Annotated in this window: 50 protein-coding genes and 1 other annotated feature (2 of these 51 running past the window's edge); of the genes, 11 read left to right on the forward strand and 39 right to left on the reverse strand. The window is 46.0% G+C overall.

Annotated elements, in window-relative coordinates; translation table 11 throughout:
* The 6 genes from rpoZ to MKY98_RS15955 form a co-directional block, all read right to left on the reverse strand.
* Positions 1 to 52, reverse strand: the beginning of a protein-coding gene (rpoZ, locus tag MKY98_RS15930) for a DNA-directed RNA polymerase subunit omega (RefSeq protein ID WP_039270867.1). It extends 152 nt beyond the left edge of the window; the window shows 52 of its 204 coding nt (coding positions 1–52); it begins with the start codon at positions 50 to 52; the stop codon falls past the left edge of the window.
* 122 nt (positions 53 to 174) lie between these two features.
* A complete protein-coding gene (gene gmk, locus MKY98_RS15935; protein ID WP_013310894.1) occupies positions 175 to 747 on the reverse strand; it encodes a guanylate kinase in 573 nt (190 codons plus the stop codon).
* 14 nt (positions 748 to 761) lie between these two features.
* Positions 762 to 1022 (reverse strand): extracellular matrix/biofilm regulator RemA, encoded by a 261-nt coding sequence (gene remA, locus MKY98_RS15940; protein ID WP_005548256.1) that lies wholly within the window; start codon positions 1020 to 1022, stop codon positions 762 to 764.
* A 56-nt stretch (positions 1023 to 1078) separates the two neighbouring features.
* Positions 1079 to 1966 carry a YicC/YloC family endoribonuclease gene (locus tag MKY98_RS15945; protein WP_069012751.1) on the reverse strand — a complete coding sequence of 296 codons (888 nt, stop codon included), beginning with the start codon at positions 1964 to 1966 and terminating at the stop codon, positions 1079 to 1081.
* Between the two features lie 35 nt (positions 1967 to 2001).
* Complete coding sequence (locus MKY98_RS15950; RefSeq protein ID WP_069012752.1) at positions 2002 to 3888, reverse strand: bifunctional homocysteine S-methyltransferase/methylenetetrahydrofolate reductase; 1887 nt, start codon at positions 3886 to 3888, stop codon at positions 2002 to 2004.
* A 147-nt stretch (positions 3889 to 4035) separates the two neighbouring features.
* Positions 4036 to 5058, reverse strand: a complete 1023-nt coding sequence (locus MKY98_RS15955; protein WP_069012753.1) for a hypothetical protein — start codon at positions 5056 to 5058, stop codon at positions 4036 to 4038.
* Positions 5059 to 5313: 255 nt separating this feature from the next.
* Here MKY98_RS15955 and MKY98_RS15960 point away from each other — a divergent pair.
* A protein-coding gene (locus tag MKY98_RS15960) for an IS1182 family transposase (RefSeq protein WP_341011439.1) occupies positions 5314 to 6674 on the forward strand; the annotation gives its coding sequence in 2 pieces (ribosomal slippage) (positions 5314 to 5881 and positions 5881 to 6674; 1362 coding nt in all).
* Between the two features lie 165 nt (positions 6675 to 6839).
* On the opposite strand, the gene dapF is transcribed toward MKY98_RS15960, so the two are convergent.
* On the reverse strand, positions 6840 to 7673 hold the full coding sequence (gene dapF, locus MKY98_RS15965; protein WP_029517632.1) for a diaminopimelate epimerase: 834 nt from the start codon (positions 7671 to 7673) through the stop codon (positions 6840 to 6842).
* A 109-nt stretch (positions 7674 to 7782) separates the two neighbouring features.
* Positions 7783 to 10581 (reverse strand): calcium-translocating P-type ATPase, SERCA-type, encoded by a 2799-nt coding sequence (locus tag MKY98_RS15970; RefSeq protein ID WP_069010587.1) that lies wholly within the window; start codon positions 10579 to 10581, stop codon positions 7783 to 7785.
* Between the two features lie 229 nt (positions 10582 to 10810).
* On the opposite strand from MKY98_RS15970, the gene MKY98_RS15975 reads away from it, so the two are divergent.
* Complete coding sequence (locus MKY98_RS15975) at positions 10811 to 12556, forward strand: Rqc2 family fibronectin-binding protein (protein ID WP_069010586.1); 1746 nt, start codon at positions 10811 to 10813, stop codon at positions 12554 to 12556.
* A 93-nt stretch (positions 12557 to 12649) separates the two neighbouring features.
* Here the strand turns inward: MKY98_RS15975 and MKY98_RS15980 are convergent, their stop codons facing one another.
* The 9 genes from MKY98_RS15980 to MKY98_RS16020 all read right to left on the reverse strand — a co-directional run bounded on the left by MKY98_RS15980 (position 12650) and on the right by MKY98_RS16020 (position 22017).
* Positions 12650 to 13519, reverse strand: a complete 870-nt coding sequence (locus tag MKY98_RS15980) for a PHP domain-containing protein (RefSeq protein ID WP_039270856.1) — start codon at positions 13517 to 13519, stop codon at positions 12650 to 12652.
* Positions 13519 to 14475, reverse strand: a complete 957-nt coding sequence (locus tag MKY98_RS15985; protein ID WP_069010585.1) for a selenium metabolism-associated LysR family transcriptional regulator — start codon at positions 14473 to 14475, stop codon at positions 13519 to 13521. Before MKY98_RS15985 ends, MKY98_RS15980 begins: the two co-directional genes overlap by 1 nt.
* Positions 14476 to 14686: 211 nt before the next feature.
* On the reverse strand, positions 14687 to 15124 hold the full coding sequence (locus tag MKY98_RS15990) for a hypothetical protein (protein WP_025717787.1): 438 nt from the start codon (positions 15122 to 15124) through the stop codon (positions 14687 to 14689).
* 229 nt (positions 15125 to 15353) lie between these two features.
* Positions 15354 to 15614, reverse strand: a complete 261-nt coding sequence (locus tag MKY98_RS15995; RefSeq protein WP_029517637.1) for a YlbG family protein — start codon at positions 15612 to 15614, stop codon at positions 15354 to 15356.
* 39 nt (positions 15615 to 15653) lie between these two features.
* Positions 15654 to 16094 carry a YlbF family regulator gene (locus tag MKY98_RS16000; protein ID WP_013310906.1) on the reverse strand — a complete coding sequence of 147 codons (441 nt, stop codon included), beginning with the start codon at positions 16092 to 16094 and terminating at the stop codon, positions 15654 to 15656.
* Between the two features lie 108 nt (positions 16095 to 16202).
* Positions 16203 to 18227 (reverse strand): helicase-associated domain-containing protein, encoded by a 2025-nt coding sequence (locus MKY98_RS16005; RefSeq protein WP_069010584.1) that lies wholly within the window; start codon positions 18225 to 18227, stop codon positions 16203 to 16205.
* A 6-nt stretch (positions 18228 to 18233) separates the two neighbouring features.
* Positions 18234 to 20000, reverse strand: a complete 1767-nt coding sequence (locus MKY98_RS16010; RefSeq protein ID WP_069010583.1) for a DNA repair helicase XPB — start codon at positions 19998 to 20000, stop codon at positions 18234 to 18236.
* A 298-nt stretch (positions 20001 to 20298) separates the two neighbouring features.
* Positions 20299 to 20727 (reverse strand): CBS domain-containing protein, encoded by a 429-nt coding sequence (locus MKY98_RS16015; protein WP_029517640.1) that lies wholly within the window; start codon positions 20725 to 20727, stop codon positions 20299 to 20301.
* 84 nt (positions 20728 to 20811) lie between these two features.
* Positions 20812 to 22017, reverse strand: a complete 1206-nt coding sequence (locus MKY98_RS16020) for a M20 family metallopeptidase (protein ID WP_069010582.1) — start codon at positions 22015 to 22017, stop codon at positions 20812 to 20814.
* A 249-nt stretch (positions 22018 to 22266) separates the two neighbouring features.
* Between MKY98_RS16020 and ftsW the strand changes: the two genes are divergently transcribed.
* The gene (ftsW, locus tag MKY98_RS16025; protein ID WP_069010581.1) at positions 22267 to 23526 is read left to right on the forward strand and encodes a putative lipid II flippase FtsW; all 1260 of its coding nucleotides are present in this window, start codon (positions 22267 to 22269) and stop codon (positions 23524 to 23526) included.
* A gap of 226 nt (positions 23527 to 23752) precedes the next feature.
* On the opposite strand, the gene MKY98_RS16030 is transcribed toward ftsW, so the two are convergent.
* The gene (locus MKY98_RS16030; RefSeq protein ID WP_013310912.1) at positions 23753 to 24118 is read right to left on the reverse strand and encodes an Asp23/Gls24 family envelope stress response protein; all 366 of its coding nucleotides are present in this window, start codon (positions 24116 to 24118) and stop codon (positions 23753 to 23755) included.
* A gap of 314 nt (positions 24119 to 24432) precedes the next feature.
* On the opposite strand from MKY98_RS16030, the gene cax reads away from it, so the two are divergent.
* Positions 24433 to 25503: a calcium/proton exchanger gene (gene cax, locus MKY98_RS16035; protein WP_029517643.1), complete on the forward strand. Its 1071-nt coding sequence runs from the start codon at positions 24433 to 24435 to the stop codon at positions 25501 to 25503.
* Positions 25504 to 25644: 141 nt separating this feature from the next.
* Here cax and MKY98_RS16040 read toward each other — a convergent pair whose 3' ends face one another.
* The 5 genes from MKY98_RS16040 to MKY98_RS16060 form a co-directional block, all read right to left on the reverse strand.
* Complete coding sequence (locus MKY98_RS16040) at positions 25645 to 25935, reverse strand: YlaN family protein (RefSeq protein ID WP_007431028.1); 291 nt, start codon at positions 25933 to 25935, stop codon at positions 25645 to 25647.
* 141 nt (positions 25936 to 26076) lie between these two features.
* Positions 26077 to 26319, reverse strand: a complete 243-nt coding sequence (locus MKY98_RS16045) for an HPr family phosphocarrier protein (RefSeq protein WP_013310915.1) — start codon at positions 26317 to 26319, stop codon at positions 26077 to 26079.
* A gap of 89 nt (positions 26320 to 26408) precedes the next feature.
* Complete coding sequence (locus MKY98_RS16050; RefSeq protein ID WP_029517644.1) at positions 26409 to 27524, reverse strand: aminopeptidase; 1116 nt, start codon at positions 27522 to 27524, stop codon at positions 26409 to 26411.
* A 76-nt stretch (positions 27525 to 27600) separates the two neighbouring features.
* Positions 27601 to 28452, reverse strand: a complete 852-nt coding sequence (locus MKY98_RS16055; RefSeq protein WP_141695450.1) for a hypothetical protein — start codon at positions 28450 to 28452, stop codon at positions 27601 to 27603.
* A gap of 194 nt (positions 28453 to 28646) precedes the next feature.
* Positions 28647 to 30632: a sensor domain-containing diguanylate cyclase gene (locus MKY98_RS16060; protein WP_029517646.1), complete on the reverse strand. Its 1986-nt coding sequence runs from the start codon at positions 30630 to 30632 to the stop codon at positions 28647 to 28649.
* A gap of 436 nt (positions 30633 to 31068) precedes the next feature.
* Here MKY98_RS16060 and rpsD point away from each other — a divergent pair, with 436 nt between their 5' ends.
* Positions 31069 to 31668 (forward strand): 30S ribosomal protein S4, encoded by a 600-nt coding sequence (gene rpsD, locus MKY98_RS16065; protein WP_013310919.1) that lies wholly within the window; start codon positions 31069 to 31071, stop codon positions 31666 to 31668.
* A gap of 78 nt (positions 31669 to 31746) precedes the next feature.
* Here rpsD and MKY98_RS16070 read toward each other — a convergent pair whose 3' ends face one another.
* Together MKY98_RS16070 and tyrS are read right to left on the reverse strand one after the other, a co-directional pair.
* Positions 31747 to 32616, reverse strand: coding sequence for an AraC family transcriptional regulator (locus tag MKY98_RS16070; protein ID WP_029517647.1), 870 nt, complete (start codon positions 32614 to 32616; stop codon positions 31747 to 31749).
* Positions 32617 to 32817: 201 nt separating this feature from the next.
* A complete protein-coding gene (tyrS, locus tag MKY98_RS16075; RefSeq protein ID WP_013310921.1) occupies positions 32818 to 34071 on the reverse strand; it encodes a tyrosine--tRNA ligase in 1254 nt (417 codons plus the stop codon).
* A 66-nt stretch (positions 34072 to 34137) separates the two neighbouring features.
* Positions 34138 to 34403 (reverse strand) — a binding site (T-box leader).
* A 135-nt stretch (positions 34404 to 34538) separates the two neighbouring features.
* On the opposite strand from tyrS, the gene MKY98_RS16080 reads away from it, so the two are divergent.
* Positions 34539 to 37562 (forward strand): penicillin-binding protein 1A, encoded by a 3024-nt coding sequence (locus tag MKY98_RS16080; protein ID WP_069010580.1) that lies wholly within the window; start codon positions 34539 to 34541, stop codon positions 37560 to 37562.
* Positions 37563 to 37650: 88 nt separating this feature from the next.
* Here MKY98_RS16080 and acsA read toward each other — a convergent pair whose 3' ends face one another.
* Positions 37651 to 39366 (reverse strand): acetate--CoA ligase, encoded by a 1716-nt coding sequence (gene acsA, locus MKY98_RS16085; RefSeq protein ID WP_069010579.1) that lies wholly within the window; start codon positions 39364 to 39366, stop codon positions 37651 to 37653.
* A 240-nt stretch (positions 39367 to 39606) separates the two neighbouring features.
* Here acsA and MKY98_RS16090 point away from each other — a divergent pair, with 240 nt between their 5' ends.
* Positions 39607 to 40239, forward strand: coding sequence for a GNAT family N-acetyltransferase (locus MKY98_RS16090; protein ID WP_069010578.1), 633 nt, complete (start codon positions 39607 to 39609; stop codon positions 40237 to 40239).
* A 13-nt stretch (positions 40240 to 40252) separates the two neighbouring features.
* On the opposite strand, the gene MKY98_RS16095 is transcribed toward MKY98_RS16090, so the two are convergent.
* From MKY98_RS16095 to MKY98_RS16110, 4 genes are all read right to left on the reverse strand, one after another.
* Entirely contained in the window at positions 40253 to 40951 is a 699-nt protein-coding gene (locus tag MKY98_RS16095) for a 5'-methylthioadenosine/adenosylhomocysteine nucleosidase (protein WP_069010577.1), read from the reverse strand.
* Between the two features lie 114 nt (positions 40952 to 41065).
* Positions 41066 to 42073 (reverse strand): catabolite control protein A, encoded by a 1008-nt coding sequence (gene ccpA / locus MKY98_RS16100; RefSeq protein WP_029517652.1) that lies wholly within the window; start codon positions 42071 to 42073, stop codon positions 41066 to 41068.
* 107 nt (positions 42074 to 42180) lie between these two features.
* Complete coding sequence (gene ytxJ / locus MKY98_RS16105; RefSeq protein ID WP_069010576.1) at positions 42181 to 42522, reverse strand: bacillithiol system redox-active protein YtxJ; 342 nt, start codon at positions 42520 to 42522, stop codon at positions 42181 to 42183.
* Positions 42523 to 42623: 101 nt separating this feature from the next.
* Positions 42624 to 43070, reverse strand: a complete 447-nt coding sequence (locus MKY98_RS16110) for a hypothetical protein (protein WP_039270826.1) — start codon at positions 43068 to 43070, stop codon at positions 42624 to 42626.
* A 338-nt stretch (positions 43071 to 43408) separates the two neighbouring features.
* On the opposite strand from MKY98_RS16110, the gene MKY98_RS16115 reads away from it, so the two are divergent.
* A complete protein-coding gene (locus tag MKY98_RS16115) occupies positions 43409 to 43939 on the forward strand; it encodes a type 1 glutamine amidotransferase domain-containing protein (RefSeq protein ID WP_029517654.1) in 531 nt (176 codons plus the stop codon).
* Between the two features lie 193 nt (positions 43940 to 44132).
* Here the strand turns inward: MKY98_RS16115 and ptsP are convergent, their stop codons facing one another.
* The 4 genes from ptsP to aroA all read right to left on the reverse strand — a co-directional run bounded on the left by ptsP (position 44133) and on the right by aroA (position 49793).
* The gene (gene ptsP, locus MKY98_RS16120) at positions 44133 to 45878 is read right to left on the reverse strand and encodes a phosphoenolpyruvate--protein phosphotransferase (protein ID WP_069010575.1); all 1746 of its coding nucleotides are present in this window, start codon (positions 45876 to 45878) and stop codon (positions 44133 to 44135) included.
* Complete coding sequence (locus MKY98_RS16125) at positions 45875 to 47758, reverse strand: glucose PTS transporter subunit IIA (protein WP_023989337.1); 1884 nt, start codon at positions 47756 to 47758, stop codon at positions 45875 to 45877. Before MKY98_RS16125 ends, ptsP begins: the two co-directional genes overlap by 4 nt.
* Before the next feature lie 274 nt (positions 47759 to 48032).
* Positions 48033 to 48467: a CoA-binding protein gene (locus tag MKY98_RS16130; RefSeq protein ID WP_069010574.1), complete on the reverse strand. Its 435-nt coding sequence runs from the start codon at positions 48465 to 48467 to the stop codon at positions 48033 to 48035.
* 33 nt (positions 48468 to 48500) lie between these two features.
* Complete coding sequence (aroA, locus tag MKY98_RS16135) at positions 48501 to 49793, reverse strand: 3-phosphoshikimate 1-carboxyvinyltransferase (RefSeq protein WP_069010573.1); 1293 nt, start codon at positions 49791 to 49793, stop codon at positions 48501 to 48503.
* Between the two features lie 268 nt (positions 49794 to 50061).
* Here aroA and MKY98_RS16140 point away from each other — a divergent pair, with 268 nt between their 5' ends.
* A complete protein-coding gene (locus tag MKY98_RS16140) occupies positions 50062 to 50367 on the forward strand; it encodes a rhodanese-like domain-containing protein (RefSeq protein WP_010345522.1) in 306 nt (101 codons plus the stop codon).
* 249 nt (positions 50368 to 50616) lie between these two features.
* On the opposite strand, the gene gndA is transcribed toward MKY98_RS16140, so the two are convergent.
* Together gndA and MKY98_RS16150 are read right to left on the reverse strand one after the other, a co-directional pair.
* Positions 50617 to 52023 carry an NADP-dependent phosphogluconate dehydrogenase gene (gndA, locus tag MKY98_RS16145; protein WP_013310934.1) on the reverse strand — a complete coding sequence of 469 codons (1407 nt, stop codon included), beginning with the start codon at positions 52021 to 52023 and terminating at the stop codon, positions 50617 to 50619.
* A 173-nt stretch (positions 52024 to 52196) separates the two neighbouring features.
* A complete protein-coding gene (locus MKY98_RS16150) occupies positions 52197 to 52796 on the reverse strand; it encodes a hypothetical protein (RefSeq protein ID WP_039270817.1) in 600 nt (199 codons plus the stop codon).
* A gap of 279 nt (positions 52797 to 53075) precedes the next feature.
* On the opposite strand from MKY98_RS16150, the gene MKY98_RS16155 reads away from it, so the two are divergent.
* Positions 53076 to 53708 carry a YktB family protein gene (locus tag MKY98_RS16155; protein WP_069010572.1) on the forward strand — a complete coding sequence of 211 codons (633 nt, stop codon included), beginning with the start codon at positions 53076 to 53078 and terminating at the stop codon, positions 53706 to 53708.
* A gap of 25 nt (positions 53709 to 53733) precedes the next feature.
* Here the strand turns inward: MKY98_RS16155 and MKY98_RS16160 are convergent, their stop codons facing one another.
* Positions 53734 to 55017, reverse strand: coding sequence for an MFS transporter (locus tag MKY98_RS16160; RefSeq protein ID WP_029517662.1), 1284 nt, complete (start codon positions 55015 to 55017; stop codon positions 53734 to 53736).
* 187 nt (positions 55018 to 55204) lie between these two features.
* Between MKY98_RS16160 and MKY98_RS16165 the strand changes: the two genes are divergently transcribed.
* Positions 55205 to 56680, forward strand: coding sequence for an aminotransferase class I/II-fold pyridoxal phosphate-dependent enzyme (locus tag MKY98_RS16165; RefSeq protein WP_029517663.1), 1476 nt, complete (start codon positions 55205 to 55207; stop codon positions 56678 to 56680).
* 108 nt (positions 56681 to 56788) lie between these two features.
* Here the strand turns inward: MKY98_RS16165 and MKY98_RS16170 are convergent, their stop codons facing one another.
* The gene (locus MKY98_RS16170) at positions 56789 to 57094 is read right to left on the reverse strand and encodes a DUF1292 domain-containing protein (RefSeq protein ID WP_007431055.1); all 306 of its coding nucleotides are present in this window, start codon (positions 57092 to 57094) and stop codon (positions 56789 to 56791) included.
* A gap of 79 nt (positions 57095 to 57173) precedes the next feature.
* A protein-coding gene (locus MKY98_RS16175; protein ID WP_013310940.1) for a hypothetical protein crosses the window boundary here: on the reverse strand, positions 57174 to 57671 show its 3' portion. 60 nt of this gene lie beyond the right edge of the window; only the last 498 of its 558 coding nucleotides appear in the window; its start codon lies beyond the right edge, outside the window; it ends in the stop codon at positions 57174 to 57176.

Here is a 57671-nt window from a genome sequence, read left to right on the forward strand (position 1 = left end):
AATACTTACTATCTGCCTTTTTCATCATTTCATCAATGGAAGGATACAGCACGAATAGACACCTCTTCATGTAGTTTTAGGACTGTATAAGCTGAACTCCAGTGTACACCTTCAAGCTCAGCTTATACAGTATTATTTCTCTTTAGGTACGCTTGGCATATGTAAAGCCCTCGTTTAAGGATGAACCTTACAATGTTCGGCGATAATAATGGATTCTATTCGTTTACAAGCGAAATCAATCTCATCATTGACGACCGCATAATCATAGTGACGCAACAGATTCATTTCATCCACAGCTACCGACATACGGTGGTCTATGGTCGCTTGAGTTTCTGTGCCCCGTCCCCGGATTCTATCCTTTAATTCATCTAGCGAAGGCGGAAGCAGAAAAATGAATATGCCTTCTGGAAATTTTTCTTTAACCTTTAGCGCTCCCTGAACTTCAATCTCCAGAAAAATATCTTTTCCCTGCGCAAGCGTCTGATCTACAAAATCACGTGGAGTACCATAATAGTTCCCTACATACTCAGCATACTCCAGCATTTCATCTCGTTCAATCATACCCAAAAATTCTTCACGCGTTTTAAAAAAATAGGTCACTCCATCCTGTTCGCCTGAACGAGGTGTTCGAGTTGTAGCAGAAACGGAGTACGTTATCTCTGGTAGCTTGTCACGCAATGCGTTGCCTACCGTCCCTTTACCGACACCCGAAGGTCCGGATATTACAAATAATAATCCCTTAGCCATAGTACACTCCATTTTTATTCGTCATTGTCATCATCTTTAGTGGATAGGCGATGAGCGACCGTCTCCGGCTGCACCGCAGACAGGATTACATGATCACTGTCTGTAATAATAACAGCCCGCGTCCGGCGGCCATAGGTAGCATCAATTAGCATATGACGGTCCCTGGCTTCCTGTATAATCCGCTTGATCGGAGCAGACTCCGGACTGACGATGGAGATAATTCGGTTGGCCGACACGATATTGCCGAAACCAATATTGATCAATTTGATTGCCATATTCAGGTCTTTCCCCCTATACATGTGACTCTTGCAGCCGTGCCGCTACCAGGTAGCTACTCAATATTTGCAGCCTGCTCACGAATTTTCTCGAGCTCTGCTTTCATCTCAACGACCAAATTAACCAAGTTGAGATGATTAGCCTTGGAGCCGATCGTGTTGACTTCTCTGTTCATTTCCTGGATTAAAAAATCTAATTTGCGACCGGCCGGCTCGTCCGATAGCAGCAACCCCTTGCACTGCCCAAAGTGACTTTGAAGCCGGGTAAGTTCCTCATCAATATTGCTGCGATCCGCGAATAACGCAATCTCCATTCCGAACTTATGTTCATCAAGCGTAAATGAACCGTCCTGAAGCTCTTTAAGCCTGTGTTTCAGCCTGTTACGGTAGTCGCTCACAACATGAGGAGCCAGCACCGTCATTTCATGATGCAGGGATTCCAGACGTAAAATACGGGATTTCACATCTTGCGCCAAATGCCTGCCTTCTCGCCTTCTCATCTCCAGTAAACCTTGCAAAGCTTCATTCAAAGCTCGCTGTAGTTGCTCTTCCCAGTCCTCTTCGTCTCCATGGAAAGCCTCTCCAGGCTCACCCAGAACGTCAGGCAAAGCAAGAATATCGCTTATCCCTAACGTTCCTTTCACTCCATAACGATCCGCCAGCTGCTCCGCTGCATGCAGGTAAGCCTGCACCACAGTGTCATTTAACCGCGCGGCGGGCATCTGTTCTTCATCACGTTCCCTGTGGATAAAGACATCGATACGACCGCGTTTAATCTGCTGTTGAACCGTTCTTCTCAAGCCATCTTCGTAACGAGTCCATTCGCGCGGAATTCTCATCATCACTTCGCAATAGCGGTGATTTACCGATTTCAATTCCAAGCGCACTTTATAGCCCTCATAATGAAGGATAGCTTGACCGTATCCGGTCATACTCAATGACATCGGCATCACATCCATTATACTATTGTAATTGATTATTATAGTCGAAACAAGGGGGCCTGTGCGCGGCCTGATTTTTGCCATACGTAAGAAGTCAGTTCAGCTGTCATTTCATAGAACATAAATGGAGTCATAAAATAGATACCATTAAAATGTTCCATTGCCGTATCGAGTAACTCCTTGGCAATAGACACACCCATTGCTCGTCCTTCCGGACCCTCAAGGCCAGACATACGTGCACGCACCTCATCGGATAACTGAATGCCTGGTACTTCATTGTGCAAGTATTCTGCATTGCGCCCACTAGCCAGCGGCATAATACCGATAAAAATCGGTACTTCCAAATGTCGTGTCGCTTCCGCGATGGCTGCAATCAACTCGTGGTCGTATACGGGCTGAGTCATAACATAGTCGGCTCCGGAGGCAATTTTCTTCTCCAACCGCTGTACGGCTTTACCCAAATGCTTGACGTTAGGATTAAATGCGGCACCTACCACAAAATTAGCTTTCTGCTTCAGTGGCTTACCGGAAAATGCGACACCATCATTTAATTGCTTGATCATGCGTATGATTTCAAAAGAGGTCATATCATACACCGAACTGGCGCCTGGCAAATCACCGAACCGCGCCGGATCTCCAGTAACCGCCAGTACATGGTCAATACCGAGCGCGTCAAAACCCATCATGTGGGATTGAGTACCAATCAGATTGCGATCACGACATGCTATATGAATTAATGGACGCAAGCCTGATTCAATACTGACCAAATGTCCAAGCGCCATGTTGCTCATGCGAGTGACTGCAAGCGAGTTGTCAGCCAGTGTAAGCGCGTCAGCCCCGGCTTTCTTCAACGCATGAGCACCTTGCATAAACCTCGTAATGTCCAGATCGCGCGGAGGATCCAGTTCTACAATGACCGTATGTCGTTCCTTTACAAGATCCACGATGTTGGGCTCACTGGTATGTCTGCCATTTCCTCGTTCCCCTTCATCTGCAATCTGCTCCGCCACTTGAAAGGACTCTTTCGACAAAGCTTCTTTTGAAGCAAGAGGAGGCGGTTGCAAACGGTTCAAGGCTTTGGATATAGCAGCAATATGATCCGGTGTAGTTCCGCAGCAACCACCGAGCAGCCTCGTTCCCAGGTCTACAAAGGATTTGGCACATTCTCCAAAATATTCAGGTGATGCACCGTATACATAGTGACCGTCCACATAATCTGCTAGTCCCGCATTCGGATATACGGACAACGGTACAGACAAAGGGCCGTCCAGCTGCTCCATTACACTCATAATTCCCTGCGGACCCGAGTGACAGTTAAATCCAAGGATGTCTGCCCCCTCATTACGCAGCACCGAAAAAGCTTCCGCCACTAAAAAACCATCCTGAGTACGACCAACCTGATCGACCGCAAACTGACAAATCACCGGAATATCACTATATTTACGTACACTGTGAAGCGCTATGCGTATTTCATCCAGCGAATAAAACGTTTCGCACAAAATACCGTCGACTCCTTCGGAGAGAAGGGCATCAATTTGCTGTTCATAGTTTCTTGCCAGCTCCAGCTTTGATATGTTAAGCCGCTTTCCCCCACATATGGAACCCACTGCACCTACCACATAATGTTCAGGTCCGGCCGCATCTCTGGCAATTCTCACACCAGCACGATTGATCTCTTCTACCTTAGATTCCAGTCCAAACCGGGCTAACTTATAATCATTTGCAGAAAATGTATTAGTCTCCAGCAATCGAGCTCCTGCACTTAAATATTGACCATGCACGTCTGATATAACATCAGGCGAAGTGATGTTCAGTTCTTCGAAAGACGTATTTACTGGAAATCCTAGCTGATATAAAAAAGTCCCCATTGCGCCGTCTCCGACAATAATTTCACGATTCAGCACAGTACGCAAATCCGGTTTCATGTCCTCTGCTCCACCCCGCTCTTTATTTTCATACTAATGTAACATAAAGAGACTTCAAACATAAGCCAAAAACTAAAAAAGCCGCCCCACTCCCCGACAATATGATATCAGGAGTGGAGCGGCTTGATTCATCTTTTCTATTTCCTACTACATTTTCCCATTGGAAGAATGGAGAGAGTAAGCGTAAAAAGTCCCTTTTTTATTCACTTTAGCCACAATAGAATCCGTTCCCTTTTGCTGCTTGTAGAACGTATATTGATTCCCTTGAACTTTCACTTTATAGCCGGTCAAATTGATATTAAATAACATCTGAGCCTTGGGCTTGACTAGCTTCAAAGCTTCTGAGGCAGTATATTTCGGGCTTGCAAATGTTTTTTTGAAATCTGCGTCATCATTCCAGTCCACCCCATAGGTGGATACGGCCAGCACTTTACCGGTTACCGCGCTAATTTTGACCTCACTGGCCTCGTTTGCATCCTCAAACGACCAATATGAAAGCCCCTTCGCTTCGTCCTTGTACCGTGAAGCGTGCTGCACCTTAATTGGCTGTCCACTCACACGCTTAAATGTATTCATTGCACGGTTCAGTATCAGAGGGTCCACCCGCTTCAGCGCATAGTCCGCGTTGATGGTAATAGCGTTACTTCGATCCACATCCACATACAACGAGGAAGCCTGTTCTCCTGCGCCCCAAAATACCCAGTAATTTGATGGCTTGTTGGACTGATAAGGGGATTTGACCCGCCAAAATGCTTCAAATTGCAAAGGACGCTTGCTGTCAAACGCTTTGGCGCTGTTTAGCACTTTCGTCTTGAGTGGCGCGTTCATCGCTTTTCCCAAGCTGCTTATTTTATATCGTATGGTTGTAGAATCTACTCTATTTTTTTCTTTATTATATTCTGTCTGCAACGTAGCAGTTCCATCTTCTAGTCCGCCCTCTACAATCCAAGTTTTCCCCATATCCGTCACATCGTCAAATTGAAATGCTGTCTTCGAGCCGATGAGTTCTTGCACCGCTTTTTCTAAACGGCTTACCACTGTCGGAGTTAGCGACCCAACCTGCTTATCCGTCGTTTCCGCGGCGGCAGGAATGGTCGCCGCCTGAACCGGAAGCGCGGTGGCTACAAATATGAAGACTGTAACTGCTGAAATCCAACGAAATTTCCGCACTATGAACGGCCTCCTTATTGTTTTTCATTTTCTATATTATACATCGTTCAGGCGCCAAAAAAAGACAGAATGTTGCTTTGTTCATCATATTCCTTGTATACAGGGGCATCTAAGTCCAAAAAAAGAAGACCTACTAAGGTCTTCTCAGGCTGTCGAGAAAGTCTCGACAGCCTATTTTATGTTAATTTTGTTTAAGACGACACCGCGTTAATGTTGTATAATATAGGTAACTATTGTAGAACGGATGGTGTTGATATGCTACGCTCCAACCGCGAAAAACAACAATCCTACGAATTTGTTTCCATCGAAGATCTGGTTCCTCAAGATCACTTGCTCCGCAAAGTAGATAAGTATATCGATTTTTCGTTTATCGATGATAAAGTTCGATCACTGTATTGTGCAGACAACGGGCGTCCTGCCATTGATCCTACCGTATTGTTTAAAATGATCTTTCTCGGTTATTTCTATGGCATTCGCTCAGAACGGCAACTCGAGCGAGAAATTCAGACGAACCTAGCTTATCGTTGGTTTCTGAGGTTGGGCTTAACGGATAAAGTTCCGGACCATACGACGATTAGCTGGAATCGTCGTACTCGCTTTAAAGACACCACGATCTTTCAAGATATCTTCGATGAAATTGTGCTGCAGGCGATCTCTCACCGAATGGTGGGTGGGCGTGTTCTCGTCACCGATTCCACACACGTCAAAGCCAATGCTAACAGGCACCAGTACACCAAAGAACAAGTGTTGCAGAATACTAAAGACTATATGGACGAGCTGAACGAAGCGGTGAAGGATGACCGGAGAAACCACGGAAAAAAGCCTTAAAATCCCGAGAGGAAGTGAACGAAGAAAAAGAAATTAAAGTGAGCAAAACAGACCCGGACAGCGGCTATATGATCCGTGATGGCAAGCCCGAAGGCTTCTTCTATCTGGACCACCGCACGGTGGATATGAAGTACAATCTGATTACGGACGTGCATGTGACACCGGGGAATGTACATGATTCTGTCCCCTATTTGTCCCGTTTGGATCGCCAAAGAGAACGTTTTGGTTTTCAAGTAGAAGCTGTTGCACTAGATTCAGGTTATTTAACAACGCCGATTTGCCGAGGTTTGCAGAACCGAAAGATTTTTGCCGTGATTGCTCACCGAAGATTCCATCCCAGACAAGGACTGTTTCCGAAATGGAAGTTTGAATACGATGCCAAACGCAATGCGTATAGATGCCCAGCCCAACAGGAACTGCCCTACCGAACGACGGACCGTAAGGGATACCGGCAGTATGCCTCTGACCCAGCTCAGTGCCAGCATTGCCCACTGCTAAGTCAGTGTACCCAGTCTCGAAACCACCGCAAAGTGGTGACTCGGCATGTCTGGGAAGACAGCAAAGAGTGGGTACGGAGCAACCGGCTGAGCCCATCTGGTAAAAAGCTGTACCGCAAACGAAAAGAGACGATTGAGCGAAGCTTCGCGGATGCCAAAGAGCTCCATGGGTTTCGCTATTGCCGTTTGCGCGGTCTTCCAAACGTCAGGGAACAAGCCCTTATGACGGCAGCCGTGCAGAACATGAAGAAGATGGCGATCCACCTAGATCGCCTGGAGAAACAGGGGTAACCCCCCTGCTTCTCCAGAGACCAGAGCATTATGATGTAAAAAAGAAACCCACGTCTCAAAATGACGGGGTTTCTCGACAATCTGAGAAGACCTACTAAGGTCTTCTTTTCACTCACTTCTATACGATTCATAAGTAGTTGCACGTTATCTTTATAGTCACATGATTCAGAACAGACGACCTTCGTACACGATCTCAGCCGGACCCGTCATATATATGTGATTATCTTCCTCGCTCCATTCGATATCCAGATCGCCGCCCTTCAGGCTTACAATGGCGTGGCGGTCGCTATATCCGTTTAGTACAGAAGCAACAAGCGTAGCACAGGCCCCGGTTCCACAAGCTAGCGTCGGCCCGGCTCCTCTCTCCCATACTCTCATATCTATATGCTTACGGCTACGTACCGTGGCGAACTCAACATTTGTTTTTTTAGGGAATAACGGATGGCATTCCAGCTTTGGCCCCCAGGCTTCCAGATCAAAGCTTGGCGCATCCTCCACATAAATGACACAGTGCGGATTCCCCATAGATACAGCCGTAAAGCGAAAACCACTTCCTCCAGCTTCAATGGGCTCATTAATTACGCTAGTCAGATCCAGAGTAGTCGGAATCTTCAAACCCTCAAGAATTGGCTCTCCCATATCTACCTTCACCATACGAACAAGTCCATTCTCTACAGTTAGTTCGACCTGCTGTACACCTGCACCCAGCGTCTCAATCGTGATCTGTTCACGGTTGATATGCTTACGGTCATATACGTATTTGGCAGCACAACGGATAGCATTACCGCATTGTTCGGCCTCTGAGCCGTCCGAGTTAATAATGCGCATGCAGAAATCCGCTTTTTCTGATGGCAATATATATACCAACCCATCGGCGCCAACACCAAAATGTCGATCACATAGCCGAACAGCTAATTCCGAGGCGTCAGACGGCAACTCCTGATGCCCAAACCAAACGATAAAATCATTACCTAGACCGTTCATTTTTGTGAATTCCATAGCTTACCTCCGCCGTTGCTGCTGATGTCATGTTCCTCATGAAGCTTTGATCCCATGATATCATACAGGGCAATAGTGGGAAAGCGATGCGATATGCATAACCCGATTTCTAGGATGAAAACTTCGTACGTCCCGCTGAAAAGTGTGTATTTCCGCCGCGACGACGGTTGCGTCGACCGCCCCACACACTTCCCGCTCCCATCAGAAACGTCGGAATCCCAGCTGCGACAATGGATAGCGCCCACTCACGCAAACCGAGCGGTACCGTTTTGAAAATAGGTTGCAGCATAGGCACGTACATAACCACTAGCATTAGTACTATTGAAGACAGCACGGCAAGCACAAGATAACTATTTTGAAACGGATTACGATGGAAAATAGAACGGGAACTGCGGCAATCAAACACATGAATTAACTGCGCCAGAACTAGCGTAGCAAAGGCAACGGACTGTGCTTTGATCAGTTGTCCTGCGTCATCCGGTGCAATACGTAATGTCAGCCAGAAGGCCGCTAGCGTACATAAACCAATCAACAAGCCACGACTAATGATTTTCCAGCCCAGTCGACGAGCAAAAATATTTTCCTTTGCGCCACGAGGTTTGTGCTCCATGAGATCCTTTTCTGGTTGGTCCACCCCCAGAGCCATCGCTGGTAGGCCATCTGTCACCAGATTCACCCATAAAATCTGGATCGGTAACAAAGGTAATGGCAGCCCGGCCATCATGGCAAAAAACATCGTCAAAATTTCACCCACATTGGAGGCGAGTAGATAACGGATAAATTTACGGATATTCTCGTAAATATTCCGTCCTTCCTCAATTGCGGCTACAATCGTAGAGAAATTATCATCACTCAGAACAAGCGCAGCCGCTTCTTTGGTCACGTCCGTCCCTGTAATACCCATTGCAATGCCGATGTCCGACGCCTTTATCGCTGGAGCGTCATTGACGCCATCTCCAGTCATGGCTACGACATGTCCGCGCCTTTGCAGTGACTTGACGATCCGTAGCTTGTGCTCCGGCGAAACCCGTGCATATACAGAGACGGTATCAACGGCTTTGTCCAGCGACGCATCATCCATCGCAGACAATTCCTGTCCTGTTAACACGTGGGATCCGCGCTGAAAAATGCCCAGCTGCTGTGCAATGGCCTCTGCAGTTGTACCGTGATCTCCGGTAATCATCACAGTGCGAATGCCAGCACGACGACACTTGCCAATGGCTTCGCGAACCTCGCGACGTGGCGGATCAATCATGCCTGTCAGCCCGATAAAGATCAGTTGTGCTTCAGCCTCCTCAACCGTGGAGACACGCTCATGCGAGCGGATATCACGGTAAGCGACACCAAGTACACGTAGCGCCTCCGAGGCCATTCCTTCGTTAGCTGCCAGTACCTTTTGGCGCAGCGTACCCGTTAACGGAACGACATTTCCTTCCCATAAAATGTAGGAGCACTGGCCCAGCAATACATCCGGTGCACCTTTGGCAAAGACAATGTGTCCTCCCTGGTGGCGTACGAGTACCGACATTCGCTTCCGATCCGAGTCAAAAGGAAATTCTCGCTCCCTTGTGTATAGCTCATATAGCCCTTGTCGCGTGACTCCGCCCTTGGCAGCTAACGTGACCAGCGCTCCTTCCGTCGGATCACCCTTTAGCTCCCAAACGGAGGACGGCGTCGGCTCTTTGGTTTTCTTTTTCGAACGTAGCTCCTCTGTATCGGCTTGAACAATTTCCGCATTGTTGCAAAGCACACTGGCTTGCAGCAGTCTACGCAGAGATTGTCCGTTTTTAAGATCGGCAGGAAGGTCTCTATCCATAATATGCCCGTGAGGGTCATAGCCCTCTCCCGTAACTCCCCAGAAGCGGCCGTCCAGCCATAGCTTGGTAACCGTCATTTTATTTTGGGTCAGGGTACCCGTTTTGTCGGAACAAATGACAGATGCACAGCCGAGCGTTTCAACAGAAGGCAGCTTACGCACAATCGCCTTTCGTTTAATCATACGCTGCACACCCAATGCGAGCGCAATCGTCACAATAGCTGGCAACCCTTCCGGTATAGCCGCCACAGCCAAGCTCACTCCGGCCAAGAACATGCTCATGGCTGGCTGTCCATGTAAAATGCCTGCTACGACAACGAGCACCGTTAGCGCCAACGCTACGATAATCAAAATTTTGCCCAATTGCTCCAATCTGTGCTGCAACGGTGTCTCCTGCGACTCCGTATTTTCTATCAAGTCTGCGATCTTACCCATTTCGGTACTCATACCTGTACGTATAACTATTCCTTGTGCGGTTCCTCTAGTCATCATCGTGCCCATAAAACCGATGTTTTTTTGATCCCCAAGTGGTACCTCGGCGGCATGAATAGGGCGGCAATGCTTACTCACCGGAACCGATTCACCTGTCAGGGCGGACTCCTCTACATCACAGCCGTTCGTACTCAACCACCTTACATCTGCGGGAATGCGATCACCACTTTCCAGCAGCACAATATCACCCGGTACCAGTTCTCTGGCTTGAACTTGAATTCGTTTTCCGCCCCGCAACACTTTGGCGGTCGGAGCCGATAGTTGTCTCAAAGCTCGCAATGAACGCTCAGCTCTGAATTCCTGTACAAAGCCAAGAATTCCATTCAGTACAACAATAGCAATAATGGTAATCGCGTCCAAATACTCGCCAAGCAGGCCGGATATCAGAGTCGCTCCCATCAATACAAGCATCATAAAATCCTTGAACTGGTTGAGCAGCAGCAAGATCGCCGAAACTCGCTTCCCCTCGCTCAGCTCATTCCATCCTGACCTTTCTCTTCGTTCCGTAAGCTGTTCCTCCGAAAGACCCTGCTTCGGGTCGACTTCCAGACTTGTTGAAAGCTGTTCATTGCTTAATTGGTGCCAGTGTGCTTGTTCCATTCTCCCCAATTCCCTCCCGGTCAGATAGTCCGTTTCCGTCGGTTGTGCGTAGGATGGCTGCCCGTTATTATATTTTTATGCCGCGATTGCTGATAAGCTGGACAGACTTTCTAGATTCAATCTATTCGGACAGGATCTGAAATATCACAAAGCCGCTTAAGTTTTGTCCCAAAGTTATGTATCATAGAAGGAAGGCGAAAATACATTTGCTTCAAAGGAGAACAAAATTATGGCATTGGACGGAATCGTAACTCGCGCTATCGTACACGAACTGCAAGGCATCCGAGGCGGGCGCATTAATAAAATACATCAGCCAAACGATCGCGATATCGTGCTGAATCTGCGGGCACAAGGCGGAAGCGTAAAGCTGCTGCTATCGGCTAATCCGACCTTTCCGCGTGTACATTTAACAGATCAAAGCTTTCTTAATCCGACAGAAGCTCCTATGTTTTGTATGCTTCTTCGCAAGCATTGCGAAGGAGGCGTTATCGAGAAAATCACGCAGGTGGGCATGGAGCGTATTATTCACATGGATATACGTCAACGTGATGAACTGGGAGATGTTTCACTCAAACGAATTATCATTGAACTGATGGGTAGACACAGCAACATTATTTTGCTTGACCCGGAAACAGGCGTGATGTTGGATGGCATTCATCATGTCACACCGTCTATTAGCAGCTATCGGGTCATTATGCCCGGCTTTCAATACACGGAGCCTCCTGAACAAAACAAGCTGAATCCACTAGAAACAGAAGAGGCGGCTTTCAGATCCTCGTATCAAACAGCGATTGAGGCCGAAGAAACCCCCAAACGCTGGATCGTGAACACTTTTACCGGGCTCAGTCCCCTCATTGCTGAAGAGATACTAACTCGAGTAACTAATGAAGTATCTGGTGGTAGTGATCATTCACTATGGAGTACATTCAGTCACATCATGGATGACGTGCGGAATCATCGTTTTCAGCCGGTATCTGGACTAAATGCACAAGATAAAGTGATATTCTCAGCTATTCCGCTGACGTTGATCCAAGGAGAACGTAAGGAATACGCTACGATCAGTGAGTGTATGGAGGACTTCTTCGGTGAAAAGGCAGAAAGGGATACGGTTAAGCAAAAGGTCAGTGACCTACTGCGGTTTCTGCAAAACGAGCGAAGTAAAAATGTAAAAAAACTCGACTATCTCCAGCAGGATTTGGCCGAGGCGGAAGATGCCGATCAATTTCGCATTTATGGAGAGTTGCTGTTCGCTTCGCTGCATGAGGTGAAAAAAGGGGACAAAGAAGTGACGCTCACCAACTTCTATGATGAGGAACAGCGTCCAATGACCATCCCACTGGACCCACTACTCAACCCGTCGGATAATGCACAACGGTATTTTAAAAAATACAACAAATATAAAAACAGCCTGGCTGTCATTGACGAACAACTGGAGAAAACACACGAAGAAATCCGTTATATGGACAGTCTTCTTCAGCAGCTAGCCCATGCCTCTATGAATGACATTGAGGAAATACGTGAAGAACTGGTTCAGCAGGGCTATCTCAGAGATCGGGTCAAAAAAGGAAAGAAAAAGAAGAAAAACGACCGTCCAACCCTGCACGTCTATACATCATCCGAAGGTATCGAGTTACTGGTTGGCAAAAACAACTTGCAAAATGAATATGTAACAAATCGACTGGCCGGACCAAATGACACCTGGCTGCACACAAAGGATATTCCGGGGTCACACGTCGTTATACGTGCTGAGCAATTCGGAGATGCGACGCTGGAGGAAGCAGCTCAACTCGCTGCTTATTTTAGTCAGGCCAAGCAGTCCAGCAGTGTACCTGTGGACGCCACCCTGATTCGACATGTACGTAAGCCTAGCGGAGCCAAACCTGGCTTTGTCATCTACGACCATCAGCGTACGCTTTTCATTACACCCGATGAGGAACTAGTCAAAAAGCTGCCGAATCGCATCAAAAACGGCTAAGTCCTACTAGCCTATTGAATCCACAAAAAAAGCCCTTTGTTCTTTGCACGATACACTTCTTGTGTTCCATGCATAAGGCAAGGGGCTTTTTATTTACTTTTGTCCAACAGCAGCCTTCCTCAATTCCTCGACTACCTGCCCTTCCACACTACGGCTACCCAGATCACCGTGAAAAATAACACCTTGACGCGCGCCGTGAAAATCCGAGCCGCCAGTTGCAATGAGCCCATATTGCGCCGCCATCGCAGTATATCGGCTCTCAGCCTCAGCATCATGGTCCGAATGTCGCACCTCCAAGCCCGCAGGCTTCGCCTCCTCTATAATAGAACGAACCAGCTCATCATTTCCGTACAAGCCAGGGTGGGCCACCACAGGTACCCCTCCTGCTTCACGAATCCAGTTTATGGCCTCCGCAGGCTCTACACGGGGTACAGACACATATCCGGGCGCTCCTTCCGCCAAGTAACGGTCAAACGCGTCCCGCATATCCTTCGCATATCCTTTTTGAACCAGCGTATCCGCCATATGCGGACGTCCAATGCTTTCATCTGGTGCCAGCGGTCTGCCCATCGTAGCCACCACTTCATCCAGTGTGATTTCCACACCCAGACTACGCAATTGACTCAAAATCAAATCATTACGGGTATCCCGTGCCTGGCGAAGCTTTTCCAACCGTTCCAAAAACACTTTATTGCGGTAATCCATAAAATAACCGAGTATATGAATATCCTTATCGCCAGCTCGAGTACTAATTTCCACTCCTGGCACCACAGTAATTCCTATGCGTTTTCCCTCTTCCAGAGCTTCCTCCAGGCCAGCTACCGTATCATGATCTGTAATGGCCACACCTGCCAGTCCTTTTTCCTTGGCCCAGCGCACATTATCTGCAGGTGGTTGCATTCCGTCAGATGCTTGGGTGTGTGTGTGTAAATCATATCGTTTTACGTTAATCTGCTCCTTCATTATACATCCTCCTTCTCTTTCACCTTTGCAAGCTCGTCCTGCGAGTCCCTCAGGACGTCCGTTCCCTGATCATGACGACGCAAGTAAGACAGGAAGGTTACTACCGGAATCGGCAACAACGCCGACTTCAAATGAATTGCATAAAATTCTCGTTTGAACGTGATATCTGAAATATTTACAATTTTCAATAATCCGAGCGCAACTTCATGCTTCACCGAAGATGGTGATAGCATGGTAATACCCAGTCCAGCCTCCACCGCCGATTTAACCGCTCCAGTGCTCCCCATCTCCATTACAATCCCAAGTCGGGAGGCATCCATACCACGATTTTTCAGCTCATCTTCTATTACTTGACGTGTACCAGATCCCTTTTCTCTGGCTACAAAAGGATGCTTGAACACATCTTCCAGAACCACTTTTTTAGCCTTGGCCAGCGCATGTCCTGAAGGCACAATCAATTTCAGTTCGTCCTGCATCACAGGTTCCACCACGATATCCGGATGCTGGACTGGGGCCTCAATCAGTCCTAAATTCAGCTGATGTTTTAGTATATCATCCATAATCTGAGTTGTATTCATCACATTCATCGCCATGCGTATATGAGGGTATTCCTGACCAAACGGTCCCAGCATTCTGGGTACAATATACTCACCAATCGTTAGGCTGGCGCCAATATGCAATCTTCCCTCCAACATGTGAGTAAAAGCAGACATCGCCTCGTCAGCTTCCCTGATCAGTTGCATGCTTTTTTTCGCAAAAGGCAGGAGTGTCGCTCCCGCCTCTGAAAGTTCGATTTTTTTAGTCGAACGTTGCAGCAGTTTTGTGCCAAAATAATCTTCCAAAGACTGAATTTGCATCGTCACCGCAGGTTGTGTCATATGCAGCGCTTGTGCCGCCGCCGAGAAGCTCCCGCGTTCCGCTACGGTATAAAAAATGTGCAACTGATGAAAGTTCATACTGACAGCCCTCTCCCCTCTGTTCTCCCTATTTTAACATAAGAAAAACGTCTGTCGAAGCATTTCCAAGTAAACTTACTGAATTGGGTAGTTTTATTATTGGAAAATAAAAAAAGCATGCAGCTAATAACTGCATACTTTCTACTTAAACTTAACGGTATTCAGGAAGTTTGGAGATTTTTTCATCTGAAGCCGTTCTCCAAATGACCGTCTATTTTTGCTTACGAGTGCTTTTCATCAGTGTCATGCGCCGCGAATGGCGTAACCATGAATAGTATGACTTCAAATCCCTTAATTCAATGGTCTCCGACATCCGGCCCAAAAAGGTAATGACAATCATTTTGTGAAGCGGATTCCCCGCAATATCCATCTCGCCGGGCAACTCTCCAAATTCGGCCACGACGACCAGATCACCATCAATTAAATATACATCCTCTTCGTTATGATAATAGGACTCCATCCTGTTTTGCTTCAGGCATTCCCAAAGCCAGGCGGCGATATGATTCGTCTCGGACTGTTTCTGCTCTACCCGATCTAAGTAACGTGTTTTCGCATGATTTGTTATCACGATATCGGCGACTTTTTTATCGCCCATCTCCACATAGAACGGTTCGTATGTACTCCATCGCTGCATTGCTTTGTCACGCACGGGATCACTCTCCCCACCAGATAGGTCTTTATATCTACCAATATATTCATATGTTACCTCAACAGACCCGGGACTACAAGTTACAAAATTGAAGTTTATGGGTGATATTTAAAGATTTTTTAGGTCTAACAGCATCAAGACCATTATGCAAAAGTCCTGACTTCACAAAAAAAAGCCAGCCTGTAGGCTGACCTTTCAAGAAAAGTTTACAATTTATAGACATTTGATCTTATATCTCATATTCTTTCATCTTTTCCTTATCGTCGTTGTAATCCGTCCTAATCTCATTTCGAAAAGAGCGCTCGACCTTACGCACATAGGAAAGTCTGCGAATATTTTTAACGGTGTCTTCTGCCCGATCCGCATTCATATATATCACTACATAATGCATACGCTTTGAAATAAAGTGGACATTTCCGTATTTCTCCAGATTGCGGGCAGCCTTGATATCGCTTACCCAAATGATGTACCCTGTCCGCTCGGCAAACATTCGCTTCATCTCCCCTCCACTCGGTATCATTCCTATGACCTATCCACAGGAGCATTTCCCTCCGCTGCCACATCCGCCTTTTTTCACATTCGGATCGTTGCTCGGCACCTTAATAGTCTCGGACACGGAATATGCAATCGTTTCAGACATGGCATGAAGCATATCATCCAGCGCCTTTTCGGCTCGTTTGAACTCCTTAACATCCACGAATTGTTCCAGTTCCAGCTCAACGACCTGCACTGCATCCTTCGCTTCATGATAGTTCGGATGAAAATGCCCAAAACGCTCCGTTTCCGCGAATAGCTCCTTTTTGGCATCCAGCTTGCGTACACACGCCTGAATAGACGGATTCAATTCCACACGCTGCTTCCAATATAAATAATCCGATACCTCAAAGGATCGGTTGACCATATCGCCCAATTCATAGGCGTTAATAAGCACTTCTGCCATATTGACCGTGTTCAATTCGGCTACGCTCATGAATGTTCATCTCACTTTATATAAAGTTCTACCCTGTAAAAGTAGACTCATTTATCATACCACATCCTTCTTTTGAGAAGAAGGAGTTTCATGCACTTCCTGGCCCTACTATGTAAAAGGAACCAGCAAGCGCATGTCTGACCATTCACTTGGCTGTAAGGTCGCAGGAGAAAGTGTTTCGTCATCCCTTCCTGAGGCATACCAGCCTGTGACACCCCATGGTGCACCGGGAACCACCGCCTCCGGTATCCATTTAACCTCTTTCCCACCGATTCGCAGCCCCACAGCAGCCTGCCAACGAATGGCTTGCTCGATCAACTGCCGGGCAGTGGAAGTATGGTAACTCCTCCATTCTTTTGTCCATGAGGAGGGGACTGTAGATCTTTCTGGAAAATAGTCAGACGGATCAGGCAGTGTATGCTCTTGTTCGTAAAAATGCAGCGTTCGCCCTGTATAAACCAAACCTGCTCTTCCCTCTTGGGAAAATATAGAACGGGCTTGAGTAGGTTCGGACTCCATTTCACTGTTGAGGCTGCCTGAACTTATGTTCTCTGTTTCCGAAATCAGTGGATAATGATGAGTTGGCTCGTCCACACCTTCGGGTTCACGACGTGGACCTAATCCTATTGCAGCAAGCGTTTTTCGTATTTTGACAGCAGAGCTCGCCGGAATAATAAAGTCCTTGGCGCCAAGCCGTTCCAGCAATCCTTCCAGCGCGGGATGGCGTGCAACCATGTCTGCATCCTCCTGTGTGCCACATCGCAAAAGTGTTACCGTTGCAAAAGCCGTCCGTCCGACATCGCCTGCCCACTGTTCTACCGCCATACGTACATGATCAGGCACGCCTGTCCGGCTGAACTTGTCCAGTAGAGCAGGAATTGCCTTGGCTTCCATCCCTAACTCGATTGCCTCTGTAACACTTTCTCTGGTGATCCGGTATACTACCATCCGATCTCCTGTTACACGTTCACAGCAGCATTCCAGTCGCCAGCGCACATCATATGCCACATCTGGTGGAACCAATATTTCAAAATCAGGTTGTACATAAAAAGTACCTTGTTGTTGATGTGTATCCTCGTAATTATTGGGACGAAGCATGTCTAACACAGATACATTCCAGCGAAAACACAGTTTACCCAATACAGTCTGGCCCCAATCACCCATTCCAAACGCAGTCAGGGCCTTCAGCCAACCCTTCAATCCCTCCATGAAAGATCCATTAAAATTAAAATCAGGACCCGTTTCTCCCGCAAACCCTTCCGAATTTGAGGTTGTAGGAATAAGGTCTAAAAGGGCACTGTTCTTGGAATCAGCTCCGCTCGTACTCTCCTGCTGGATTAGGCCTACTTGAAGCATCCATTGCAGCAGACACTTGATAGATATCCACCCTTCTTTTCCTATATAATGGGAGACGGCACACAGCATATAGCGAAAATGCTGCATAGACGCTTCGGCTTTACCGTATCTTTCCATGAGTGTAGCAAAAATATGCTTGCGCATTTGCCAAGCAGACAAACGAATCCAAGTCGCCAGTTCCGTTTCCTGAATGCGAAAAGACACCGTTTCTTTCACTAACAGCCCCAAACTGAGTAGCAAATCCATCATGACCACCGTTTGCACAGGATACAGCTCTGCATGCGCATAATGCAACCCAAGACCCATCAGGTCCTCCGGGCGAAAGGGGGTCAGTTCATTCAATTTTTGCAATGATCGCTTATGTATGGTTCCTTTGGCCGTCAAAGGGACGCCCTGTACTGCAATACGTGACAACGCATGCAGCAATTCCGACTCCAGGCCTGTCATTGATTCATGTACCGTTATCGGATGATCCGAATGCATCATGTTCATTGGATTTTCCTCTAACAACATATCGTACAGATCCGGTAGTCGATAAACCGGGATATATAAAATTCGTTCGCCCCACGATTTGGTAACAGCCTCCAGCCAGCCCCGGGCACGTAATCCACGCAGTGCCAGTTTCGTTTCGACTCCGCTTAACGATCCCCGGGTAAGCTGTATAGGTTCTTCTTCCTTCATGGGCTGTCCCGCGTGCCGAATAAAGCATCGTCTAAGTACCAGCAGCTCATCCGATGAAAGCTCATTCCAGCTGTCTTGCGTGTTCGTTACGCCCATTCTTGATTAGGCCTCCTTTTTCTTTCCACGATCTCCAGACTTAGCATCCCTGCTTCCAATAGCCTCTGTCACACTAAATCTGCGAACCGCATATTCATAGCCTTGCTCAATCAGGAACAGCTGACGACGAGCTGCAAAATCCATCTCCTTGCTATTCTCCGTCACTAGAGCATAAAAATAAGCTTTATTCTCGCCTGACTTTGGTCGCAAAATGCGTCCCAGTCGCTGCGCTTCTTCCTGGCGAGAGCCAAAGCTGCCCGATACCTCTATGGCTACTGCTGCATCCGGCAGATCCACCGCAAAGTTTGCAACCTTGGACACCAATAGGGTCCGAATTGCACCCTTGCGGAATGCATCAAACCAACGCACCCGCTCCGTCTGGCTCATTGAACCCGTAATCAGTGGGACACCGAGCTCCTGAGCCAATGTACGCAACTGGTCCAAATATTGACCAATAATGAGCGTGGGCAAACCACTGTGCTGCTGCATCAGGCTACGCACCGCCTCCAGTTTGATCGGATTTTCGGCTGCAATTCGGTACTGCTGTCTGCCCTCAGCACGCATACTGCGCTCCAAAAGTTCAGCTGTCATTGGAAGCCGCAACTCCACACAATCGACCTGAGCGATCCAGCCCTGTCGCTCCAGCTCCTTCCATGGCATATCATACCGTTTGGGCCCAATTAAAGAGAACACATCCCGTTCACAACCATCCTCTCGAACCAGCGTGGCCGTTAACCCCAAACGACGGGTAGCCTGAATGTCAGCCGTCGCCCGGAATACTGGCGCGGGCAGCAAATGAACCTCATCATATATAATGAGTCCCCACTTCCGCTCACTCAGCAGTTTCATATGCTCAAAATCCCCATCCTTGGTGCGACGGTGTGTCAAAATTTGGTAGGTTGCCACCGTAATCGGGCGCACTTCTTTTTTCTGACCACTATATTCCCCGATGGAATCGGCAGAAATATCCGTCTTTTGCTTTAATTCTTCTACCCATTGCCGTACAGAAGTAGTATTAGATGTTAGAATAAGCACTTCACACTGAAGCCGATTCATCACCGCCATGCCTATCACTGTTTTTCCAGCTCCGCATGGAAGCACCAGTACACCACTACCCCCTAAGCCGTTCGCTCCTTCAAACGCATCAGCGGCCTTTACTTGATAATCACGAAGCTGCAACTTCGTTTGTCCCTTTCCCAAGGTAAAACTAAGCTGATTCCCTTCAAGATAGCCTGCCGTATCCACAACGGGATATCCCAAGCGAGTTAATTCCTGCTTGAGCAAGCCCCGATTTTCGGGCGGGACCGATGCGCTTTCCTCATCAACGCGAAGTAAACCAAGCTGTTTTAGCTCTTGCTTGGTCAGTAGCTCATCCAGTAAAGCGGGGGTCTCTGCTGCCAAGATCAAGTGATCACCTATTGTATAGCTGTTGGCTTTCCCTGTCTTTATATCTCCGTCTTCTTTCGTACCTCGTGAAAGCGTCAACGTCCCATAACGAGAAACGAGCTGTTCAATATCATTCAACAAATCACGTGGAATATCCCAACGGGACATGGAATACAAACTATTTTGAATGTCCTCAGCACTCCATCCGAGGGCAGCTGCATTCCACAAAGACAGTGGAGTGATGTGGTATGTATGAAAAGCGGACGGACTTTTAACCAGCTCCGCATAAATCTGCAACTGTGAACGAGCCCATTCCGAACCGGGCAAGCCCATTTCCAGCAGAACGGTAAAATCACGTTGTACAATACAAGGATGATCTGGATTCATGACTACCTCCTGATAATCTAACAATACATCATTTTAAAGTTGAATCAATTTCATAACTCATTAAAGTTTGGTGGTTGTAACTAGATACAGACAAATCGAATCATTTTGATCTATAACTAGTTTTGATTGAAGCAGCTAAAGGTATTATGAAATTGATTCAGTTATATAATAAATAGCTTATCCGTTTATTCGAATATCAACCAGAATAGCAAGGAGCCCAACCCATATTCGGGTTGAACTCCTGATTTAACGCCCGGGGTAAAGACCTCCCAAACAAATGCCTACCTTAATTATTCTTCTAGTGGACCTGCTCGGAAATATGACTAAGCGCCTCTCCAGCGTTGTCTGCAAAAATATTACGAACAGCCAAATCCCCGATCGAGACAATCCCGATCAGACGGTCTCCTTCCGTCACAGGCAACCGACGGATTTGCTGCTCCGCCATCAGTTCAGCTGCTTGGTCCACCGACATGTCCGCACTGGCTGTACGAATACCTGTCGTCATAACCGTATCGACTGAACCCGAACCCGAATTTTTAGCCGCATAACCGCGAACGACAAGATCACGGTCCGTTACTACGCCGATCAACTTATCACTGCCTTCGCTTTCCACAACCGGAATAAAACCAGTATCATTGTCCTTCATTTTGACCGCAATTTCATAAATATTGTCCTGCGGGGTAACCGTTACGCATTCTTTAGTCATAACTTCCTGAACCTTTTTCATGGGTACTCCCTCCTTTTCAAGAGTAGGGTACCCCATTTCATTCAGCTCATACTCCAGATTGAACCGTTCCCAATTCCACTCATTTTAGCCCTTAATTGCCCCTGCTTTTCGTTCCGCAGCGTATCCCGTAGACATCGCAATAAACAAACGAACCGCGTTAATCATAGCATCCTCATCAAAATCAAATTTAGGATGATGGTGTGGATAAACCGCTCCTTTAGCTGGGTTACCCGCTCCTACGAACATGAAGCAACCTGGCACACGTTCCAAATAATACGCAAAATCTTCAGCAGGCATCAGCTTCGACGCTTCCTGTACATTCTCCTTGCCGAAAACAGATTTTGCTTCATTAAAGAAACGAGATGCTTCATGTGCGTCATTGACAACTGGTGGGTATCCCATAATATAGCGAACCTGTGCTGTTGTACCGTATGTTGCGGCTGTGAGCTCTGTTACCTCATGCAGTCGCTCCTTCATCACCGTTCGTGTCTCCTCATCAAACGTACGAATCGTTCCACTCAAGCGACACGTTTCTGCGATCACATTTTGCGCAGAGCCCCCTTGGATGGTTCCCACCGTCAGCACGGCAGGTCGTAATGGGTCGACTGAACGACTTACGACACTTTGCAATTGCATGACAAGAGCTGAACCCGCCACGACACTATCCTTAGTGGACTGGGGCATCCCACCATGCCCACCCTTACCTGTGATTTCAATATAAAAATCATCTGCCGCCGCCATCAGCGGCCCTGCACAACTCGCAGCCGTCCCGACAGGAAAAGGTGTCCATAAATGGATACCATAAATGACGTCCACACCTTCCAATATACCATCCTTTATTACACTGACCGCTCCGCCAGGCAGCAATTCCTCCGCAGGTTGGAACAACAACCGAATTTCTCCTTGCAGCTCGTCCCGATTCAGACTGAAATAGTAAGCCGTTCCAAGTAGCGCGGATGTATGTCCATCATGGCCGCAAGCATGCATGGCTCCGTCTACGTTGGAGCGATATTCACATTCCTTTTCATCCTGAATAGGAAGAGCATCCATATCGGCACGCAGCAAGACGACAGGCCCGGGTTTAGCACCACGAATGGTGCCTACAACACCGTGTCCCCCTACCTGACGGCGAATCTCGATTCCCCAACTCTCCAACTTATCCGCTACAAAAGCTGCGGTTTTGCTTTCCTGAAAGGAAATTTCGGGATTCTTATGTAAATGTCTACGCCACTCCACCATATTTTCTTGCAACTGGTCAAACCAGGTCTTGTCTAGCGCATGTTGTGTCATAATGCTCCACCTCTCCTTTTAAAGCACCGGGCAAGTTCCCGATTCATCATGCAGCGTCACCACGTATGCACCGCTGCTCTCAAGTCTTCATTTTTATCCTATTGTAGCAGATATGGAATTGTTGTGATATCTGTTGCTTCAGGGAGGTTGCAGAAGCCCATCAAACATAATATGATAAAATGGGTAAACGATAAAATGATAACCGTCTGCGAGGAATATACCTTGTGGCGAATACCGGGGGAAGCTGATATGAGAAATACGAAGCCGGAGACTCGAAAAAGAGGCACACCGGATTTCCAATTGCTGATCCTCACTTTGTTACTGGTTGGATTCGGTGTAATTATGGTATTTAGCTCCAGCTCCAGCGTAGCTTTGCTGAATAAAGAATACAATTTTGACTCTTTATATTTTGTGAAGCGCCAATCTGCATTTGCTGTACTTGGACTTTTTATTATGTTAGTAGCTATGAATATTAAGATGGAAAAATATAAAAAGCTTTTTGTACCTTTATTTTTCATAACTATATTACTGCTAATCATCGTTCTTTTTACAGGCTCACTTAACGGCGCAAAAAGCTGGCTCAGGTTTGGTAGTGTTGGTTTCCAGCCAACGGAGCTTGCGAAAATTTCCATCATTCTTTACTTATCTGCACTGATTGTCAAAAAAGGAGATCGCTTTAGAGATCTGCGGACTGGCTACATACCTGTAACAGTCATTGTAGGCTGTGTTGCAGGACTCATCATGCTTCAACCTGATTTAGGCTCCTGCTTCATTTTGGTTGCTACGAGTGGTCTGATTATTTATGCCGGGGGAGCCAGTGTCAAGCATATTACAGCATCAATTGTTCTGCTCGTGCTAGGCGCCTCCATTGTATTTGGTATTGGGTCGTTGTTTGGGGGAGATTCTGGAACCACAGATGGACAAGCTGCTGCCAAGCAAGATTACAAAATCGGACGCTTTCAGGCCTTTCTTAATCCCGTGAAATATAGACAAGGAACGGGATACAATCTGGTACAGTCCTTGCAAGCTATAGGTGAAGGCGGCTTAAACGGGTCAGGATTTGGTAAAGGTATTATCAAGCTTCATTATCTTCCTAATCCATTTAATGATTTTATCTTTTCTGTAATTGGTGAAGAATTCGGATTTATCGGAACAGCCATATTCCTGATGCTATATTTGTATTTCATTTGGCGAGGCATGATCATTGCTCTGCGTTGCCATGATCCGTTCGGAACGTTGGTAGGCACCGGTATCATGGGTTTGATTGCCATTCAGGCCTTCATTAATATCGGCGGTGTAACCCAAACAATTCCAATCACTGGCGTAACGCTTCCATTTATCAGCTTTGGTGGCTCCTCCCTGCTTGTCATGATGTTTTCGATGGGCATTATGCTCAGTATTTCTCGTGAGAACACCAAACAAGCGGTGCAGGAACGCACCACAGGGGTAGCTGTCCGTAATGAAGTACCCAATCGCTTTCAAACTCGTAGAACCAACCGTTTTCGCTAAAAAAAGAACTTCCAAGGACCACTTACAACGGTGGCTTTGGAAGTTCTTTTGGTTATGTATAAAAATACGGAAACCCTCTGCAAAAATGGCTATGCTGTTGATTCATAAAACGAAAACTGGCGATTCTATAACCACCAGTTTTCGTGTTTTTATTCGGGTTATCCTACGGAATTCCCGGCATGTATACAATTGGTTAAAAATGTAGAATTATCGGTCCTTGATTCTATTACACTGCGTCGTCCTTGAACGCCACACCTTCCACTTTTACGTTCACTTCCACGACCCGCAAACCTGTCATACTTTCGACGGCTTCTCGCACATTTTGCTGAAGAATTCGGGACACCTCATGAATAGGTGTTTCGTAGAGTACGATAATACGTAGATCAATGGCAGCTTCCAGCTGTCCAACCTCCACTGATACGCCTTTTTGCACATTTTTACCGCTCAGCCTTTTGGCCCAGCCTTCCGATAAACCGCCTGACATTGCAGCAATGCCCGGTGTCTCTAATGCGGCCATCCCGGCAATTTTACCTACGACATCGTTGGAAATCTTGATGTTTCCTGCTTCCAGTTGTTGAATTTGCTCTGCCATGACCTATGTCCCCCTTCATCCATCCTTTATTTGTATTGTAAAGCCTCAGCCACTCCAAATGCAAACTCTACGTATGAAAAACAACTTTCGTTTACAACCTATATCATTTTGGGTATATTAATTTAGAAAATCCATACAAGTGAGCATTTTGCATAAACCCCAAGAGTGTTTTCCAATCAGCAATATATAGATCGAAACGCTTTAGTTCGTCTATATATTGTACTTATGTGCGATGGGAATCGAATTATGCAAAATGCTGAAGTGACAGCTTTCACCAAACTTGTACACATTTATTGATATCGAGGTGCTCTTCATTGAAAAAATGGTTATCTCCCGCTTTGCTTATAGCGACATTTGCTCTTAGCGCAGTCGCTCATTACACGCATTGGAACGCTATAGCCCAATTTGTCATTTGTGCAATTTCTGTTGTATTCGTAGCCGGTTTCCTCGGCAGGGCGACCGAAAGCGTCGCGCATTATGCTGGCCAACGTTTAGGTGGATTCTTAAATGCCACCTTTGGTAACGCAGCCGAACTGATCATCGCCATCTTTCTTGTTAAAGAAGGTCTTTACGATATGGTAAAGGCTAGTCTTACTGGTTCTATCATCGGCAATCTGCTGTTGGTGCTAGGAGCAAGTCTGTTCGCTGGCGGTTTAAAGTACAAAGTACAAAATTTCAATATATCGCTGGCTGGATTAAGTGGTTCTCTGATGATTGTGGCTGTTATTGCCTTGTTCGTTCCAGCTGTCTTTTTGAACACACACGTTATCACGGATAGCGAATCAGATACGCTCAGCCTCATTGTCGCAGGCACGCTCATTGTCGCGTATATTGCGTGGCTTATTTTTTCTATGATTACGCATAAGGACTATTTATCTGATGTGACCGAACAAAAAGATGAAGAATTACCACATGAGCATGCCCCTGTATGGTCCAGAAACAAATCCATTGCCTATTTGATACTTGCTACCGTCATGGTCGCTTTTGTCAGCGAATGGCTGGTAGGTACGCTGGAGGTGTTTACGACCCAATTTGGGCTCAGCGAATTGTTCGTAGGTGCCTTCCTCGTCGCTATTATTGGTAATGCAGCCGAACACAGCGCTGCTATTTTACTGGCGATGAAGAATAAAATCGGTGCATCGGTTGAAATAGCTGTCGGCAGCAGTTTGCAAATTGCGCTATTTGTTGCCCCTGTGCTGATATTTGTCAGTTACTTTATGGGAAACACGATGAATATTGTTTTCACTACTATTGAGCTGGTCGCCATTGCTGTCGCTGTATTTATCGCCAAATCCATCACCCAAGACGGCTCAACCAACTGGTATGAGGGGCTCATGCTATTGGTAGTGTATGTATTGTTAGGTGTATCCTTCTTTCTTGTGTAGCTTTTTAAGGTTTTAAAATGTTCATTAGGATGGTGGAAGGGGATGCGCTTTTACCATCCTAAAAGAACATTTTTTTAAAAAAAGGCATCAAAAAAAGCATGCTCTCAAGCTCCGCATGCTCTCATCAATTCAACCGTCTTCCTAATTGGCCTTATTATTCATGGCCTCATATAGAATAGCCAGATTGCGTTCCAGCTCACTGACCAGCTGTTTACCTACCATTTCCGGAAGAAGTCCAGCGCGAACCGCAAAATCCACTTCCTTGGAAAATCCGTACATCTGAGTATCCAGCACTTCCTCATAGAGAGGGCAATAACGGGTTGCCAGATTCTCCATCTGTACTTCAATAAGCTTCTTTATTTTATCTGCATCTTCCTGAAGCAGATTAATAGCCTTGATATTCAATTGTTCCTGCAAATCAGATGAAGTCATGGATTCTTCCCCCCTATGTCTCAATGTCGCACAAGACGTCCTATCCTTAATATTAGACCAAATTGCAGGCTAATACAAGAACCTGACAAAAAAAGCATCCCTACAGTTACAGGTAGGGATGCTTTTGCTTCAAGAATAAAGTTAGCTGGCTACTGAAATATGAAGTCCGTGCTTCTCGAACACCTCGATGATCGCTTTCTTGGCTTCCTCCGCATCTGGTCCATGAACGTGTAGTTCATAGCTATGGCTGCTGACTAGGGTCGTAAACAAGCCCAGTATACTTTTCACATCAATATACTTATTTTCGGAATGAAGGACGATGGAAGAGGTGAACTTGCTCGCCGTCTGTGCAATTTCAACAACCGCCGCGTTATTATTGGACATAGAAATCCCTCGCTTTACTGAATTGTCATGTATCGTTACTCATCCATAATGATACATTGAAATCGCTTTCTCAGCAAGAACGGATATCGTTATTTTAAATTTTCAGGGTTTAATGGCTCCAGCTCAGGCAGTACAAAGATGCCATCTTTACGAATCAAAACATCGTCAAAATAAATTTCACCACCGCCATATTCTGGACGCTGAATCAACACCAAATCCCAGTGGATCGATGAACGATTACCGTTATCCGCTGTTTCATAAGCTTGACCCGGTGTAAAATGTAAGCTGCCGGCGATTTTCTCGTCAAACAAAATATCCTTCATTGGATGTAAGATGTGCGGATTAAACCCGATGGCAAACTCGCCAATATAACGTGCTCCCTCGTCAGAATCGAGAATATCATTCAGCCGCTTCGTATCGTTACTCGTTGCTTCCACGATCTTACCATTTTCAAAACGGAATTTAACATTTTCAAAAGTAATGCCATTATACAGGGTTTGTGCATTGTAGCTGATCGTTCCGTTAACGGAATCACGTACAGGCGCGCTGTATACTTCGCCATCCGGGATATTACATTGACCTGAACACTTGATAGCTCCAATTTGCTTAATAGAGAAATTCAAATCCGTACCCGGTCCACTAATCCGTACCTTGTCCGTCCGATTCATCAGGTCTGCCAATGCATCTTGAGCTTTGTCCATTTTTGCATAATCCAGATTACACACATCGAAATAAAAATCTTCGAACGCTTCTGTGCTGATATTCGCCAATTGAGCCATGCTGTCATTCGGATAACGCAGCACTACCCATTTGGTGTGTTTCACCCGTTGTTCGCTATGTACCGCATGCTGATAAATGGAATTATACAATTTCATTTTATCTTCCGGCACATCTGACAAATCATTTACATTTTCACCTGCACGAATTCCGATATAGCAGTGCATTTGCTTCATCCGGTTAAGGTCAATCTCAGCCCAGGTCTCCAGCATCTCCTTTGTCGCGTGACGAAGCATGGTGCTCTGTACCTTACGGTCTGTAAGTTGTACAAAAACATTTCCACCTTTTTTACCAACTTCATGAATGATGGCGTTAAGTAAGTCGCGCTCTGTACCAATCATTTCGATTAATACATTTTCTCCAGGCTGCACTTCAACAGAGTAACCTACCAGATTTTCCGCCAGCTTAAGTATTCTAGGATCTTTCATGTAGTGTCTCTCCTTCTCTATTTCATTCTTTTTGAACGATGGTTAATTCAAAATTCATTGTATCACGCCCGCCACGTTACTTGTAGTCCTCAAAAGTAACTCTGGTTATCAAAGCCTCTTGATGCAGATCTTCATTTTCTCCCTGTCGGGTAATCTGGCATTCGGATGAAAGCTTTAAGGGTAAACCTGTTTGGCGATCTATGGTCAAATGATACACCGTATGCACAATGGATTGCTCCAGCTGGTTATTCATATCCTCACAACTTTGCGCCCATATTTGGCTCAGCTTCTTTCGCAGCTCTCGATTCGTTCCTGTCTGCTGCGTTTTTAATATCACGATTTGAGGGTTTAACGTATTCATTTCTTTTATTAAACGATCTTTCAACCAGCGCTTTGCCGAAGCAGATTCCGGTTCAATCCTCAACACCCAAGTTCCCCGGGCAGCTCCCGTTTCCATACGAATGCTCTTATTCAGTGTATTTAATTCCTCAAGCTCCTGAATCGGATTGAAGCGATTTAACATACCATTTCCAACCACAGGAGGATAACCGGATGTCAGCGAAACCCATTTCCCACTCTGACGAATAAAACGTTCCTGTGTAACATCATGCTCGGACTTACCTTGTTTCAGAGCTGTGTAGCCACCTTGCTTACGGAAAGCCTCTGCAGAACCCCAGTGCATGGTCAATTCATCGTGATTTCTTAGCCTACCGCGATATTCAAACTGCTTATTCGTTGGCAGACCACTGTCTGCTCTAATTGCAGTCCGTCCAGTAAACGTTACCATCTCTTTGCCAGCCATTCCTGCAACTGCTCTCTTAAAAATCTGCTCAGGCGTATATTGTCGATCCAGTGCACAACCACTTAACACACCTATTACAAGCAACACACCACAAACCTGCATCATCCATTGCTTTTTCCAATGCATCCCATCATCCGTCCTATCCTGAACATAACTGTACTCATGAGCAATAATCCTGCTTCAAGCCAGTTATGCTACCTGGTTCACTTCATCGTGTTATCCCTATAGTTCAATCATACACACGATATAGCTACGTTTAGGATTACCTGTCCGCAATGGGTTATACAAGACAAAAAGAGAACATTCCCTAGGAATATTCTCTACACATTGGCTACATGATCAACAACTATTCGATTGCGTCCTTCATTTTTTGCTTCGTACAAGGCCATATCAGCCCTATAAAATAAAGATTCAATACTGATCTGCTCGTCCAGCCAGTTCCATTCAGCAATCCCGCAAGAAACAGTCACCTGAGGCTCAGTTTCATGCTGTACGCGGTAACGTATTTTTTCTGCATATCCGAGCGCTTGCTGTACCCCCAGCTGCGGTAAATAAATGGCAAGCTCCTCGCCGCCCCATCTCGCACATACATCCTCATCGCGAGTCGCCGAACGAACGATATTGCTGACGCTTTTCAAAATTTCGTCACCCGTCTGATGCCCATGCGTATCATTCACCTGTTTGAATTGATCAATATCTACCAAAATAAGAGATCCACAGAAATCCTTTTCCTGATGTTGCTGAATGATTTGGTCCACATAATGACGTACATACAGACCTGTTAACATATCCATATTAGCCAACCGCCGCACCTCAGCGTGCAGCATAGCATTGGTTACCGCCAACCCGATATGAGGGGCTAGCATTTGCAACATTTTGTAATTATCGTAAGAGAAAAAGTGCGGAAGCTTGCTGGACAATAGTATAACCCCTTTAGGAGTACCGCTGGTCTTCATAGGTACAGCCATCAAAGACTGGGAGTGCGTCGCATCCATAAAATGAGAGGATATCTTCCCATCCTTTCTATAGTCCGACACAATCACTGGTTCCCCTGTTAAGCGTATTAGTCCAGCAAATCCATCTTCAAGAGGGTAACTTTCCAGTCTTAAGCTTTCCACATTACTCGACATGACCTTAAAACAGTTTCCATCCTGGTCAAGCTGTACAATACAACAAAAGTCCGCCATGAACATTTTTAATAACTCCTGCACGGCAAATTCAAATATTTCATTTAACTTCAGGCTCTGATTCAAGCGCTGAACCAGTTCATTAATGAGACGCAATTCATGGATAAGTACATTCGATTGCTCAAGCAGCTTTGCATTTTCAAATGCGGTGCCAGCCGTATCCGCCATCATGGCAATCAGCTCTACATCCACTTTTTTCATACTATCCGCGCCCGATGGAAGAATCATATGGAAAACACCGTATACGCCCTGCTTACCACGTAATGGGATGCCGATTTCAGTTATTTCATCTTGTGTACCGACAGGCTCATTCACAGCCATTTGCCCTTTCATAAATGCACGGACGCATACATCTTCGTCCCGTTCATGCAGCAGTAAAGGTTTGACCTGCGGATTGCGACTATGTCGATCCTGACTCATATACAAGGTGATATCTACATGGGGAAACAAATAGGCGATGCTCCCGAATACCTCATCCAGCACGCCTTCTACGTCAATTTTGTCATGCATCCGTTTTACAATCTGAAATAAAATAGAACGGCGTCTACCTTCACGATCGCTTCGATTCCGCATCCCAAGGACATCTTCCATAAATATGTACTCAAACTTCGTGTAAAAGCAGGATTTAAAATGTAAAGCAGCTGATAACAATGTGTCCAGATTTGGGACAGAATGTTGAGCAGGCCGTGTAAAACGAAGAGCGGCAAAGGGCTCGCTCTTGTAATTACGGCATAGTATGGGAACCATATACACAAACGAAAGGCTTCCATCACGAAGTTTGCGCTGGCTCACTTCCATCTCTCTAGATATGCAACAACGTTCGACCAAATCCAAATCCTCGTCATCATCTTCTTTTTTACCAGCAACACGAACACCTATAAAATTAAAAACAGCAGTATATTCTTCGTTAATCCAGGATATACCATTGCCCTGTTGTAACCAACTCCGATATCCTTGAACAAGCAGCTGGTTAATATAGGGGAAATCATAGGGTGTCATATCCATGTTCTGGAGCCAGGCAAAAGAAGTATATCCTTTATCATCAAACAGCGGAGCACCGCTAGCCTGGACCGTTTTACTGTCAAGCATTTGCTGATCCGTTGTTGAAAATTCCGACATATTAAGGCGCTCCTTCACAGCAAAATTAGCTGTACCAAGACAGCGGCTATACACCACTATAGCTCATAATATGATCTATTTTACTCCCAACTCTAGAAATTTGCATCCATTTTCCAGAAATTCGTCCCACTTTTTTAGTTCTAAAGCCCTATCGACAAAATTTGACGTTTTCATTCTTTTTCTCTTCTTGACATTGTCCTACTCTTACATGTAGTATATATTATTGAAAAAGACTGTACGGCAGAACTATCTACTGTGCGGATCTTAAATTTTGGGCGTAACAGTTTGTGTCACCCTCATCTTTTTTGTTGCTGACAGGACAGCGGCTGAACTTTTCTGTCAGTAGTGCGTCTCACCTTAATAGGTAGCGCCGAACAAATTGGAGCGCAAAGAGAGCCCCAACTCAAATTTTAATTATGAAGGAGTTAACTCTATAATGGCACGTTACACTGGTCCTAAATTTAAATTGAGCCGTCGTCTCGGTATTTCCCTGAGCGGCACAGGTAAAGAATTGAAACGCCCTTTCCCTCCGGGACAACATGGTGCAAACCAACGGAGAAAAATCAGCAACTACGGTATGCAGCTTCAAGAGAAACAAAAGTTGCGTCACATGTACGGCTTGGGTGAAAAACAATTCCGTACCCTGTTCAACAAAGCTCAACACATGCACGGTATCGCTGGTGAAAACTTTATGTTCTTGCTGGAAAGCCGCCTGGACAACCTTGTATTCCGTCTTGGCTTTGCTAATTCCCGTGCAGGCGCACGTCAATTGGTAGCTCACGGTCACGTTACTGTGAACGGTAAAAAAGTTGACATCGCTTCTTACCAAGTAAGCCCTGGCGACGTGATCGGTCTTCGTGAAAGAAGTCGTTCCCTGTCTTCCATCAAAGAAGCTTTGGAAAACCGCAACCACTTGGTAGCTTACTTGGAGTACAATGACGCAGCTCTGGAAGGTAAATTCATTCGTTTGCCTGAGCGTGGCGAATTGTCCCAAGATATCGATGAAAAACAAATCGTCGAATTCTACAACCGCTAATCCCTGCATTAGCACCAAAAAGCACCCGAATTTATTCGGGTGCTTTTTTTATATTCCTTATGATCGAGCCTGAGAGTTTTATTCAATGGGGATGTATACTTTCATGCTCAAATGATCTGGATAGGAGGAATTCATCACGTCCGTAATTTCAAAATCTGGTCCCTCCCTCCGTTCAAAATTAGAATTAGGAAGCCATGTGCCATAGATAAAGTCTCGTATATTCTGAACCCGTCCATCTGAACCCGAAGCGTCAAACTCAGCATACTTCCCTGCTGGAATCTCCATATATATGAAACCCTCTGCCAGTTCATTTGACTCTTTTTCAACTGCCTCGCCCACCACAAATGAAAATGCACCATTGTCTTCAAATCGACAGGCAACCCCATATGACATTCCCGGTGCGATCTTGTTCGGGATACACATAAAATATTCATTGGCTCCAAAGTGCCCATAAAATCCTGGAATTTCTTTATAGTGCTGCTCATTATTCAGATTTGTTTTATATTCATACCCTATAATTTTGGTCGTTTCGAGCTGCAATATCACTGGCTTGTTCACATCCAAATCCCCCTTCGTATTTTTTTGATAATCCAGAAAATTAATTTTGCTTTGTCCAGGAAGCTCAATATCACTGTTACGATATTTCCCAGGGGTGATCCCAAAATTCTTTTCAAAAGCGCGGGTAAAGGCTTCTTGCGAGTTGTACTGAAACTCAATAGCAATGTCCAACACTTTTTGATTGGATTGTTTTAGCTGTTCAGCCGCCTCGGACAATCTTCTCCTTCTTATATACTGTTGAACCGTAAAACCCGAAATGGCCTGAAAAACCCGCTGGAAATGAAAAGCTGAAAAGCATGCCTGTGAAGCAATATCGGCAATTTTTAGATCCTCCCGGAGATTCAATTCAATAAACTCAATCGCACACTGAATTCGTTTAAAATAGTCCATATAATCCTTCCCCACACTCGTAATTGTTCTGATTATCGATCCTACACCCAAATTGTGCAACCCACGTTTTCATTATGTATAACTCTTCACCTACATGTTTGATTATTTGTGCTAAGTTTACCATGACTTTTCACTTGGCAGAAATAAAAAAGCAACGCTGAGATCGAGACAATCTCAGCGCTGCTTTTGAATATATTTTCATTATCCAAGCTTGATTTTAGCAAATTTCCGTTTACCTACCTGCACAATGTCGCCTTCCTTCGGCGTGTATGCTTCGTTCACATCGGTCCATTTCTCTTCGTTAATTTTGACCGAACCCTGCTGAATACTGCGCTTGGCTTCACCGTTAGATGCTGCAAAGCCCAGATGAGTCAGCAACTGGATCACACGAATGCCACCTTCTTCTAACTGATCAGCCGTCAAGGTGAACTCTTCAATATCGTCAGGCAGCGCGCGCTGCTGGAATACGGTCACAAAATGCTGCTTCGCTGCTTCCTCTGCTTCTTCACCATGGTACATGCGCACTAACGTTCCAGCCAGCTTCATTTTGGCATCACGTGGATGCACTGAGCCGTCCTTAACACCTTTCGCCAGCTCTGCCAACTCCTCGTTGTTGATATCCGTTGCAAGCTCAAAATATTTCAGCATCAGCTCATCAGGAACGGACATGGATTTTCCGTATATTTCGTTCGGCTCCTCATCAACACCAATGTAGTTCCCCAAGCTTTTACTCATCTTCTGAACTCCATCCAGCCCTTCAAGCAATGGTAAAGTAATAGTAGCCTGTGGCTCAACTCCGTATTCTTTTTGCAGGGTTCTACCCATCAGAAGATTAAACTTCTGATCCGTTCCCCCTAATTCAATATCGCTTTGGAGAGCCACGGAATCCATGCCCTGCATCAGCGGGTAAAAGAACTCATGGATGCTGATCGGCAATCCGTTTTGGTACCTTTTTGTAAAATCATCCCGTTCCAACATACGGGCAACCGTTACTTTGGCCGACAGGGTTACTACATCAGCAAAAGACATTGGCCCTAACCATTCGGAATTGTAAAATACCTTTGTTTTTTCAGGATCGAGAATTTTAAAAATTTGTTCCTTGTATGTTTGGGCATTGCGCTGTACATCTTCCTCAGTCAGTTGCTTACGAGTCTCCGATTTACCTGTCGGATCACCAATTCTGCCTGTAAAATCTCCGATAATCAGTTGTACTTGATGGCCTAATTCCTGGAACTGGCGCAGTTTGTGCATAACAACCGTATGTCCGATGTGAATGTCGGGAGCAGATGGATCAAGGCCCAGCTTAATTTTGAGCGGCTCGCCGCTAACGACCGATTTGATCACCTTACGCTTCAGCTCATCCTCCGGTACAATTTCCGCTACACCCCGCTGTATCACCTCTAGCTGTCGTTCTACCTCTACCTGTTGCTCCGGCTTCAATTCTTCCCACTTCATCCTGTATACCCCCTATTTTTCATCCAAAATATTACATATTAGACAAACCAAAAAGCCCCTTTCATCCCAAGGGACGAGAAGGAGCTACTCGCGTTACCACCCTAATTAAAGAAACGCATGTCAAAGACAGACATTTCTTTCACTTCATTCCTATAACGGGCCTACACCCGGTACTGGATTACTATGGTGCTTCGCAAACCTGCAAAAGCTTTCCATTCATCCAGACAGCTCCAGACGGTAATTCAAAGGAGGGACGCTACCGATTCACACCACCCATCGGCTCTCTGTACAACGTGAATCCGCCTTCTACTGAAGTCTTTCTCTGCTTTTCACGATATTTACTTTGACCTATTTATAACACACTGCTTTTATGTAGTCAACGACACCAAAAGACAGGCTTTTTAGCATATGGGTTCATTTTGTAATTTTATGCTATAATAATGGCTGTTATAAAGGAGGAAGACTTAATGGTTGAAGAAAAAAACAATGTATCAGAGCCAAAGCCTTCCCGCTTGCGGACAACCATGCGAAGGCTCGGCCGTGTCATAAAGTGGGTCGTCATCATCGGTTTTATGGGGGCACTATTTGCAGGAGGGGCGGCCGCCGGCTATGTTGCTTCTATTGTAAAAAGCGAACCCGTGCGTTCCAGATCCATGATCCTACAGGAAGTAGATAAGAATGCAATTACAGGCTTCGCTTATTTCAATGATGGCTCTCCCATCGGACAACTCCGGACAGAAGAAGATCGAAGACCTGTCACGTTTAAGGAGATTCCACAACTCGTCATTGACGCAGTCATTGCCATTGAAGATAATCATTTTTACGAGCATAAAGGTGTCGATCTATCGGGAACACTGCGTGCTGTGAAGCAAAAGGCGCTGCATGAATCCGTACAAACCGGGGGTAGTACCCTCACCCAGCAGCTTGCGCGTCGTGTCTTTTTAAATCTCGATCGCACGGATGATCGCAAGGTCAAAGAAATTTTGCTGTCTCTGCGCCTTGAGCGCTTCCTAAGCAAGCAACAAATTATTACGGCCTATCTTAATAAAGTACCTTTTGGTAACGGTTCAAGCGGTTACAACGTCTTTGGCATTAAAGCAGCGGCCAAAGGTATCTTTAATGAGAATGATCTGAACGAGCTTAATATAGCCCAGGCTGCCTATCTGGCAGGTTTGCCACAGCTTCCTTCTTCCTATTCTGCTTACAACGGTAAGGGTGAGTTTAATGAAGCTGGCTTTAAAAGAGCCATCAACCGCCAGCACCTGGTGCTCAGTCGAATGCTGGAGGAGAACAAAATCAATAAAGCACAGTATGATGAAGCGATGGCTTTTGATATCAAAAAATCTCTCGCACCACGTACTGTTAAGGCTTATAACACCTATCCATATCTTATGATAGAAACAGAACGACAAGCTGCGCAGGCACTCATGTCTGTCACCAATCCGGGTCAAGCAGCTAATGCCAGTGCAGATGCCAAAACCAAGGACGATAATGATTTGCTCAAAGAAGCTGAACAGCAGCTTCGCACAGGCGGTTATATGGTGTACACCACCATTGATAAGAGCGTATACAAATCTATGCGTCAAATTGCAGAAAATAAGAATAACTTCTCTGCCACTAGTAAAACCAAGGGTGACGAACAAGCAGCGGCTATTCTGATTCAGCATAAAACAGGCGCCATTCTTGGAATGATGGAAGGTCGGGACTTCCAAAAGGAGCAGATGAATTATGCCACCCAGATGGTTCGTCAGCCGGGTTCGGCAATGAAACCGATTGCTGCCTATCTCCCTGCATTGGACAGCGGTCTTGTGCAGCCTGGTAGTATCGTGGATGATGCCCCTATTATTTTGAAAGATGGCAGTAATGGGTATCACATTCCGAAAAATTCTAACAACCGCTATCAAGGATTGGTCACGGCGCGTTATGCACTGAATCAATCGCTCAATACGATAGCACTCAAGCTGTTTAACGAAAAAGTAGGGATCAGCAAAGCCTGGGCTTTTGCCAAGAAGCTGGGCATCACCACCTTGGAATCCAGTGATAACAACGCCCAAACGGGTGTACTTGGCGGCTTGGCCCATGGGGTGACCGTCGAGGAGCTTACGAATGCATATGGAGCCATTCCAAATGGCGGTGTGTTTAATGACGCCTATATGATCGAAAAGATTGTGGATTCGCAAGGCAATATTATATACAAGCATCAGCCTAATCCTGTGCAGGCCTTCTCACCGCAAACCGCCTACCTGATGACAGATATGTTGCGTACAGCTGTGTCAGAGGGCACAGGCAGACTGGTGAAGCGGAACTTTGATCAATCCGGCAAGATTCCGATTGCCGGCAAGACAGGCACTACGCAATCCTACACTGATGTTTGGTTCGAGGGCTTTACGCCTGACGTCACACTGGGTGTATGGGTTGGTTACAAGCAACCTGTCAATAAGCTTGAAACGAAAGTCCAAAAAGAGCGGGCTCGCCGCTTATGGGCTCTAATCATGAATGAAGTAACAGCTAAAGATGCTCAGCTGTTCCAAACGGACAGCTTCAAGAGACCTGACGGCATTGTAAGCCGTACAGCATCCGCGTATGGTTCGGACATTTATAACAGTAAGTATCCACCTAAAAACAGTGAAAATGGTGTGAGTCGTGCGAAATATATTACCTACCAAGGTGTGAATTATATTCCACGCGATGGTACACCGGATGATATGTTATATGAACGGACCGTTAGGAAACGGGAAAAGTCAATCTCAGAATTGATTAAAGAGCTTCAGCAAGCCTTTAAGGTGATGAGACGACATAATTCGTTGTCCTACTATCTGCCTCAGGATGCAGATAAGGAAGCTCCTACTCAGATTGATCCACGCAAGGACGATGGAGCAGCTCCTAACGCTCCATCTAGCGTCAACGTAAGCTATAGTAATGGTAAAGCCATAATCAGCTTTAGCCCAAGCGGAAACAGCGATGTCGTAGGATACCGTCTGTATCGTTCTACAGATGGGGGTAGCTTCCAACGGCTTGGCAAGGTCGTTATGGCTGACGGCTCCAAGGTGTTCTCTGACAGCCCTGGGGGCAGCAGCTCTAGCTACTACGTGACCGCCGTTGATGTGGGCGGCCATGAGTCCGGTCCAAGCACGAAAGCAAGCGCAACACCTGTAGTGCCACCTGCAGATTCTGAGTCTCCAGACGTTCCGGGCGAGGGAGATGGAACAGGTGCGCAGCCTACAGAAGTCCCTACTGCCCCTGGACAGCCTCAAGCTAAAGCCGCAGGCTCATCCGTAGCGCTCCAATGGAGCGCAGGTAAGTCGGCGGATGCTATTACAGGCTATAACGTGTATTACAGCGAAAGCGGTGCAGAGCCTTTTACAAATATAGGCTCTACCGCATCTACCAGCTTTGAATATAAGTCGAGGAAAAAGCCAAAAGGCTGGTTTCGTGTCACTTCCATGAATGCCATGGGGGAATCGGCTCCTTCCGGAGCCGTCCGTCCATAACTGAAGACAAGAGTAGAAAGTGATAGGAGTCCCCTTAGCCATTAAGGCTTTGAAGACTCCTTTTTTTAATTCTAATATACACAGTACTTCAATCCTCTATGGTAGATAAGTCACCTGTAGGAAGGTTAAGCTCCCAGGCTTTCAACACGCGTCTCATAATTTTACCAGAGCGGGTTTTGGGTAACTTTTCCTTAAATTCAATTTCGCGTGGAGCAGCATGGGCAGACAGCCCTTCCTTAACGAAGCGATAGATGTCCTGCTGTAAAGCTTCAGACGGTGCATAGCCTTCACGCAGTGCAACAAAAGCTTTGATAATCTCTCCCCGCACGGTATCTGGTTTTCCAATGACTCCGGCTTCCGCTACAGCAGGATGCTCCAGAAGCTTGCTTTCCACCTCAAAAGGGCCGATTCGCTCTCCAGAGGAGTTAATGACATCATCAATCCTACCCTGAAACCAGAAATATCCTTCCTCATCCATGTAAGCCGAATCACCCGATACATACCAACCGGGAAAGCGGAAATATTCCTGAAACTTGTTCGGATTGTTCCATATACGATTCATCATGGATGGCCATGGTGTACGGATCGCCAAGTGACCCATCCGGTTAGGAGGCAACACCTGCCCTCTGTCGTCCAAAATAGCAGCTTGAATACCTGGGAGTGGCTTTCCCATCGAACCCGGCTTAATCGGCAGCTCAGGGTAATTACAGATCAGCTGTGCTCCTGTTTCCGTCATCCACCAAGTATCATGAATGCGCTGTGTATATACTTGCCATCCCCATCGCACCACTTCGGGATTCAGCGGTTCCCCAACGGATAATACATGCCGCAGACTGCTGAGATCATATTTGGAAACAACCTGCTCCCCTGCGCTCATCAGCATCCGAAACGCTGTAGGAGCACTATACCATATGGTCACTTCGTGACGCTCAATCGTACGGTACCAGTCTTCCGGGCTGAAACGCCCCCCACGAATGACATTCGTCGCTCCATTTAGCCATGGAGCAAAAATACCGTATGACGTTCCCGTGACCCAGCCAGGATCAGCAGTACACCAATACACATCATCTTCCCGCAAATCCAGCACCATTTTGCCAGTATAGTAATGCTGAATCATTGCATTTTGTACATGATATACACCTTTGGGTTTGCCTGTTGAGCCTGATGTATAGTGAATAATTAATCCATCTTCACGACCCAACCATTCAGGCTCAAGTTCCTCTGAGGACGTAAGCATTTCTGTCTCAAAATCGATAATTCCCTGCTCGCGTTCATCCATATCACCAACCACAAAAATATGCCGTAGCTCAGGAAGCTCCTCACGTTTTACCCGTGACAGAAGCGCAGGTGTGGTCACTAATGCCACTGCCCCACTATCCTCCAATCGATCCTTAACCGCAGTTTCCATAAACGCCTCAAACAATGGACCGACAACAGCCCCTACCTTTAGAACACCAAGTAAACTAATAACCAGCTCAGGTGAACGTGGCATGAAAATAAACACCCGCTCCCCTTTACCAATACCGTATTTGCGCAGCACATTTCCGAACCTGTTAGAGCTAGCACGAAGCTGAGAGAAGGTGTAGGTTTCATGACGGTTTGCGTCACAATACAATAGTGCCGCTTTCTCACCCCGTCCTTCCTGTACATGTCGATCAATGGCTTCATGTGCCATATTTACCTTGCCTGTTTCATACCACGTAAAATGACGCTCTGCATCCTCCCACTGAAAGTTGTTGTAAGCTTGTTCATACGGGCCCATGTTGGATGTGGGAACTACAGTCTGGAGTTCTTCAATCTTCATGCGTTCAGCCTCCTCACAATGGATTAATGAGAAACACGCAGGACAAGATAACGCTTACAAAAATCAATAAAGCAGATAGATTCCTTTGGTTTACTGGTTGATTTAAATTGTGAACATTTTATGTCTAAAACAGTATATCATAGGTCACGATGTGACGACCATCCTTTTCATTTAATTGTTTTTTTGCTATAAGTATGGGATATGAGGAACGAGCTCATGGCGAACAAGGAGGGCGTACGTATGCAGCATTTAAAACTGTACCACTCGGATACGCTGGATCATAACGGACAAACAATCTATGTAGAAGGCCCCGTATCCGCGGATCAACTGCGTTCATTTCAAATGCACAAGCAATTAGATGCCTTTCGCAAACCAAGGGAGCAATTCGACGCGTTGGTGGATATTTCGGAACTGCCAGAAGGCAGAATTATCATTGCCCACAACGGGGAAACCCTTTTGGGATATGTTACTTTTCATTACCCAGATGAGATGGAGCGCTGGTCGGAAGCTGGCATGAAGGATTTATTGGAACTCGGAGCTGTTGAGGTAGCCGATGACTATCGTGGTCTAGGCCTGGGTAGCCGAATGATTCGGATTGCCTTTGAGGATGGACAGCTTGAATCCTATATTATTTTTACGACCGAATACTATTGGCATTGGGATTTAAAAGGCAGCGGTCTCTCCGTATGGGAATACCGCCGCATGATGGAGCGTCTAATGAAAACTGTAGATATGGTCTGGTACGCCACGGATGATCCTGAAATATGCTCACATCCTGCTAACTGTCTGATGGTACGAATGGGAAAGGATGTGCCCCTCGCATCACAAGAGCAGTTTGACCATATCCGATTTGTCCGAAGATTCATGTATTAAAAAAATTATACCATTAGCCCAAATGCTTGAGCATGAACTCCACAATACGATGCGAACGATGTGAAGCTTCTACCGTAAATTCAGCATAATTAACGTGGGCCGATCCATCAGCCTTATCTGACATAGATCGTAGTACAACATAAGGCACAGCGTTCATATGAGCTGTCTGAGCCACAGCTGCACCCTCCATTTCGGTACAAGCGCCTTCCATTTCCTGATGCAATGCAGTCACTAACTCACGATTTGCAACAAATTGATCGCCAGAAAGTACCTTGCCGACAATATACCGATCGCCAAACGATTTGCAGGCTTGCTCAGCTAGACTTACAAGCTCGGGATCAGCCACAAACTCTGAGGTGTCCTGATAAGGAATGACCCCTCTGGCATAACCCAAAGGCGTTACATCCATATCATGCTGCATACATGTTGATGAGATGACAATATCCCCAATGTTTAAATCAGGATGAACCGCCCCTGCCACTCCCGTGAATATAATCTGTTCTACACCAAAATGATCAATCAGGATTTGTGTTGTTACCGCAGCATTAACCTTGCCTACACCGGATTTACAGACGACGACTCTTTGCCCGTGAATGATTCCTGTAGTGTAAGTGATTCCAGCCTTGACCGTCTTACTCGCTTCCGTCATCGCTGCCAGCAGCAATTCAATCTCTTCATCCATAGCACCCATTAATCCATAAAGTCGGCTCATTACGCATCCCTCTATTCTTAGTTTGATGATGATGTCCAGAAGAAGCTTTATATCCACGAAAAAAGCTCCATCAAAGGAGCTTTCATCGAAGGTATATCCTATTCAGCACTGCGTCTAGTCTAAATAATTAACTGACAACCGCAAAATAGTTTCATGCGGCAAAATAACGCGAGGGTTCTCCACGTTTTCCTTTTTCATCAGCTTGGTCAGCAAACGCATCGCTACCGCACCCAAATCGTACATCGGTTGCGCGACGGTTGTCAGCTGAGGACGAACCATAGAGGCCATACGAATATTATCAACACTGATTACCGAAAAATCATCAGGAACTTTCAATCCCTCATCCTGAATACTATGGATCGCACCAATTGCCATTTCATCCGTTGCAGCAAAAATCGCACTTGGCTTCTTCTTCAGGCCGAGAAAATATTTCATGGCTTCAACACCAGATTCATAACGGTAGTTCCCGATTCGCACCAGATCCTCCTGATAATCAATTCCGGCTGCTTCCAATGCTCTCTTGTAACCTTGGAAACGTGCATAGCCGTTTGCAGGGTCTTGAAGCGTACCACTGATCATTGCGATTTGACGGTGTCCATGGCGGATCAACGTGTTTACTGCATCAAAAGCAGCCGCTTCATGGTCAATATCGACCGAAGGATAGCTTCCTTTTTCATCACTCGTTGCACATAGAACGATAGGGACCGCAGCTGTATGGAACGCCTGAATATGCTCGTCCGTTACTGTACCACCCATGAACAGAAGACCATCCACTTGCTTTTCAAGCAATGTGTTGATGACACGAATCTCTTTTTCTTTTCGCTTGTCGGCATTACACAAAATAATATTATAGTGATACATATTCGCTATATCCTCAATACCGCGTGCAATTTCTGCAAAAATTGAGTTCGATATATCCGGTATAACCACGCCGACGGTCGTTGTCTTCTTGCTGGCCAGACCTCTAGCGACCGCATTTGGGCGATATCCCAATTGTTCAATCGCTTCGTACACTTTCTTGCGGGTCTGAGGTTTCACATTAGGATTATTGTTAACTACGCGGGACACTGTGGCCATTGAGACACCAGCTTCGCGAGCTACATCATAGATCGTTACCGTCACATTCCTTCTCTCCATTGCCAATAAATTTTCAACCGAATCCTAGATCAACTAATTAGAACCATGATACGACAAAATACTACTTTATGCAACGACAGCACACATTCTATCTATGTGAGATGATCGTGGAGTGCACGGGCTGTAATATTCGAATGGGATGTATGCCAAACAGCTTCTCCGCCCTTGATTAAAATGGCCTGCGGAGATTCATGCTTTACCTGAAGCCTGTCCGCGGTTTCATTGGACACCGGCCGATCTTCTACTACATAAATGATACCGTATTCAATATTTTCGTTGGGAGCGTCATGCAAATAGGACTCCACTTCCTGATATGCGCCTGCACTTATCGGACAACGTGTGCTATGTTTAAAGAGAAGCAACGGCTTGTCTGATGACGCTTCCAGAGCCGTATCTAATTGTTGAACAGTAGTCATTTTTGTCATCGTCGCCATTGGATATACATTCCTTTCTGTGTCTTGTCGTATGGCCTATTCCCATCGTAACAAAAAGAACATGTAAAATCCAATGGTGACCATGAAAATTTTCATATTTTTTAGTTTTTAGTATTTGTAAATACCGATTCACTGGTAAAACCGGATAATTGGACCAATTTTTTCTCTACATCATTCATCCAATCTTCGTCTCCCAGACTTCTCGCATAGCGATAAAGATCCAGTAAGAGATTAATTCGAAGCTCCATCCGCTCCTCCAAAGCAGATTGCCAATCTACATTGGGATTGTCCGCTTCCTCCAGTACAAGCTTGCGAATGATTTCTGCCAGTTCATTGTTGCGAGCAAAAGAAATTCTCCGCGCCGTAGGTTTGCTCCCTAGACTTTGTAATAGTGCCTTAATGTCCTTCGTCACATGCTGCAAAACCTCACTGGAAAAGCATGACGAGCATGAGAATACAGGGACGTGCAAAATTTCAACCTTGTCCGCATAGATTACCTTTCGCAGTTCCAGTCCCATCGGTTTGCCACATTGACATTGCTTTTGCATTTAACCACCTCATTACGTAGGATCAAACTATACGAGGATCTCATCAGAATCCAAATATATCTATCTACTAGTCTAATAAATATTTGTTAACTCCATTAAATCTATCATACCTTGTTTTATTTCGACTTTGGGACTTCAAATCCTTCCACACGTTGCAGCTATGAACAAATTACCAAAGCTTTGGCGGGTCAGAAAATGACGACAATTGCCGTCAAAGAGCAGACTACTAACATAAGAATCTGCGAAGGAATGGACTTCGGGCGTTCTTTTTCTTAAGATGTAAAAGTACAGATTACAAAACAGAGGTGTCATCATGTGACGCACGAAAGGATGGTTGGATGTCAAGACTTGCCGGAAAAAAGGTTATCGCCCTAGTGGATGAGGAATTCGAGGATCTGGAGCTGTGGTATCCGATTTACCGTGTTCGTGAAGAAGGCGCAGAAGTGCATTTAGCCGGTGCGGAAAAGGGTAAAAAATATATTGGAAAATATGGCGTACCTGCCGAAGCGGAATATGCCTTTGAGGAACTGAATAGCAGTGATTATGACGGGATTCTTGTCCCTGGTGGTTGGGCACCTGATAAACTGCGCCGCTATCCCAAGGTCATTCAACTCGTACAGGAGTTTCATGCTGCTCATAAGCCAATTGGACAAATCTGCCATGCAGGCTGGGTACTGATCTCTGCTAAAATTTTGGATGGTGTTACGGTAACCTCCACACCAGGTATTCGTGATGATATGGAAAATGCAGGAGCTACCTGGAAGGATGAAGCTGTTGTGACGGACGGACATATTGTTTCTGCTCGTCGGCCGCCTGATCTTCCACCTTACGGAAAAGCGTTCTGCGATTTGTTAGCAGATAACACCTAAACCGTAATCACAACAGACTGTCAACAAGATGAAAAAAGAACCTTCAAAACCATGAATGAGGTGGTTTTGAAGGTTCTTTTTCGTCCAAATCATGCTACGCCATTAAGGTTTGTCACGACAAGTCTAACAGTATGGAGTTTTTGGCTCCCCCCAAAAGTGTATGCTAATTGCGAAGCTTTGCGGACATTACATATTACTGCCGTCCAGGCCCGGCCGGAGTGCAGCTGACATTAGCTGCAGTCAGCTTGTCTTCAATCGCTGCACCAGTGGACATGCCAAAGCAAACCTGAGCGACCGTCGTTGCCTCAGATGCAGTCGTATTCAGCACACGATGCTTGACCCGCAATAAAGATTGGGGAGACATGCTGAGTTGATGTATCCCCAGTTCCAGCCAAAGCGGAACGGACCGTTCATCTCCAGCCATCTCACCACATACACTCACATCAATTCCTGCTTGATGTGCCGCTTGTGCAGTCATGCGCAGCATTCGAAGTACAGCTGGATGGTATGGATGGTACATATGTGCAATCTGCTCATTCATACGGTCTACAGCCAGCACATATTGAACCAGATCATTCGTTCCGATACTAAAAAAATTGGTTTCAGCTGCCAATAAATCAGCGATCATCGCTGCAGCCGGTACCTCAATCATAATTCCTCGCTGAATGTTCGGATTATAGGCAAGCCCTCTTGCATCCAAATCCGCCATAGCCTCCTTCAAAAGAGCATCTGTCTGGCGGACCTCCTCTACAGATGAGATCATCGGATACATTACCTTGATATTTCCCATTGCACTGGCTCGCAAAATTGCAGTCAACTGGGTTTTAAACAATTCTTTCCAATCCAGACTGATCCGTATAGCACGGTAACCCAGAAAAGGATTTTCTTCCTCTGGTAGTTGAAGATAGTCCAACGGCTTATCTCCACCGATATCCAAGGTACGGATGACCACAGAGTGGTTTCCTGCCTTTTCTGCTATCAGCCGATATACTTCATACTGTTCCTCTTCATCTGGAGCAGATTTGCGATCCATGTATAAAAATTCCGTGCGGAACAGTCCTACACCTTGAGCGCCATGCTTCAAAGCTGCCTCCAGCTCTTTAATCGAACTAATATTGGCCGCCAGCCTCAGGGTGGTTCCATCCTTAGTCACGGCATCTACAGAAGCAAGTACCTGAAGCTGCTCTTTTCTACGTCGCTGCTCGTCGCGCAAAATTTTATAATGATCAGTTACCGTTTTTTCCGGATTCACATAAACTTTGCCCAGGTCTCCGTCCACAACCATTATGTCTCCCGTTTGAACGGGCAAATTCAGATTGCTCTCCAGTCCTGAAACGAGTGGAATCCCAAGTGCACGGGCCATGATCGCAGAATGCGAAGTTTTACCACCATTCATAGTTACAATCCCTAAAACATAGCTAGGATTCAAGTGTGCCGACTGGGAGGGTGAGAGCTCCTTGGCTACCAGAATATAGGGCTGTGTGTCCTTGGGAAGAGTCACCTCCGGTGCACCCAGCAAATGCTTGAGCAGCCGGTTCCCCACATCTTTGATATCGATTGCCCGCTCCTTCATATATTCATCGTCCAGTAAATCAAACATTGTCACAAAATGATCAATGGCTTCCTTCACGGCCACCTCGGCCGCCTTGTACTGACGCTCAATAATTCCACGAATTTCATTCATGAATTCCGGATCTTCCAATATCGCAAGATGAGCATCAAAGATGCTGGATTCTTCTGGCCCCACCATCTCTCGAAACTCATCCTTAATAAACTGGATTTCACTTTTGGATGTGCGTATCCCTTCATACAAACGTTCAAATTCCTTTGCAAGATCTACCGCATCCATTTTTTGATCAGGTAAATCCCACTCCCAGCTCGGCAGGACAAATGCCTTCCCGATTGCCACACCTGCTGCGGCGCCGATGCCTTCTATCATGTTTCTACCCCTCCAACATTCCTGTCATGCAGCACAACGGACATTACCGAGGCCTGACCTTTTTTCACTGTTTTAAACGGAGCAAAGCTCCACGACTTGACGCGATCCGGATTCGTGATGACCATAGGAGTCACCAGCGATGGAGCTTGCTCTCGTAGCGCCTGCAAATCAAATTTGATCAGCAATTGCCCCGGTTCCACCGTATCGCCTGCTTCTACCATAGCAGTAAAATTCCCTTTTAGCTGTGAAGTATCAATCCCGATGTGAAGTAGAACTTCAAGTCCTTCTCGTGTGGAGATGCCTAAAGCGTGCATGGTCGGATACAAATGCATCACAGTACCATACACCGGAGAAACAAGTTCACCGCGTTCAGGAACAAAAGCAACACCGTCCCCAACCAGCTTCGTCGCAAAAATTTTGTCAGGCACTTCATGAATCGGTAGCATTTTTCCATGTACAGGAGCGTTGAACAAAATTTGAGGGAGATCACGCTCCATCAGCTTCGCGATTTCCTCACGAATCAGTTCTGAATACGTTCCGAATACAACCTGCAAATTACCCCCACCCAGATTGATAAGCCCAGCCGATCCCAAAGCCTTCATCGCTCCGGTATCAATCAGCCTGTCATTGTGGACGGTCAGCCGCAAACGTGTGATGCAGGCCTCTACTTGCACAATATTTTCCTTCCCGCCAAGTGCTTCCAAAATAAGCGGAGCACTATAAGGAATATTGCCGGCCCAATCCTCCAGAACCGAACCTTCCTCGCGTCCAGGAGTTGGAATACGGAACCGCCGGATAGCCCATCGAAACAGTACATAATACACAAGCCCGTACGCGACTCCCACTGGAATTAACAACCAGGCGTTATGTGAGAGATGAAAATTAAGGACATAATCTATAAAACCCGCCGAATAGGAAAATCCGTGATGAATATCCAGCTCAAAGGTAAGCCACATGGCCAGCCCAGACATAACTGCATGAACGAGGAACAAATAAGGAGCAGCAAACAAAAAGGCAAACTCAATCTGTTCCGACACTCCAGTAAAAAAGCAAACAAGCGCAGCTGTCAAAAATGTTTTTTGCACCTTTGGCTTCAAATCTTCACGCGCTTCCTGAATGATCGCCAGCGCAATGGCAGGGATCGCAAACATCATAATGGGGAACAGCCCGGACATGAAATAGCCCGCTGTCGGATCGCCAGCAAAAAACCGGGGTAAATCTCCCTGCACAACGTTACCAGACGGTGTTTTATATGTACCCAGTTGAAACCAAAAAATATTATTAAGCAGATGGTGAAGACCAAAGGCAGCCAGTAGCCGGTATAGAATACCGTAGATAAACAGTCCAAAGCCGCCCAAGCTCGATTCCAAACCTACTATAAATTGCAGCCCTCTCTGTATGAGTGGGGCAATAATTAGCATGAGTCCTGCAAACACAGCCGAGAAGAGGCCAATAAGCAGCAGAACAAATCGGGTACCCCCAAAAAACTGAAGCACCTCGGGCAATTTGATGCTTTTGAAACGATTATAGGCCACCCCTGAAATGACCCCCAAAATGATACCAATGAGCGTCGCTGGTTGAATGAGTCCGTTTCCAAATCTCAATGTAACCTGATCGTATATAGCCATACCAGCCAATGCTGCCAGTCCCGCCTGACCTGCCTGATTCGACATACCCAGGGCAACACCAACCGCAAACAAATATGGCAAAAAATAAAAAATCCCGTGTCCTGCCGCATTTGCCATATCAGACACCATGGGGAATCCCCATGTCGACCAAGGAAGGCTGCCGAGACTTAGCAATATTGCAGCGGCTGGTAGCACCATCGTCGGGAGCATGACAGCACGACCGAGCTGTTGTAAGGATCCGAGCCAATTCATGGCATTCCTCTCCTTTCTATCCCTGATGGTAAGCCGAATAAATACTTTTGTCAAAGCAATGATTCCATCCTGCAAAAATATTTATCTACGCTACTACAGGTCCAAAGCTTTATCATCACAAGATAACACTATGGCATACATACATTATATGGATTCCCGAGAGGATAATATACTGTACCATATTCCTCATTTCGCACCAAAAACCTTCAACCCTGTGAAGCAAGGGAAGAAGGTTTTTATTCATCTGCGTATAGCACAGATTACTGATCCATGTTTATCCTTTACGCACAGCCTGGGTCACTGAGTCCTCCACCTTAATGCAACGATCCATAATAACCGTCATTCCATGCTCCTGCGCAATGTCAGCGGCTTCCTGACTTATAATTCCCTGTTGAAGCCACAAAACCTTAGCTCCAATAGCAGCTGCTTCACGCGCAACCTCTGCACAGTATTCACTGCGGCGGAATACATTGACCAGCTCCACAGGCTCAGGTACTTCAGCAAGACTGGCATAGCAAGTCTCCCCAAGAATCGTTTGCCCTGCCGCCGCAGGATTAACCGGAATAATCCGATATCCCCGTTTCTGCATGGCATAAGAAACCATGTATGAGGTACGGTCCGATTTATCAGACAAACCAACAACCGCAATATTGCCTACTTGTTCCAAAATGCTTTTAATCTCTTCTCTCGACGGATTTTCAAAAGCCATCCTGTTCCCTCCTATTCGTATCTTCGTTTGCTTTTACTTTACCCATTCTACAGAAGCACCAAGCGCCGTTAGATGGTCAAAATACTGCGGATACGATTTGGCAACATGATGTGCATCCTTGATCACTAACGGCTTCTGTGCGCGTAAACCGACAATCGTCAAGGCCATAATAACACGGTGATCAAAATGCGCGTTAATTTCCACGCCACCTTCGACACCCTCCGGTCTGCCATGTACGATAATTTCCGCTTGACGTTCTTCTACCCGAGCTCCAGCCTTGGTCAGCTCATTCAAATAATCGGTAATGCGGTCACACTCCTTATACCGTAAATTCTCCACGTTATAAAAACGGGACGTGCCTTCAGCAAATACAGCCGCAGCCACCATTGCGAGCACAGCGTCTGTTGCAGCATCACCGTCAAATTCGACAGCTTTCAATCGGCCATCGCCCTTCACGACAACGGTATCGTTCTCATGTGTCAGTGGCACTTCCATCATACGCAACACATCTACGATAGCGCGTTCTCCCTGTTTGCTCTGCTCTTTAAGACGATGAATGGTAACATCAGAATTCGTTACTGCAGCAGCCGCTAGCACCGCTGCACTCCCTGGATAGTCTCCCTGTACCGTATATGTACGTGGCTGATAGGATTGCCGTCCCGGGACACGGAAAGACATGTAATCATCGCTTGCATGAATGATAATACCAGCCTCTTGCAATACCTCCAGGGTCTGCCCAATGACCACCTTGGATTTCAAATCATGCAGCACTTCGATTTCACTGTCTTCCTCCAGTAAAGGCGTAAGGAATAGCAAGGCACTCAAATATTGTGAGCTAACCGAGCCGGACACCTGAATTTTACCGCCCTTCGCCTGACCACCCTGAATACGAATTGGCAACTTACCTTCACGATGATCTACTTTCACACCCAGTTGCCCCAGTGCATCGATTAGATCATCATGTGGTCTCTTACCCAATGAGTCGGGATATGTATTAACAAATGTAACATCCGGACATAGAGATGCAATACCCATCAAAAAACGGAGCACCGCTCCTGCGTTTCCCACATTCAATTCCTTCACAGCTTGAGGATGGCTACCAAAACCTGTAATAACTATTTTTTCATCATCCTCTTCCAGTACTGCACCCAGATCGGCGATACAACGACGCATAGCATCACTGTCTTCACTATGGGCAGGATAATAAATGGTACTTTGTCCCTCAGCAAGTGCCGCAGTGAGCAGATAACGAGTAGTGTAGTTTTTGGAGGACAGGGCCCCAATCTCTCCTTGTAAGGAAGGGGTAGGTCTAACGATAACATCCATAATGTACATGCTCCTTTTCGGTTCAACCATCAAATTATACGTTAATTATACAAGTTGTAGCATTCATTTCTCCACCCAAAAAATAAGAAATATTAATCTAGGCCACCCGAGTGAATCCCGTCGGTTATTTAATCTATACCTGCCTTCAGGATTAAGCTGATTGACAGCCTAGAGATAGCTTAGCTATCATACATAGAGTGTGTGTGACATTTTGCACACGTCAAAAACATACGCAGCACCCATTATATATCAGAAAAGAGGTCCGGCCATGACGCAAATCGCCCTGATTGAACCTTCTGAGTTGCGCGCACGTCTGCAAGCAGGAGAGCAATTGCAACTAATTGACGTCCGCGAAGCGGAAGAAGTAGCGGAAGGCATGATTGAAGGTGCCAAGCACATTCCGCTCGGACAGCTTCCGGGTCGTCTTGAAGAAATTGAACGCACCGGTGAAATTATCTTTATTTGCCGGAGTGGTTATCGCAGTGAACGAGCCTGCGAATATCTACAGCAGCTAGGTTATGAAGGCTGCACTAACATGACTGGCGGCATGCTGCAATGGTCACAGGAGCAATAGAAAACCTACTTCACAAAAGAGACGGGAACCTTCCCGTCTTTTTTTGTTTTGACTCAAAGCTTAGACGCGGTAATGCATTAAAATCTTTTGTCCCTATCATACCATAGCGCCAAAAGATTACACAATCCTCTACTGCCATCATAATCGTATCCATAATTATAAATTAAAAAACGGAAGCTTCTTCTACCCATAGGGCAAAAAAGCTTCCGTTGTATTACATAATGCTATTCATACATATCCGTTCGTTCATTAGAACCATTGATGATGGAATACGCCTTCTTTGTCCACACGTTTGAACGTATGGGCACCAAAGTAGTCACGTTGTGCTTGCAACAGATTTGCTGGCAAACGCTCAGTGCGGTAGCTGTCATAGTATGCAAGCGCGCTGGAGAAACCAGGCACTGGAATACCTTGGGATACAGCCACGGAAATCACTTGACGCCATGCATCTTGATACGTTTCAACTACATTTTTGAAGTAAGAATCCAGCAACAGGTTTTTCAAGGCAGGATCGCGGTCATATGCATCCTTGATATTTTGCAGGAATTGCGAGCGGATAATGCAACCGCCGCGGAAGATCATAGCGATTTTTCCGTATTTCAAATCCCAATCATATTCATCGGAAGCTGCTCGCATTTGAGCAAAACCTTGAGCATAGGACACAATTTTACTTGCAAACAGTGCTTTACGTACGCTTTCGATAAATTCTTTCTTGTCGCCGCTGAAGGACTCAGCATTAGGACCGCTCAGCACTTTGCTTGCCGCAATGCGCTCGTCTTTCATAGCAGACAAGAAGCGGGAAAAAACAGATTCAGTAATCATGGACAATGGCACACCCAGATCCAAAGCGCTTTGGCTTGTCCATTTACCTGTACCTTTTTGACCTGCAGCATCCAAGATAACATCTACCATTGGCTTGCCTGTTTCAGCATCGTACTGGGAGAAGATGTCAGCTGTAATTTCGATCAGGTAGCTGTCCAGTTCCCCTTTATTCCATTCCGTGAAGATTTCATGCAGCTCTTCTGCATTCACGTTTAGGACTGATTTTAACAGGTGATACGCTTCACCGATCAATTGCATGTCACCGTATTCGATACCGTTATGCACCATTTTTACATAGTGACCAGCACCGTCGGGACCGATATATGTACAGCATGGGTCGCCTTCCACTTTAGCAGAGATTGCCGTTAGAATCGGCTCTACCAGTTTATAGGCACTTTCTTGTCCACCCGGCATGATCGCAGGACCATTCAAGGCACCTTCTTCACCACCGGACACGCCTGTACCAATAAAGCGAAGTCCTTTTTCCTCCAGCTCCTTGCTGCGGCGCTGTGTATCAGGGAAGTAGGCATTGCCTCCGTCTATAATAATGTCGCCCTTGTCCAGATGAGGCACAAGCTGTTCAATCGTGGCATCTGTAGCTTTACCAGCTTGAACCATGATCAGGATTTTACGGGGCGATTCCAATGAGTTCACAAATTCTTCAATGGAGAAAGTACCCGTCAGTTTTTTACCTTCTGCTTCTTTGATAAGATCGTGCGTTTTTTCTGGAGAACGATTAAAAACCGAGACAGTGAAGCCTCTGCTCTCAATATTAAGGGCTAAATTCTTACCCATTACCGCCAGGCCGATCACACCAATTTGCTGTTTTGCCATCTGGTTCCTCATCCTTTGCAACATATTTTGTCTTCTATATCGCCGCTTTACCGCATTACACTTTATGTGAATCGGAATACGTGCACTTCTATTTTAACGTTTTTGGTGTAAGAAGTGAACCCCTGTCTATTCACAGATGAAAACACCCCATTTACATGAGGTGTTCAGATGTACTACGCTTCCATCATCAGCAGTTGGTGGGATAGCGTTTGCAGGCGCTCATGGCAATTCCCGATTTCAGCCTTATCTCCATCTGTCATCGCTGTGAACAGCTTCTCCAATGCATCGTCCACTTCCATTTTAAGCAGCAGCAGTCGGGTTTCTCCTTCATTGGAAGCGTACATATCCTCCATTTCCTGTGCTGACAGCACCGGTCCCTTCTGATAAATAACACGCTGCTTAAAGCCTGTAACCTCGACCAGACGAATGACCTCACCAAACAAAATATTTTCTACTAAAATATGATGGTCCTTGACTCTTTTGACAATGGCATGGCCCCGGGTGCTTCCAATCAGCTTCTCCAGCCACTCAGCCAGCTTGGCATCGCGAATTACATAATCTCCAGCCAGCTTGTAGTGTCCTGTGCGCAATTGTTGAAAACGGAGCTTCACCAGCTTGCGCCCGGTTCTCACCGACAAAACCAGATACGACTCATCCTCGCTCCAGTACAGCGAATACCCTTCCGATATCAAATCCTTGATCAGATTATGGATATGCCGACGGCTAAACCGGAGCTCTAGATTGCAATATTCTACCTCACAGCCCTTGTTCACGGCATTCCCTCCTTTTTCAAGTCCGATTCAAGAAGTCCGGCTACAGCAAGCCTGCGGCTTTCCCGCTTGATCTTCCCTTGCTCTATTTTATACTTCATTTTATGTAAGGGTACTTGGTTATTTGACCTATTTTTATGAGTAACAGCGCACAATCCTACTTTTGCCTTATATGCTTGTACCGAGCCTGGCCTAAAGTCGGTCAAGCCCGCTGACATTATGCTATAATCGGACATATTACGCCACACGAAATGGCTTAACCCATTTACAGGAGGAAAAGGAATGACATTTAGTGGATTTACTGCAAAGGACTTCGATGTTTTTGAAATACCGGGGTTGGAGCCTCGTATGGAAGTACTGATTCAGCAGGTTCGGCCCAAGCTGGAAGCGATTGGCGAGGAATTAGCTCCATTTCTAACAGATTTATGTGGGGAGCCTATGCATGTTCACGTTGCCAAGCATGCACGACGCAAAGTCAATCCCCCGATAGATACATGGGTAGCCTGGGCGGCAAATAAACGCGGGTATAAGGCGTTGCCCCATTTCGAGGTAGGTATGTTTGCTTCCCATATTTTCGCCATATTCGCAGTCATTTATGAAAGTCCCAATAAAATAACGTTTGCCCAGGCGCTTGAAGCCAACCTGAGCGATGTGCGCTCTAACATACCGGGCCATTTTTACTGGTCCATGGATCATATGGCTCCAGAAGGTACAGAACAGCAGCACATGGACACTGAAGAGTTTCAAACGATCATCCAAAAGCTGCAACAGGTAAAAAAAGCCGAGGTCATGTGTGGGCTCCGTATTGATCGTAATGACCCTCTCGCCAGTGACGGAGCAGCATTGCTGCAGACGGTGCGTTCCACCTTTGAGCATTTGCTGCCGCTGTACCGAATGTCTTTCTCGAAAGAGTAGCCCTCGCTGCTTTTCAAGGCGCTGTTCAGGCCTCCACAGTCTTCCTGCGTGGATTCCGCGCCAGAGCCAAGTGGCAGCCAAACATGAGCAGCATCACGACCCCACTGATGATAAATGGAGCTGTGTGTCCAGCACGGTCCCATAGCACTCCTGAAACGAGCGGGCCTATAACCATGCCGGAGCCTTGAAGTGTTAAAAAAAAGCCCCATACCGTTGCTCGCTCGTTTTCCGGAATCAGTCGGGCAAGAAACGTGTTCCATGCAGGCAAAATGAGCGCATATCCCAAACCAATAAGCGCTACGGATACAAACACCAGCGGAATAGATCGAACGATTGAGAAGAAAAACAGCGTAATTCCGGCTAACAAAAAGCCAACATGTAGAAAATACTCCGTTCCAAGTCGGTCGACCAATTTGCCGCAAGGGATCAGTGCCAGCACAGTCACCCCACCGCCTGCAATCAGGAGCACGCTGTACAGGTTCGGTGAAATCCCAAGGTCCGTCCGAGCGTATAGCGTAAGTACTGGGCTGATCAAACCGATAACAAAAGACTGCAAAAACAGCGCCGGGTAAATTAACGGATTGACGTTAAGCTTTGTTTTGAGTACGCCGATCGTCTCTTGGATTCCCCTTAGAATCCCCCGCTTCTGCTTTATGTACCCATCAGACGACACTAGAGCGCTCTGTTCGAGGTCAACTTTGTCAGCAGACCTTTTCGGTCCTGGCAGCATGAGAGCAACCAACAACAACACAATACTGCATCCTATCAACATCATGAACACCATGCCGTAAGAATGTCCATAGTGGGATATGGCGAAGTTCATAATGAGCGGGCCCAATCCTGTTCCGCCCATAGACGCAATTTCCAGTGTACCCATCGCCGCGCCATTGCTGTTATTAGGCCCGGACATTTCAGTCGTTCCGGTCATAACACAAGGCCAGAGCGGAGAAGTACCTAGACCGAGTAGCAGACACGCGACGACGAGCCACACGGGCTCTGTCAGTACGCTCAGCATAATAATCGCTACAAGCGTAAACAACAGCGCGGTCGACATGGTTCCACGGTAGCCGAGTCGTTCAGCCATCCAGCCCGCCGGTGCCCGAAACGCGTTGTCTCCAAAATACTGAAGTGAAAAGGCCAAACCAATAACCCCAGCCGACAAACCAAGCGTTTCTCCCATATATACCGGCAGGATGGATACCAGAAGAGATCCTTTCATAAATTCGACCAGAAATACCAAAACCCATAATTTAGTGAAAAAAGGAGTCCACAACCGCTGCGGAGCTTTTTTTCGTCCTATTTGTCTCATCTAATCCACATCCTCCACCTTCATTTTTTGGCTATAAAGACCGGGTTCTCCGCCTACTCCACTCTTTCGCAAATAAATGCGCCCTCAATCGCTTGCATTCCTACTTTAAACTGCTATACTCAATTTTGTTCTATTATCACTTGCACAGGATTGTCGAAATCCTGCACGAAAGGTTGTGACAACACTAATGAATCAAAGCAACACCCCGCTTTTTACTGCTTTGAAAAAGCATGCTCAGAGCAACCCGGTTCAATTTCACATCCCAGGTCATAAAAAGGGAGTGGGAGCAGATTCGGAATTTCGCGAATTTATGGGGGATAATGCCTTTTCCATAGATATGATCAACATCGCTCCATTGGACGATCTGCATCAGCCTTCAGGCGTCATCGAAGAAGCTCAAAAGCTTGCAGCAGAGGCCTTCGGAGCTGATTATACGTATTACAGTGTACAGGGGACAAGCGGAGCCATCATCACCATGATTATGTCGATTTGCATGCCTGGTGATAAAATTATTGTACCCCGAAACATACACAAATCTATAATGTCTGCCATTATCTTCGCTGGTGCGAAGCCGGTATTCATTTCTCCAGTCAGTGATGAGAATCTCGGTATTCACCACGGGGTTACAACCAAGTCCGTACGCCGGGCATTGGAACGCCACCCTGACGCCAAGGGCGTCCTTGTTATCAACCCGACATATTACGGTGTGTGCGCCGATTTGAAGGAAATTGTAGATCTCGCTCACAGCTATAATGTGCCGGTCCTGGTCGATGAGGCTCATGGAGTACTGATTCATTTTCACTCTGATCTACCGATGTCCGCCATGGAGGCGGGAGCAGACATGTCAGCTACAAGCGTTCACAAGCTGGGTGGTTCCTTGACTCAAAGCTCAATCCTGAATGTAAATACGAAAAACGGATTCGTTAATCCGCAGCGTGTACAAACGATTTTCAGTATGCTGACAACAACGTCGACTTCGTATATTCTTTTGGCTTCGTTAGACACATCCCGACGTAATCTGGCCCTTAACGGTCATGAAATAGCACAACGCGCCCTTGATTTGGCTGAATATTGCCGCTCAGAGGTTAACAAGATTGAAGGGCTATATTGCTTTGGTAGTGAAATTCTCGGCACGGAAGCTACCTACGATTATGATCCAACCAAAATTACGGTTCATATCCGCCATTTGGGCCTTACCGGATACGATGTGGAAAATTGGCTGAGAGATCACTATAATATCGAGGTTGAACTTAGCGATATGTACAATATTCTCTGTTTGGTGACCCCTGGGGATACCAAAGAGGAAATTGAAATTTTGTTGAAAGCTCTGCGTGAGCTGGCTTCTCTGCACTATTCCACAGGTCAGGAGCATGAGCTGGTTGTAAAGATACCAGATATCCCTCAGCTCTCCCTCATTCCAAGAGACGCTTTTTATGGAGATACGGAAATCGTGCCCTTCAAGGAATCTGCTGGTCGCATTATTGCAGAATTCATTTATGTGTATCCACCGGGTATTCCGATCTTACTGCCAGGAGAAGTTATTTCGCAGGACAATATTGATTATATTGTTGATCATGTAGAAGTAGGCCTGCCTGTTAAAGGACCCGAGGACCGAACAGTACATCAGGTGAAGGTTATCGTCGAGACTGACGCTATTTCATAATATTGATCGGACAACACATGCTTACAAAATATATTGATAGTCAAGAAAAAAAGCCTCCATTTGGGGGCTTTTTTTCTTAAAGAACTATAACAGCTACTACATCCAATTCTATTCGTATTGGGCAACAAGCTCGCTATATGCAGCTTCTACACGTTTCCACTCATCTTCGTCCTCAATATTGTAAAGCACCATTTCTTCGTTTTCTTCTTCCATACGAAGAATAATGCCATCCGCTTCGGGATTGCCTCGCTCAAGCAGAAGAGCATAAACGTGATCTTCTACATCAAAGGTCTCTACCAGCACCATTTCTACATCTTTACCATTTTCATCAGTTAGCGTAAGAACCATTTCTTCATGTTCGTGGTCATGATCGTGGTTGCAGGCTTCACCGTGTTCATGTTTGTGATCACTCATGGAAATACCTACCTTCAAATTGTTTTATTTTCCCCCGTATCGTAACATGATCAAGGGTGCAGGTCAATTTGTGGTATGCCTAATTTATCGCTGTAATGACTTTTTCGGACACCAAGGTATAGCTGCCGTCTTTGCTCTCTTTAATGTAGAAACCAACCCGGTAATTCCCTGCTGTTTTGAAATCATACGTAAAGTCGTTCGTACGGAACCAGAAGTTATCCTTTTGCGCTCCTTTGATATCTTGGGACTGAATATCCTTCACGTTGCCCGAAGGGTCGGTGATCGCTACCTTCACTCCGGAGATATCTGTTTTCAAGGTATCAATTTGACTAAATACATTAAATTTCACTTTATTGCCTTTATTCACGTTACCAAACACAGTATCTCCCTTGAACAGGAACATATGCACGTTAGGCTGGTCGAAAACAACTTTTCCACCGGATGGATCAAAATTTACAAGTCCGTTAAAATCACGGATGGGCACATAGGTCTTCCCATCAATGACAACTGCACCATCTTTTGACACCTCTCCATTAATAATCAACTGCACTTGGTCCTTGGCGGATTCCGCCGAAAT

The organism is Paenibacillus sp. FSL M8-0228 (assembly GCF_038007385.1).
Lineage (GTDB): Bacteria > Bacillota > Bacilli > Paenibacillales > Paenibacillaceae > Paenibacillus > Paenibacillus polymyxa_D.

Bases quoted from the DNA above. Each gene is read 5' to 3' on its own strand.
- MKY98_RS16130 (WP_069010574.1), bottom strand. From the start codon at position 48,467: ATGGCTTTTGAAAATCCGTCGAGAGAAGAGATTAAAAGCATTTTGGAA.
- MKY98_RS16020 (WP_069010582.1), bottom strand. From the start codon at position 22,017: ATGACACAACATGCGCTAGACAAGACCTGGTTTGACCAGTTGCAAGAA.
- MKY98_RS16125 (WP_023989337.1), bottom strand. From the start codon at position 47,758: ATGAATTGGCTCGGATCCTTACAACAGCTCGGTCGTGCTGTCATGCTC.
- MKY98_RS15970 (WP_069010587.1), bottom strand. From the start codon at position 10,581: ATGGAACAAGCACACTGGCACCAATTAAGCAATGAACAGCTTTCAACA.
- MKY98_RS16070 (WP_029517647.1), bottom strand. From the start codon at position 32,616: ATGGACTATTTTAAACGAATTCAGTGTGCGATTGAGTTTATTGAATTG.
- MKY98_RS15945 (WP_069012751.1), bottom strand. From the start codon at position 1,966: ATGTCATTGAGTATGACCGGATACGGTCAAGCTATCCTTCATTATGAG.
- MKY98_RS16005 (WP_069010584.1), bottom strand. From the start codon at position 18,227: ATGGGCGTAACGAACACGCAAGACAGCTGGAATGAGCTTTCATCGGAT.
- MKY98_RS15980 (WP_039270856.1), bottom strand. From the start codon at position 13,519: ATGAAGGAGCAGATTAACGTAAAACGATATGATTTACACACACACACC.
- ptsP (WP_069010575.1), bottom strand. From the start codon at position 45,878: ATGATAGAAGGCATCGGCGCCGCAGCAGGTGTGGCAATCGGGAAGGCA.
- rpsD (WP_013310919.1), top strand. From the start codon at position 31,069: ATGGCACGTTACACTGGTCCTAAATTTAAATTGAGCCGTCGTCTCGGT.
- MKY98_RS16115 (WP_029517654.1), top strand. From the start codon at position 43,409: ATGTCAAGACTTGCCGGAAAAAAGGTTATCGCCCTAGTGGATGAGGAA.
- MKY98_RS16060 (WP_029517646.1), bottom strand. From the start codon at position 30,632: ATGTCGGAATTTTCAACAACGGATCAGCAAATGCTTGACAGTAAAACG.
- ytxJ (WP_069010576.1), bottom strand. From the start codon at position 42,522: ATGGCGACGATGACAAAAATGACTACTGTTCAACAATTAGATACGGCT.
- MKY98_RS15995 (WP_029517637.1), bottom strand. From the start codon at position 15,614: ATGTTTGCCGAGCGGACAGGGTACATCATTTGGGTAAGCGATATCAAG.
- MKY98_RS16080 (WP_069010580.1), top strand. From the start codon at position 34,539: ATGGTTGAAGAAAAAAACAATGTATCAGAGCCAAAGCCTTCCCGCTTG.
- MKY98_RS16055 (WP_141695450.1), bottom strand. From the start codon at position 28,452: ATGCATTGGAAAAAGCAATGGATGATGCAGGTTTGTGGTGTGTTGCTT.
- MKY98_RS15975 (WP_069010586.1), top strand. From the start codon at position 10,811: ATGGCATTGGACGGAATCGTAACTCGCGCTATCGTACACGAACTGCAA.
- MKY98_RS16090 (WP_069010578.1), top strand. From the start codon at position 39,607: ATGCAGCATTTAAAACTGTACCACTCGGATACGCTGGATCATAACGGA.
- MKY98_RS16170 (WP_007431055.1), bottom strand. From the start codon at position 57,094: ATGAGTGATCACAAACATGAACACGGTGAAGCCTGCAACCACGATCAT.
- MKY98_RS15950 (WP_069012752.1), bottom strand. From the start codon at position 3,888: ATGAAACCGGATTTGCGTACTGTGCTGAATCGTGAAATTATTGTCGGA.
- MKY98_RS16015 (WP_029517640.1), bottom strand. From the start codon at position 20,727: ATGAAAAAGGTTCAGGAAGTTATGACTAAAGAATGCGTAACGGTTACC.
- tyrS (WP_013310921.1), bottom strand. From the start codon at position 34,071: ATGAAGTGGGAAGAATTGAAGCCGGAGCAACAGGTAGAGGTAGAACGA.
- MKY98_RS16050 (WP_029517644.1), bottom strand. From the start codon at position 27,524: ATGAAAGATCCTAGAATACTTAAGCTGGCGGAAAATCTGGTAGGTTAC.
- acsA (WP_069010579.1), bottom strand. From the start codon at position 39,366: ATGAAGATTGAAGAACTCCAGACTGTAGTTCCCACATCCAACATGGGC.
- MKY98_RS16110 (WP_039270826.1), bottom strand. From the start codon at position 43,070: ATGCAAAAGCAATGTCAATGTGGCAAACCGATGGGACTGGAACTGCGA.
- MKY98_RS16140 (WP_010345522.1), top strand. From the start codon at position 50,062: ATGACGCAAATCGCCCTGATTGAACCTTCTGAGTTGCGCGCACGTCTG.
- MKY98_RS16000 (WP_013310906.1), bottom strand. From the start codon at position 16,094: ATGAGCGTAGCCGAATTGAACACGGTCAATATGGCAGAAGTGCTTATT.
- MKY98_RS16165 (WP_029517663.1), top strand. From the start codon at position 55,205: ATGAATCAAAGCAACACCCCGCTTTTTACTGCTTTGAAAAAGCATGCT.
- MKY98_RS16030 (WP_013310912.1), bottom strand. From the start codon at position 24,118: ATGGCAGAGCAAATTCAACAACTGGAAGCAGGAAACATCAAGATTTCC.
- MKY98_RS16160 (WP_029517662.1), bottom strand. From the start codon at position 55,017: ATGAGACAAATAGGACGAAAAAAAGCTCCGCAGCGGTTGTGGACTCCT.
- remA (WP_005548256.1), bottom strand. From the start codon at position 1,022: ATGGCAATCAAATTGATCAATATTGGTTTCGGCAATATCGTGTCGGCC.
- MKY98_RS15985 (WP_069010585.1), bottom strand. From the start codon at position 14,475: ATGAACTTTCATCAGTTGCACATTTTTTATACCGTAGCGGAACGCGGG.
- dapF (WP_029517632.1), bottom strand. From the start codon at position 7,673: ATGGAATTCACAAAAATGAACGGTCTAGGTAATGATTTTATCGTTTGG.
- gmk (WP_013310894.1), bottom strand. From the start codon at position 747: ATGGCTAAGGGATTATTATTTGTAATATCCGGACCTTCGGGTGTCGGT.
- MKY98_RS16045 (WP_013310915.1), bottom strand. From the start codon at position 26,319: ATGTCCAATAATAACGCGGCGGTTGTTGAAATTGCACAGACGGCGAGC.
- gndA (WP_013310934.1), bottom strand. From the start codon at position 52,023: ATGGCAAAACAGCAAATTGGTGTGATCGGCCTGGCGGTAATGGGTAAG.
- ftsW (WP_069010581.1), top strand. From the start codon at position 22,267: ATGAGAAATACGAAGCCGGAGACTCGAAAAAGAGGCACACCGGATTTC.
- MKY98_RS16155 (WP_069010572.1), top strand. From the start codon at position 53,076: ATGACATTTAGTGGATTTACTGCAAAGGACTTCGATGTTTTTGAAATA.
- aroA (WP_069010573.1), bottom strand. From the start codon at position 49,793: ATGGATGTTATCGTTAGACCTACCCCTTCCTTACAAGGAGAGATTGGG.
- MKY98_RS16040 (WP_007431028.1), bottom strand. From the start codon at position 25,935: ATGACTTCATCTGATTTGCAGGAACAATTGAATATCAAGGCTATTAAT.
- MKY98_RS16010 (WP_069010583.1), bottom strand. From the start codon at position 20,000: ATGAATCCAGATCATCCTTGTATTGTACAACGTGATTTTACCGTTCTG.
- MKY98_RS16095 (WP_069010577.1), bottom strand. From the start codon at position 40,951: ATGAGCCGACTTTATGGATTAATGGGTGCTATGGATGAAGAGATTGAA.